The following is a 40,494-nucleotide window of genomic DNA, read 5'->3' on the forward strand; positions in this document are numbered from 1 at the left end:
ACGATGCACACGCAGCATCCTACGCAGACCGCGTGGTCTTCCTCAAAGACGGCATGATTGCTGGCGAAATGCTTAATCCCACCCACGACGCGGTGCTTCAGGCTATGGGCCAGTTGGAAGGTGAATAACATGGCTGCAACGCTTAATACGGTGGCGCGGGCAAATATCCGCTCCTCCAAGAAGAAATACATTCTCACGGGTATTGGTATCGCCATTTCATCGTTCTTCATCTCAGCAGTGCTGATGCTTACCGCATCGCTTCAGGCCACGATGGATGCGACTATCGGTGATGTCTACGCTAACTCCGAGAACATGGTAGTCTCTGCGGGTGTCATGGACCAGGATAATCAGAACTCAACCGCTAAGTTCCCGATGTCCAATGACACGGTTAAGAAGATTCAGGAATCTCCTGAGGTTAGCTCATCCTGGATTCTATACACTTTTTCCGGCACCTACGGAGCCGATAAGGAGAAGGTAGCATACGGTTCTGCGCCACCGTCAAAGGACCTTTCGCCCTTTGATATTGAGGGGAATCTCCCGTCCACAGACACCGAACTCCTGGTCGCTAAGAGTTTCGCCGAGAAACACAACCTGAAAATTGGCGATAAGGTGACCATGCCCAATATCGTCACCTCAGCCACCGATAAGGATAACGCGAAAGACACCGAGTACACCCTCACAGCTACCTTTAACACCGGTATCTCAGATTCACAGATGAGCGACAACGTTTTTATTGGTGGCACCGGTCTTGCGGATACCGCGCGTCAGCTTGCAGAGGAAGAGGGCGGGATCGTCTCAGACCCCGCTAAACCCATGGCGCCTCAGGCGTTCATTAAGCTCAAGAACAATACCCAGGACTCGCGTGACGCTCTGCAGAAAGAACTGAACACCGGTGATAAAAACACCACCCCCAAGGTGCTCTCTAACACGCAGATGATAGATCACCTTAAGAAACAGTTCTCAACGCTCTTCAACTCGCTGAATACCATTCTTATCGCCTTCGCAATTCTGGCTCTGTTGGTTTCTTCGTTCGTCATTTCGAACACCTTCGCGGTGCTGGTGGGGCAGCGTGTACGCGAACTCGCCCTGCTGCGTACTCTCGGTGCCCGCGGTGGTTCGCTGGTGCGGATGCTCCTCATAGAATCACTAATAATTGGGGTCTTCTTCTCAGTCATCGGTTCAGGACTGGTATACGCGGTCGGTGGCATTCTAAACGCGATGTTCAGCTCGTTCATCGTCAATTTCTCCCCCACGGCGTTTATTGCAGGCGTACTCATGTGCACCGCTGTGACCGTACTCGCTTCACTTATACCGGCGCGCACCGCACTGAGTATTTCCCCTATTAGTGCCATGAGCGCAAGCACAAGCCAGGCGGTCAAGAAACCTAGCGTTTTAGGAGGAATCTTCGGTGTTCTCTCCGCTCTTGCAGGCGTTATTATCGCTATCGCGGCTATAGGGAATAAAGACGGCGGATCCGCTATCTCTTCCGTACTGCTGGCATGCCTCTTCCTCGGCATAGCAGTCTTTCTTCTCACCCCGTGGGTTCTCATCCCTCTGGTTCGTTTTTTCGGCGTAGCTCTGCGCGGGCAAACGGGTAAACTGGCGTTAGCAAATTCCTTGCGCTCACCCAAACGCACGGTTTCCACTGGGCGAGCCGTGCTGGTAGGAACCTTGGTTATTTCCGCTGTTCTCACCAGCCACTCAGTGATGAGCGCCTCCATTGCCCAAGAGATTGATAGGATATCGCCGATTTCGGCATACGCTCCTTTCGGTGAATCTACCACAACTAACGGCAGCGCAAGCGTGACAAAGGCTCACGAAGTTGCTGATAAGATCAGGGGCACGAAGAATGTTGAGGCTGTCAGCGTCGGTTCGGCTGCGGGCGTTATCGAATACACAGCAAAGCCCGATAACGCAGACTCCGCCAATCTCAAAGACAATGTAATCGCGCTTAGCAACGATGATCTGCACAAGGTAGCAACCGGAGAATCAGGTACCAATTTAAAGAATGATGAGGTACTCGTCCCCCAGGATATTTGGGATCTGGGTAAGTTCGATAACAACACTCGTCTTAAGGTCAGCGGCCCTCTTGGCGAGATTGAGCTCAAACCCGTCAAGGCAAACACTAAGGAACCATTCTTCGTGGTATCACCGGAAACCGGTGCCCAGGTACAGAATGCATCTGATCCGCAGGCCGCTAGTAATCAGGCATTGCCAGACGATCCCGCCGCCCAAGAAGCGCTCATGAAAGCGGCTCAGGAAAACCCCGCCTTGGCGCGTAGTTTCGCAGCACGCGGTACAGCAACCATGGTTCTGGTGCGGGCAAGCACTCCACTGTCATCAAGCGATAATACCGAGCTTCAAGGGGAGCTTGCCAAGGCAAACAACGGAACCGATTTTCAAGGTGGTCTTCAGATTCGCAAGAATAATGACCAAATGCTGACTATTATGCTCAGTGGTGCCTTGATCCTGCTGGCACTGGCTATTGTGATCGCCATTATCGGTGTGGCGAATACTATGACCCTATCGGTGAACGAACGTCGCAGGGAGAATGCGATGCTCCGCTCGCTGGGCCTGTCCCGCAAGCAGCTGCGGCGTATGGTTTCGACCGAGGCTGTCATGATTACTCTCGGCGCGTTGGCGATGGGTATCGTTTCGGGTGTGGGTATAGGCCTTGTACTTTCTCAAGTACTGGTACACGCTACTCGCGAGTCCATGGCTATGGCAGTAGTTCTACCTGTCAGCGGTCTGGTTCTCGTGCTCATCGTGGGTATCATCGCTGCGTTCGCGGCATCAGCTATCCCAGCCTTCCGGTCGGCGCGACAGTCCCCGGTAGAAGGGCTGAGTTCCCACTAATCAGGTAGGCTAGATCCTGCAACGGGTGAGGGCTCCCGGTGTTTTAGACAATACCGGGAGCCCTCACTATCAAAAATATCCCGGAACCTCCAAAAAGGTTCCGGGATATTCTGTACTTTATAGTGTGATTCTATGCCTCTTTTGGCGCTTCGTATCGCGGGAAAACCGGTGTCGGTGCAGGAAGCTCCTTCCCAGCTGTCAGGTTCTTAGGGAGCGCAGCGAAAAGGCGTTCCTCCCCTTCTGCTACCCCCAGCAGGTCAAGAAGTTTCTCCATCGAACTGGGCATCACCGGCTGCATCAGAATGGCAACCTGGCGGACCACCTCAAGAGTCACGTAGAGTACGGTATTCATGCGCTCAAATTCGCCGTTTTTGCGCAGAGTCCACGGTTCCTGTTCCGCAAAGTAAGCATTCGTATCGGCAAGCACAGTCCAGATGCGCTCTAGGGCACGGTGGAACGCCTGCTCATCATAGTCTGCCCGCACCGGTTCATAAAGTGCGGAAGCACCGACCAGAATCTTGCGGTCAGCCTCAGTAAATTCTCCAGGGACCGGTACCCTACCGTCGCAGTTCTTGGCAACCATTGAGAGCGAACGCTGCGCCAGATTACCCAAGTTATTCGCAAGATCAGAATTGATGCGGTTGATAATGGATTCTTCGGAGTACGAGCCGTCTTGTCCGAAAGAGACCTCGCGCATCAGGAAGAATCGGACCTGATCCAGCCCGAACGCTGCCACAAGATCCGCGGGGTCCACCACGTTGCCCACCGACTTCGACATTTTCTCACCATTAACCAGCAGGAACCCGTGCCCAAATACGCGTTTGGGCAGCTCAAGACCGGCAGACCAGAGGAACGCAGGCCAATAGATAGAGTGGAATCGAGTAATATCCTTACCGATCAGGTGCAGATCAGCGGGCCAATATTTCGTGAACAGTTCCCCGTCCGTATTGGGGTAGCCAAGCCCGGTTAGATAGTTAGTCAGCGCATCCACCCACACGTACATGACATGTTTATCGTTGCCAGGCACAGGAACGCCCCAGTCGAAGGTGGTGCGTGAAATCGAAAGGTCGTTCAAACCACCCTTGACGAATGAGATCAGCTCATTGCGACGTGATTCAGGGAAAACATACCCTTCATTCTTATAGAGATCCAGAAGTTTATCGGCATACTTTGAGAGGCGGAAGAAATAAGATTCTTCCTCAGTCCATTCGACTTCCGTTCCGGTAGAAATGGCGTAGCGCTGTCCGTCGCGTTCTTCGGTCTCATCCTCGGCGTAATAGGCCTCATCTCGCACGGAGTACCATCCGGCATATTTATCGAGGTAGATATCCCCGTTCTCTTCCATACGCTTCCAGATTGCTTGGGATGCCTCATAATGGTCCGGATCCGTAGTGCGAATAAAGCGATCGTAGCTAATACCGAGAGCATCGTTCATCGCTTTAAAACGGGCAGAGTTCTCATCGGCGAGTTCTTTGGCGGTTTTCCCCTGTTTCTCAGCGGTAGTCTGCATCTTCTGCCCATGTTCGTCGGTGCCCGTCATAAAGCGCACGTCAAAACCGTCGAGTCGCTTGAAACGTGCCAACACATCGGCGGCAATGGTCTCATAGGCATGACCGATGTGGGGGTTTCCGTTGGGATAAGAAATCGCAGTCGTGATGTAGAAGGGGGTAGCACTCATAATTATTAATCTTACCGCAGTTTTTCAGCATAGATGCGGTGAAAGAGTAATACGACAAGCCGCCGTCATGTACCCGCGTACAATCCCAGCTGCAGTAGCAGATCCCCTCGCACATGTTGCACGCTACACCCCGTGACGGTGCTCAGCACGCAGAATGTGCGAAGGGGTCGCCTGTGTTTACAGCAGCGAGCCGAGCCCGCTAGCCGCATGACCACTCATAGAAGACCTGCGAGAAGTCACGGGCTGCCAACCGGTCCGGGGCGATCAGCCAGTTCGCTGTACCAACATCGCCCCAGAGCACCGTGTTCCCATACGAATCCATCGTTAACAGGTTCACGGTACGCCTGCGAACATCAGAGTTTTCAGGGTATTTACGGCGTGGATCGCCCTGCATGAAGTGCGGTAACCCACCAAGCCTTGAGTAGTCCCCTGAACCAGTAATTTCCTCAATATCTTCCACATCATATACATCAAGGTCAAAAAGACTCGTAATAGCCTGTTCCGGGTATGCCTGGTTCCATTTCTCAAGCAGCGGGTGATTTATCGAATCGTTCGGGGCAAATATTTCCCGCCCAAGTGTCGTAAATTCGAGTGCACACTCATGTTTGATAGGCCACCAGAATTCCCGCTCATGATCCTCACAAGTCGCTACCGCATCCGGGTTCGCTTCACCCAGCTGAGGATAGTAGATCACACGGTGGTTCTCTTCCTTATCTATCCCCCACCCTGCGTTTGTGCTCACCCAGAACTGCACCATGCCGGTGGGCGGATAAATGGGATTCTCAGGCAGTTCAGTACAGTTAATCTGCGCAACCATGCCCATCGGCACCCCGTCCGAGTCGGTGGGCGCCTCCACCCCAGCGGGCAGATACGGCACTCCCCCGAACTTCGAGACGGTCACCGGCAGCGGCTCAGCAGCCTCAGAGGGCTTAATCCTAATAGTGGGTAATGGGTTTTCAGCATAGAGCTCTTCAACAAGGGCAGTAGCTTTCTCAACAATATTGCTCACAGGAAGCTCTCCTTCAACGGTTCTATCTATGGTCATTGCTGGGTTGTGCAGGTGTTTCCACCTGCGCCCTGGTTTAATGAGAGCACCTTCCCGAGCCAACACACAACCGATTTCGTCATTACCTATTTTGTCCGGTAGCAGGAACAGCACCATATAGCTCCAGCCGCTCAGGTAGGTGGTATATACGATAGGAAAGAAATTCCAGAGCATTGCTATTAGTCGCCGTAAATATCTCAAAGGCCAAGCACACACGAAGGGGTGCCTACCATCATGATAGACACCCCCAGAAACGCTAGTAGCTTAGTGCTTAGCGAGCCACCGAACCTTCGGTATAGTCATCGTCAACAGTGTTCCACGAGAACAGCTCGCGCAGTTTGCGACCGGTAGCTTCAATCGGGTGAGACTCGCCCTTAGCACGCAGTTCCTTGAACTCGGGTGCGCCTGCGGCCTGATCGTCCATGAAGCGTTTTGCGAAGGCGCCGTTCTGGATATCGGCGAGAACTTCCTTCATGTTCTCCTTGACCTGAGGAGAAATCACGCGAGGACCGGAGACGTAGTCGCCGTACTCGGCGGTGTCGGAAATGGACCAACGCTGCTTAGCAATACCGCCCTCAATCATCAGATCCACAATGAGCTTGAGTTCGTGCAGAACCTCGAAGTATGCAATTTCAGGCTGGTATCCTGCCTCGGTAAGAACCTCGAAACCGTACTGAACCAGCTGTGAGAGCGAACCGCACAGCACCGCCTGCTCACCAAAGAGGTCAGACTCGGTCTCTTCGGTGAAAGTGGTCTTAATAACACCTGCACGGGTTGCACCGAGTGCCTTAGCGTAGGACAGAGCAAGATCCAGAGCTTTACCGGACGGATCCTTCTCAACGGCAACGAGAGCGGGCACACCACGACCTGCTTCATATTCACGACGTACGGTATGGCCGGGACCCTTCGGCGCAACCATAGCTACATCCACGCCTTCGGGAACGGTGATGTACCCGAAGTGAATGTTGAAGCCATGTGCGAAGAACAGAGCATCGCCGGGCTTCAGGTTAGGTTCAATGCTCTCTTTGTAGACCTGAGCCTGTACCTGGTCCGGGGTCAGAATCATGATGAGGTCCGCTTCAGCTGCAGCTTCAGCAACGGTAGCTACGCGCAGACCTTCAGCTTCTGCCTTAGCGCGGGACTTGGAGCCCTCAGACAGGCCAACAATAACCTTGACTCCAGAATCACGCAGGTTCAGAGCGTGTGCATGTCCCTGAGAACCATAACCGATAATCGCAACGGTACGTCCCTGGACTGGGGCGAGGTCTGCATCGTCGTTGTAGAAAATGGTTGCTGCCATTTTGTCTCCTCAAAATAATAGGTTTAGCCCGAACTCAGGCTCAGGCGTTAAGTTTACTAGACGTGGCGCCGCTCATGGGCGTTCTGTGATAAATCTCAGGATGCGGGAAGTATCAAACCGCGGGCGGTGCTTCCCACATCCTGACAGGGTTTTAGCGTTAGATACGTTCACTCATGGAACGTGGACCACGAGAGAGCGCAATGGTTCCAGCACGCACGATCTCTCGCACTCCGTAAGGTTCAAGAACATCAAGCAAGGCGTTGAGCTTTTCGGGAGAACCGGTTGCCTCAATCACCACGGACTCGGTAGAGACATCAATAACCGAAGCACGGAAAAGGTCAGCGGCCTGCACAACCTGCAGGCGAGCGGCGGCATCCGCCTTGACCTTAACCATGATGTGATCACGCTGTGTTGAAGTCTCTGGGGCTAGCTCCACCACCTTAAGCACATGGATCAGCTTGTTGAGCTGCTTAGTGAGCTGTTCCAAAGTCTCAGGCTCACCATCAGCAACAATTGTGATGCGCGAAACGTCAGGAACCTCGGTGGGTCCCACCGCCAAAGACTGAATATTGAACATGCGGCGAGAGAACAAACCGGTCACGCGTGAGAGCACACCGGGTTTGTCTTCAACTAAAACGGATAGGGTGTGCAGGCTCATTAGTTTTCTCCCTCTTCTCGACCGAAATCGGGTGACGTGTTTTTAGCGATTTGGATGAGGTCGTTTGATACGCCGGCGGGCACCATCGGCCACACCATGGCATCGGGGCTCACAGTAAAGTCAATCACCACGGGACGGTCGTTGATAGCGAGCGCTTGTTTGATAACCTCGTCCACATCTTCGTCCCTCTCGCAGCGGAAAGTGGCGCATCCATAGGCGTCGCCAAGCTTCACAAAGTCAGGGATGCGGTCGGTTCCGTGCCCGGTGCGCAGGTGGGTGTTGGAGTATCGACCATCGTAGAAGAGTGCCTGCCACTGACGCACCATACCCAGCGAGGAGTTATTGACCACGGCAACCTTGATGGGAATGTTGTTCTGTGCGCAGGTGGCAAGTTCCTGGTTGGTCATCTGAAAACAACCGTCACCATCAATAGCCCACACAATTGAGTCTGGGTTGGCAACTTTCACGCCCATAGCGGCGGGAACGCAGTATCCCATAGTGCCGAGTCCTGCTGAGCTGAGGAAATGCCGTGGTTTCTCTTGGCCGATGAAATGTGCGCCCCACATTTGATGCTGTCCCACGCCGGTCACGTAGAAAGCATCGGGGCCGGTGAGGGCGCTCAGGCGCTCCAATACGTGCTGGGGGGATCCCAAACCATCATCGGTCTTGGTGTACCCAAGGGGGTAGTCGTTCTTGATGGTATCAAGTTCAACCCACCACTGCCCCAAATCCGGCAACTTATTGGCGAACTCGGTGGAGAGCAGTTCATTGAGTTCGGGGAGCACATAGCGCAAATCACCCACGATCGGCACGTCTGCGAAGCGAATCTTGGAGATTTCTGCCGGGTCTACGTCAATGTGGATGACCTTGGCTTCGGGGGCGAAAGAGTCGAGTTTACCGGTCACGCGGTCGTCAAAACGAGCCCCTAGAGTAATCAGCAGATCGGATTTCTGCATAGCGAACACGGCGGGAACGGTGCCGTGCATACCAGGCATGCCCAGGTTTTGCGGATTGGAGTCTGGGAAAGCACCACGGGCGTTCAACGTGGTCACCACGGGAGCCCCAGTAATTTCGGCGAGCTTTGCCAGCTCCTCGGATGCACCGGAGCGGATAATACCGCCGCCAACGTACAGCACGGGACGTTTGGATTCACTGATGAGCTTGGCCGCTTCACGAATCTGCTTGGAGTGACCACGGGTTACGGGAGTATACCCACGCACCTCAACCTTGGGAGGCCAGTTGAACTCCATCATACCGACCTGCGCATCCTTGGTGATGTCCACGAGCACGGGGCCGGGGCGTCCGGTGGAGGCGATATGGAACGCGGCAGAGAGCGCACGCGGAATATCCTGTGGATCAGAAATCATGAAGGAGTGCTTGGTAATCGGCATGGTCATGCCCACCACATCCGCTTCTTGGAAGGCGTCGGTGCCCAGAAGTTTGGTGGAAACCTGACCGGTGATAGCTACCAGCGGAACGGAGTCCATATTGGCGTCCGCGATCGCGGTGATCAGGTTTGTGGCGCCCGGCCCTGATGTTGCAATACACACGCCGACTTTGCCGGTGGAAGTTGCATACCCTTGAGCCGCATGCCCTGCCCCCTGCTCATGACGAACGAGGATGTGGTTAATTTTGGAAGAATCCATCAAGGGGTCGTAGGTGGGCAGAATTGCGCCACCTGGCAGACCGAAGACATCGGTAACACCCAAAAGTTCGAGTGTACGAATAATCGCTTGCGAGCCGGTCATGCGTTCGGCAGCAGGGGCTTTTTCTTCAGCCTGCCCACTACCCGCGGAGTTAATCGAAAATCCCGTGGTCATAATAATGATGCCTCGTTTGTATTGTTTTCTAGTTCTCGACAGATGCGCGTGAAGCCCGCCTGTTCGGGTATCTTACGCACTGTTTCGCTCGCTGTAGGCTCCGGTCGGGCGCCTTTAGCTATAAAAATACCCTCCGCTATGGTGTTGCGAAGGGCGCACATTCTATTCACAGAAAATCTACCTTGTGAAGCGCCCTAGGCGACGACGACAAGGCTAAGAATTCGCTGCGTCTTGCGTGTTTGCACCTTTATATAGTCTCGCTCTTGATGTCATGAGTCAAATTTCCACGCCGTTTTTATGAGAGTTTCTCTAATTTCTTCGCATTGCGTGTACTTTCGATATATTTTCGAGCTCTTACCCGGCTCTGTAGGACATCCTGCTGTATTCCCAGCACCCAAGAGAGCCTGACTCAGGTCAGCACCGACACAGACAATAATTGATTCTTGCGGTAATCTGCGAGCTCCAGGATTCCCCCAGGTAAATATGTGACGTGATGCAGTGACGTAGAACGCCTTCGCCGGTAAGATGAGTACATGACCGACTCGCAAAACTTGGCTGCTTCACCCTCCCCTACACCGGAGCAGTCTAACCAACCACAGAGCGCCGAGGCTCTTACGGGAGAACAGCTCATCAAGGTGCTCCACCCTGCATTCGATGAGCAGATTATTAACTATGGGGCCTACGACTTGGTCTACGCTACCGGAAGCGCCATCTACCGCAACCCCGATATCGACCAACACCAAGAACCTATGCAGGAGCATTTTTTGGTGGGCTACCAAGAGGTTCCTGACGAGGTTATTATCGCCCCTATTCGCATGCCAGATGTTACACCTGCGGGCACCGCATCCACCATTGATAACACAAATGCGCTGCACGCATACCGGGTAGGTGAACATTCGGTGGCTATTGAATCGGTGAACGGCAGCTCTTTCCTGCTTATTTTTGAGGATGCGCCTGAGATTACCACCATTCACGGGACCGGCGTTCTCAATCAAAGTCGCGACGTCTCTGCCTTCCGCGAGTTTGTAACCTCACGCTGGCCTGTTCTCTAGGCTCTTAAGCGGCCTGTACCATACAGGGCTGTCTCGGATAATGCATATACACTAATCCAGCCGGACTGTATAAAAAGCAAACCCCGTCACAGATAGTGACGGGGTTTATTTTGTGCGCCCTCTGGGACTCGAACCCAGAACCCATTGATTAAGAGTCAATTGCTCTGCCAATTGAGCTAAAGGCGCTTAGGTAACAAATATTGCAGCTTCGCAACGGCAACAGATAAATACTATACGAGCATCAAGCGCGTTTTGCAACTTACGAATACGGCTGTAGTCAGCGATTTTGGCGAACATCAACATCCAGCATCACGATTGCAAATCACCATGGTATACAACAAAACCCCGCCATAACCGACGGGGTTTATTTTGTGCGCCCCCTGGGACTCGAACCCAGAACCCATTGATTAAGAGTCAATTGCTCTGCCAATTGAGCTAGAGGCGCTTACTTGGGGTGATGTATCGCATTCGTACGACAACAGATAAATACTATACGGATAATTAATATTTCACGCAAGTTACATATAAGTGACGCTTCACACAAACTCTCATTTTTTGCTTTCGCTCATGCTCTCGATGGCACCGCAGTACCTCATCTCATGGCACACCCTCGCGAAAAACCTCCCAGAGATCCTATAAACCCCGTACACTAAATAGAACGTTTACGGCGACACATGCAATACCGAGAACATCTACTTTTAAGGAGAAACCATGAGCACCCGACTAGAGCCCGGCACAAAAGCCCCAAGTTTTACCCTGGAAGATTACACCGGTCAGCAATATTCCCTAGCGGATTACGCGGGGCATAAGGTCATTCTCTACTTCTATCCCAAAGCATCAACACCCGGATGCACCAAAGAAGCTTGCGATTTTCGAGATAACCTTGCCTCTTTGAAATCGCTCGGATACGTTGTCTTAGGCGTTTCTCCCGACAAACCCGCAGCCCTAGAGAAGTTCACCACCAAAGAGTCTCTCACCTTCCCCCTTCTCTCCGATGCCGATCACGCTGTCGCACTCGCCTACGGTGCATGGGGCGAAAAGAAAAACTACGGCAAAGTCTACGAAGGACTTATCCGCTCCACATTCGTCATCAATGAGCAGGGCATCATAGAGCTGGCGCAATATAACGTACGCGCCACCGGCCATGTTGCTAAGCTGCGCCGTGACCTTGGCATTGACCCCAAATAGTCGGATTTTTCCGTTTGTATAGTCTTATATCCTCGTGTAGACTTTCCTAGGTAGCTTTGCTCCCCGCGCGAGTGGTGAAATTGGCAGACACGCAGGATTTAGGTTCCTGTGCCTTACGGCGTGGGGGTTCAAGTCCCCCCTCGCGCACCAACCTTGGGTCCGCAACGTCTTCTTATCGAAGAAGTTGCGGGCTTTTTGTTATATACCGCACAGCAGAGTACCCTGGCGCTATATCCCTAAGCCTATAATTCGCTGTGAGTCGTGCCTAAAACCCTCTTTGAGTATCGCGACATTAAATCGTGACGTTGTATTCTAAAAGAATAGTGTTTTCGCCCAGACATAAACGCCTTATCAACCACGCATTACCTATCACGGTTCAGTAATCACCATGAAAGGGCTTGTCCGTGAATCATCTCTCCCCAACCGATGCCCCCGGTATCAGCTACAGCGGTATCAGCCGCCGCACTGCGCTGCGGTTAGGGTCTCTTCTGGCAGCGGGTTATACTTTGACGGCCTGCGGTGATTCGGCGCCCGACAACGGTTCAGGAGAGACCCGCAGGATCTTTAGATTTGCTCAAGGCGCGGCACCTTACTCTCTTGATCCCGCCTTTGACCCGGTCTCTCCGACGTACCGTGTAACAGCACAGATTCTTGAAACTCTCGTGAGTGCCGACCATTACACGGGCGTTCCGCAGGAGGCGCTTGCCTCCTCGTGGACGATTAGCCCAGATGGTCTGACCTATACGTTTACGCTCCGGGAAGGGGTCTCATTTAGCGATGGCACTCCCCTTACGGCAGAAGCCGTACTGCGTAATGTACAGCGGTGGCAGGCGTTAGCAACATCCCCAGAAACGGCGGCACGCTGCGTTCCCTTTCAGCCACTCTACGGCTGGGGTTTTGGTAATATTGTGCACTCTAACTCGCCACACGCAGGTAAAGCATCACAGGAGGCAAGCTCTTCACCGTCTGCCGCCGCAACGCAAACCCCTTCGGCTCAGGAAGACACAGATACACCCAAGGCCGATACACCAAAGACTGATGAACACACCGAGCAGATACCTTTACGTTATGCTCCCCTCGTTTCCGATGTACGCGTCACCGACTCCAAACTTGTGTTTACGCTTGTACGTCCTTCACAAGCGTTCTTGCGGATTCTGACCCAACCGGCTTTCGGCGTCGTTTCACCCGAGGCACTTACCGAGAACCACCGTATCAAAGAGATGCCCATCGGTACTGGGCCCTTTAAAATCTCAACGCCCGCTTCGCAAAATACCGATATCGTTCTCATACGCAACGATAAATTTGTGAGTATCAAGCAGGAAAAGATTGAACTCGACGAAATACATTTCTCGACTCTCAATTCTTCCGACAAGCGTTACTATGCTCTCGTAGACAATAAAGTTGATGCCTGCGATCAAGTAAGCGGCAATGACTTAGGGCCTCTAGGGCGTGAAGGGTTCCTGTACCCGCTGCGTGATCCCTTCTCGCTTCTTTATCTGGGGTTCAACCTTGCGCATCCGGTTCTCAAAGATATTTCGGTGCGCCGAGCTATCGCGCGAGCTGTCGATCGCGGTGCCCTCATCCGATATTACCTTTCTGGAACTTCTGAAGCACTGCACCTTATGCCTAGGCTTTTTCGTACCTCGGATGACTCTCTGGAACGTCTGTATAAGCGAGATGTTGACCAAGCAAAATCGTTGCTCGCAGCCTCAGGTTACACAGGCGAAACCATCGAATGCTACTACCCTATTGATGTTTCGCTTCCGTGGATTATGTCACCCCAAAAAGTCTACTCTGAGATGATCGGAGCTCTTCTCGATATTGGGCTCAATATTAAACCTATTCCGCTGAACTGGTCCGATTATCATGCCCGCGCTACGGAAATAAATACTACTCGCGGCATTCTCCTCGGTGGTTTCTACGGAACCTATCGTGATCCTTACGCTTTTCTTGGGCCGGTTCTTGCGCCTCTTCTGGTGGCGCAGTGGATCGATGCTATGGGATTAAACCCCGTATCGCACGATACCCCCGAGGCGAAGGCGCATCCCACCGATTCTCCGATTCCATCACCGTCAGCAAGCGCTGCCCCGAAGGACAGTTCCGAAGCCGAGACATCGCCTACCCCGTCTCCCAGCATTACTCCTGCAAAGGTAGAACCTGCGCCTACGCTGGAACAGATTATGAGTAAGATCCGCGAAGCCGACAGCGCCACTTCTTTAGACGAACAACGTGAAAAATATCGTTCCATCAACCAGGATTTAGCGGCATTTATGCCTGCGGTCCCACTTTTGAACGTTACGTCTAACATAGGTATTAATCGACGTATTATTGGCTACGAAACCGAACAAAGCGCTATCGAGCTCTTTGCTAAAGTGCGAATTTCCTAAGGCTTCAGTTGTGGAATTTAATGTATTTTGCAGAATTTCCTCACTCTTTTGTGAACTACATTACTGATTCTGGATTTTTCTCAGTGGAATGTGTACCTACAGACCCTCAGGGAGTACGCTAGAGTCATACAACTGTCATATGACCGTGCCCAAAGCCGGGCACCAAACCCCTGGGAGTATCAGTGGTAGCACGTACTGAACAGACCGATGTCGTCCTTGTGGGCGGCGGTATCATGAGCGCAACACTTGGTGTCTTTTTGAAGGAACTGGAACCCACCTGGAATATTATTCTTCTGGAACGCCTCGATAAACCTGCGCAGGAATCCTCGAACCCGTGGAATAACGCTGGCACCGGTCACTCTGCACTGTGCGAGTTGAATTACGCCCCCGCTGGTCCCGACGGAAAAGTAAGCGCTGATAAAGCCTTGGGTATCAATGAGCAGTTCCAGATTTCACGTCAGTTCTGGGCTTCCCTCGTGAATGAAGGTATTCTGCCCAATAACGATTTCATCCACCCTGTACCCCATATGTCCCTTGTATTCGGCGAGGATCATTCCAAATATCTTGCGGCACGTTACGATTCTTTCCGTCAGCAGAAGCTCTTCGAGCGAATGCAGTTTTCCACGGAACGCGACCAGATTGCTCAATGGGCGCCCTTGACGGTCAAGGGCCGCTCCGAAGGAGAACCGGTCGCAGCTACTTGGGCTCCGGAAGGTACCGACGTTGATTTTGGTGCGCTTACCACTGGCATGATCGACTATCTGCAATCTCAGGGAGTCGAAGTACGCTACGGCTACGAGGTGAAAGATCTTGACCGTGAATCTGATGGTACGTGGACTGTCTCTGCCATTAACCGCATTAATACCGAAGAGCCCCTGAAAATCCACGCTAAATTTGTTTTTCTCGGCGCTGGAGGCGGTGCTTTGCATCTGCTCCAAAAGTCTGGGATTGAGGAAGGTAAGGGATACGGCGGCTTCCCGGTTTCGGGTCTGTTCCTGCGCAACACCAATGAAATTACCGCCGCTAAGCACAATGCAAAGGTGTATGGTCAGGCGTCCGTAGGCGCTCCTCCCATGTCTGTTCCACATTTGGATACTCGGTATGTTAACGGCAAGCGCTCTCTGCTTTTCGGGCCTTATGCTGGGTTCAAGACTAATTTCCTGAAGCAAGGGTCTCTCCTTGACCTGCCTCTCTCACTTCGTCTGCACAATATTTATCCCATGACTCGTGCGGGTCTCGATAACCTGTCGCTCGTCAAATATCTGCTCACCGAGTTGGTTAAAGATAAGAATGCGCGTCTGGAGTCCCTGCACCGCTACTACCCTGAGGCTAACGGCGACGAGTGGGAACTCATTGAAGCGGGTCAGCGTGTGCAAATTATGAAGAAGGATGCGAAGAAGGGCGGAATTCTGCAGTTTGGCACCGAGGTTGTTTCTTCGGCCGATGGGTCTATCGCCGCTCTGCTTGGCGCATCACCGGGGGCTTCAACCGCAGCGCCCATTATGCTGAACCTACTCAAGAGGTGCTTTCCCTCTCAGTTCGCGGGTTGGGAGTCGCGCATCCGTGCTCTGGTTCCGGGGTATGGGGTTAAACTCAACGATAATCCGGATCTCGCTGACGAAATTATGGCTCACACTGCACATACATTAGATATCGCCAACTAAGATACACTTGAGGTGCTGACTCGAAAACCTTCGTCCTGTTCCCTGCCATACACAGGTTTTTGGATGGAGGTTTTCGCTGTTAAGTAATAGTAAAACTCTTCAGTGGAGAGAACTCATACGTGCCGCGCTCTATCGTTCCTCCTCATGAGAAAAAATATTTCCTGTATTATTGCCACAAGTATTTGGTACTTCTAAGCGCCGCAAGCAAACACCAAGACAAGGAACGCTCCTATGGCACGACGCCGCAAAAAATCACTTCCTCATTCAGAATATGTAAAAATACGCGAATTTCCTCAGGGCAGTATCGCCTATATTTTTCGACGCGCGGGTTTTTCCTTTGGAGCGCACGGGGGAACAGATCTAGCCGCAGCGCTCACCTATTTCACTGTGCTCTCTGCTTTTCCTGCTCTGCTCGCGATCCTGTCACTCCTAGGAATTTTTGGGCAGGGAGAAGATAGCGCCAAGGTAATCTTAGGGTTCCTCCAAGAGCGTGCACCTCAGCAAATGTACTCGATTCTGGAAGGACCTATTCATCAGCTAACCAATGGACAAGGCGCCGGGTTTGCATTAATCATTGGTATTCTCAGTGCGCTCTGGTCTGCCTCCGGATATGTAGGGTCTTTCGGGCGTGCGCTCAATAACGTATACGGAGTACGCGAAGGACGACCCGGGTGGTTCCTCAAACCCTATAACGTACTCATCACTACCGGGGTTATAGTGCTTGTGGTTCTCATGATGCTGATGTTCCTCTTGGGAGCATCAGTTCTCGATTGGGTTGCGCCCTATATGCCTGGAGTAGATATAGAACTCATCAAGGTTCTGTGGCTCAATGGACGTTGGGTTTTAATTCTCATTCTTGCGGTATTTCTCATTGCGATGCTCTACACTGCAACACCCAATGTGCGGCGTCTTAAAATTCGGTGGACCTCGCCGGGAGCCGTTATCGCCTTGTTTGGCATGGGGTTAGGCGGATTAGGCTTTACCATCTACACCAATAATTTCAGCAAATATAACGCTACCTACGGACTTATCGGTGGTGTCATCGTCATGCTGGTGTTCCTCTGGATCATGAACAATATGCTGGTCTTTGGCGCTCATGTCGATGCTGAATTTGAACGGATGCGCCAGATTGTGGCGGGTGAGGATATCGACGGAAAACTGCGTGTGGAACCCCGCGACACCCGAGCCATTACCAAGTACCAGGAAAAGTTAGAGGTCCTAAGCTCAAGTGCCCAAGAGATCCAAGACCTTGCAAGCGGTCAGCAGACGCTGCCCAAACCGCCCGAGCCCTCAATCCTCGAACGGGTGCAGACTGCTGTTTCTACCAACACTGAGATGCTTCGACAGGCTGTTTCCGATACCCGTGCAGGGGCGACGGAGGCACAATCCTCTGAGGATTCTGGGGACGTGAAGGAGAAGGCTTCGGAGTCCTCTCAAAAACATACCCGCGATTCCACTCCACACAGCGATAATCCTCAAAACGGCAGCTCCAAGCGTCAAGATTCTTCGCGAGACACGCTTTTTTAATTTTTAAGTGCAGCATGAGCGGCACATGCACTACCGGATAGACCCGTGGTAGTTGGCGGAAATATACCGCACCCACCACGATTGTGTTTGTCATAAACGTAATTTTTCGCCCCACACGTCATATATATTTTCGTCTACACAATCAGCGCGCGCAGGTGCAAAAATATACATATGTGTGAGACTCCCATACCGCCTTTTGAATACACCCGCTACATACCTGCAGCTGCGGAAAAAGGTACAACTCCCGTTCTGTTTCTGCACGGCTTTGCGACCCGTAGCGACCAGCTCTGGGGCGGTACCGGCTGGATCCGCCAGTACATTCGGACAGGTATACCCGTGCTGACCGTCGATTTACCTTTTCACGGGCGAAAATACCTCAAAGACTCCAACTTTACGGTAGATGCCAAACTCCCGGTGGGAACAATCGAAGAACACGGTACTTTTCCGGTCGTCCAGACCACAGTGTCAGAAAATGGTTCACCGCAGAACGGCATGGCTCTTTTCGCTGATACGCTTTCTGCTCTCCTTGACGAACTTGCTATCCAGCAAGTACATGGTGTGGGTTTTTCCTTCGGATCTAGGGTAGGGTGGGAGCTCGCTCTGAGGCACCCATCTCGCGTTGCATCGCTTATTCTGGGCGGTATGCCCCTGCACAATCACCTCGAAGCCCTGCGCTCTATGGTTTCTGCCTCGTGTGCTGATGATGCCATTACCCAAGATCCTGCGACAGAAGAAGCCTTTACCAGCATTATTGAATCGTCACCGCTACGCGCCAATGCTCTCCTTGATTTTGTGCATATACCCTTCGGCGAGTTCTTCTCACTGCCGTCTGCGCTTGCAGACTCTACGCGCATTCCCGTTATTCACGCTGCTAACCCGCCTTTCCCGTACCCTCGTGTTCCTCTGCTGATCGCAATCGGTTCCGAAGACTCCATCGCTGCCGACGGACGTAGGCTATATCCCCTGCTCCAGAGGGTACATCCGTATCTAAAATTTCTTGATATTCCGGGGCGGGATCATGTGAGCGCCTTAACCTCAGGCGTTTTTAGGCGCAACGCTTTAGCCTTTGCGCACGATTCTCAGGGAAGTAACCGGCAAGCAGTATAAGCTTCTTTCATACGCACCAACACGCTTAGCTTATAGCTATTCATATGTACAGACCCTAGTGATAGCCCTAGAATGGAAAGACGTATCAAGAAATCTTGATGCGTCAGAACATGTGGTCATACATGCTCTATGCGACGGGTAAAGCCGCACGAGGTCCCGAAAACTTCTTCAACGATCCCGAAGGGAATAAACCAAAGTATGCACAAGGTTAAAGCTGTTGTAGCGCTCGCTAAGAACGAGCCCGTTACCGTAACGACTATTCACGTACCCGATCCCGGTCCGGGCGAGGCTCTCGTGAAGGTTCTTACCTGCGGTGTTTGCCAGACAGATCACCACTATGTTGCAGGCGGTGTGGGCGATGATTTCCCCTACCTGTTGGGGCACGAATCAGCAGCCGTAGTGGAGGCAGTTGGCGATGACGTGACCGATATTGTCCCCGGAGATCTTGTGATCCTCAACTGGCGTGCGGTCTGCGGTGAATGCCGTGCATGTCGTAAGGGCGAGTCACAGTATTGCTTTGCTACCCATAACGCTACCCAGAAAATGACTCTAGAGGATGGCACCGAGCTCACTCCTGCTTTAGGCATTGGCTCTTTTGCCGAGAAAACCCTTGTCGCAGCGGGTCAGTGCACGAAGATTACCGCCGATATTTCTCCCGAGCAGTACGCCGCTATTGGACTGCTCGGGTGCGGTGTGACCGCAGGTCTGGGTGCCGTTCTCAATACGGGTGCACTCAAACGCGGAGAATCCGTGGCCGTTATTGGATGTGGCGGTGTGGGCACCGCAGCAATCGCTGGCGCGCAGCTGGGCGGAGCAACTACCATTATCGCCGTTGATATTGATGACGATAAGCTCGAACGCGCACGTCAGCAGGGTGCAACACACACCGTAAACTCAGCCAAGGTAGACCCGGTCGAGGCTATTCGGGAGCTGACCGGCGGGTTTGGTGCGGATCTGGTAATAGATGCAGTAGGTATCGCCCCCACCTTCAAACAGGCTTTCGAGGCACGCGATCTTGCCGGGCGAGTGGTACTTGTGGGAGTTCCTGAGCCTGGCACCACCTGGGATATTCCCCTGGATGAGGTTTTCGGGCGCGGCGGCTCTATTAAGAGCGCCTGGTATGGTGATACGCTACCTTCACGCGACTTCCCCGAGTTCGTGGACCAGTACCTGCTCGGCCGCCTCGATCTAGACGGCTTTGTCTCCGAGCGTATTAAGCTGGAAGACGTCAATGATGCCTTTGAAACCATGAAAACCGGTCGCGTGCTGCGTTCCGTGGTGGAGCTTTAAAACCGGGAAAGGAACTCTCATATGACTGAAATTATTGAACGGGTTGTTACTCACGGAACGTTCTCGCTCGACGGCGGCACCTGGGAAGTCGATAACAACGTGTGGATTATTGGGAATGACCAGCGTGTAACAATCATTGACCCCGCGCATGACGTCGATAAAATCGCAAAAAAGGTTGCCGGGCGCACGGTCGAGAGGATTCTACTTACCCACGCTCACGATGATCATATTCGCTCCGCGCAAGAAGCCGCCGAGCGTTTTAAAGCATCTGTCTACCTAAACCCTGAGGATCGGGTGCTCTGGGAAATGGTGTACCCCTCTTGGGACTTCGACGAGCCTCTGCACGACGGGCAGAAAATCAGTGCTGGTAATACCGAGCTACATGTGATCGCTACCCCCGGACACTCCCCCGGGTCGGTCTGTTTCTACACGCCCGAACTTAGCTGGGAAAACAGCGAAGGCGTACTCTTTTCGGGCGATACTCTCTTCAAGGGCGGTCCCGGAGCGACTGGGCGTTCCTACAGCGACTTCGACACTATTATCGAGTCCATCGAGTCGAAGTTACTCACTCTCCCTGAGTCTACGGCGGTTCTCACGGGTCACGGAGACTCCACAGGCATCGGTGTAGAGGCACCCGATCTAGACGCTTGGAAGAAACGCGGGCACTAAAAACCTCACGGCTCTTTTGCTCATATATGAGGTGGTACAGGTCTTCCTCTCGAAGACCTGTACCACCTCATTATTATTCATATGGGTAAGTCCTACTTACTGATCAGCCGTCTAATGGCGCCAGTTGTTCCTCATAGCGGCGGCGCCAGAGATACCCGTAAAGATGCCCCATGCAGAAGTACAAGCAAGCGGCAACGATCGGAACGATAAAGGCGTTACGGTAGTAGGGCCCACTTCCCAGGTACCCTCCCCAGGTAGCACCGAAGGTAAGCCCTAGTGCCATAGCACCACTAATATAGAAGCTCATCTGGGTGTCGGGAGTGCGTACCAGCACATGCGCCAAAGCTAATTTATGGCCGCCAACAACAATTCCTAACGCCACGCCGTAGATTGCTAGGCCTACCATCATCATTGATATTCGATCGACAGTAGGCAGTAAAAGTGCAGCCAGTGTGAGCACAACGCCGCTCGAAAGCCAACCGTGCCAAGGAACAATTTTATCTGCGCCTAAAAGCACCGGAAGCATAGTGATAACAGCCGTCCCCAAGCATATTGTAATCATCAAGGGGTAGAGCGATAATGCATTGTGGTTGAGAGCGAATCCCAGCAGAGCTGAACCGATAGATCCGATGCATCCGCTGATAACCATGAGTCCCAAGATCAGAACCATACTTATAGAATCTGAGGGTGTCTCCTGTACATGCAGTTGTGCGGTTCCATCTGCTCGCGCCACATCTGAATCTGAGGGGAGCGACTTTGGAGTTCTAGGAAGTACGTTGGGGATAAGAACGACAACAAATATTAACAAACCAGCCAATAAAATAGCCGCCCAGAACCCAGCGTTAATACCCATAAGGCTGTTCAGAAGCACCAAGACAAATGCAGCCAGAGGATATAGCGCCAGCTTTTCGACATTCGTCCATGCAACCATGGCAAAAAGCCACTCAGGATCAGAAGTTTTTGTGGGATTATACCGAGCTTCATGCACAATCACAGGCCATGGCGGAAGGGTGTAGCCCGCCAGCATACATGCCGCCGCATACTCAAAAGTCGTGACTGAGGCTGCGGCCTCCGTAGCCAGCATATTTGACAGATGCATGAGGTACAGTACCGCAGGAATATGCAGAACCGCACTGCCTCCTAATACGATTCTAAGACCGCAATAACGCTCCAAAATCGGGGTTGTCGATATCTTGAGGGTATAGGCAAAGGCAAGAGCCCCTACAGCATATCCGCCATCATGCACTGTATGCAGATTTCGTGCAATTACCAGAAAAAGGGTCATACCGATCAGGGCAACAGGCATGTGCATCATAACGTCAAATGCGCTGTAAAGAAATCCTTCTTCGCGCCGTGTGCGGATAAGGTATCTTAATCGAATCCTCAACATCCCCAGAAAGCTGCGACCGTGAGCACGGGTCGCTTCTCGCAGATCGTATTCTTCGTGAGGAACCACAATATTTGTCTGAAGCCCAGAGCTCCAGCGGGGTACCCCGGTCCCTAAAGAGCTATGCCGCTGTTGCGAGGGCTTGTTAGTAATGCGCGTACCAGGCGCACCAGAACCTAACGGTGTAGGTGAGGTTCTCTCACCGCCGTCTCTTCCGGATGTGGTGGGGCGGCGCATCCTGTTCTCCTTGGGGGTGTTTGAGGCCGGTCTTCTCAACCGTCTAAGTGATATCTCTTTGGATAGTTTACCCCCGCATTCGTCCAAACCTAAACGTTAACTCGAAGAGTTGAGCCATTTTGTCGCTTTTCTATACTGACTTGGGCAGAAATACGCTCTTTCATATCTTCAACGTGTGATATAAGTCCAATAACACGACCGTTCTCTCGAATATTCTCCAGCGTTTCCATTACAAGCTCCAGAGTCTGCGCATCGAGAGTTCCAAAACCTTCATCAATGAAAAGTGTCTCAATCTCTATACCGCCGTTACGTGCTTGAACAACTTCGGCAAGGCCCAAGGCTAATGAAAGCGATGCGAGGAAAGACTCGCCGCCGGAAAGAGAATTCACCTCACGCTGGTCGTTATTCCAGTTATCCTCAACGCTAATACTCAGACCGCCGCCAATACGCGCTCGTTTCTCTCGTTTGTCGCTGAGTACCAAACGGTAACGATTATCGCTCATACGCTGCAGATGCTCAGAAGCCACTTGCAAGACTTGCTCAAATTCACCGCCGAGCACATAGCTCACAAGATCTATCTGATGGTTTTTATCAGGATTGTCACCCCGAGCGATGCTCGCCAGCCCGGCGTAAAGATTGGCCTGTTCCACGGCATGGGCTGATTCCCCTTGCTGTTCTTGGTAGTCCTGAAACAGAGATTCTAAAGTTTCAATACCATTTGTACGGATACCCTCGCGTGTCATCAAAGTTTCATAGTGTTGCTCAACATTATCGCGTTCTTGACGTATGCGGGTAAGTTCTTCTTGGGAAGGAGCCTTCTGTCCATGCTCAATAAGCGTGGCAACGGTACACATGGCTGGTCGGTCAAGAGAGGCTTGAAGAGTCGCATGTTCTTCTTGATAAGCCGAAATAGCCTGCTCAAGATGCTGTTGCTGTACCTCTGTGAGAACCGCCTGCTGAACCGCCTCGAAAGTCTCGAAAACCGACCGTTCCAGACTTTGCTGTGCTTGATGCGCGCTCTCTGCGGCGCTAATTGTGGCGTCGTCAAGACGACGGCTCGCATCAACGGCACGATGCGCCTGCTCCACGTAGCTTTCAAGCAAGCGTACCCGGTCAGCAAAACTTATGGTAGCCACCACCTGACAAAGTTTTTTCTCAAGCTTTTTCAGGGTTTGCTGCTCACTCGCCTGCTGAGTCTGCAGTTGGGTTAAAGATGTACGTGCCCGGGTCTGCTCTTCCGAAATTTTCTGAAGTTCAAGCGTCTCTTTTTCCTGTTTATGCTGCGCTTCACGCTTGTGTGTTAAGGCTTCTTGAGCCTGGTTATATATATTTTGTGCTTCTGTCACCTGACTCTGTGCTTCTTGAGAATCAGGCATGTGAGACTCGTTAAGTTGGTCCAAAACGGTCTGGGTTTGTGCCACGGAAGTAGCTGCTGCCGACGCTTTCTGCTGCTCCCGGTGGGCACGTTCCTCGGCGGCATCAATCTCAGATTGTTCCACTAAGGTAATGCCGTTGACGCTAGGCTGGGCCGGTTGCGGATGCTCCCGAGAGCCGCACACCATGCAGGGCTGTCCTTCGTCCAGCTCCTCTGCAAGTGTGAAAGCAACCTGCTCTAGACGCCGTTTTTGAAGCCTCGTGTACTCTTCCGATGCGGTGATAGATACCCGCTGAATTAGCTCATATGCCCGCACGGCCTGGTCGTGAGCAGCTAGCGCCTGCTCTAATTTTTCTGCATGGGCAGCGACTTCTTGCTGGGTCTTTTTCGCAGTTTCTAGGGCAATTTGGGCCCGAGCGTAGTTCTGTTCAACATCGTGCAGGGAGCTTAGCCGCTTGCTAATATCACTGAGTTTTTGCTGGCTCTGGAGCTCGCGCTTCGCAAATCCTTCCACCGTACGTTGCGCTTTCTCGGAGTCCCGCTTGAGCGCTGTAAGGGCTGCTTTTGCCTCTTCTAAAGCTTGTTCATCGTGCTGGTATACCCGAAGCTGCGCCATCACGCTTGGAGCTTGATTGAGAACCCGTTGAAGATCCTGCGCCGTGTCTATCCGGTACAGTGAAGCCTCAAGGTGCTCGGTGCAGTCCCCTAGGGCTTCTAGAGCTTGTGAGGCGCTGCTCCGAGCCATGTTCAGCGTATCCTGTGCGTGCTCGGCGGCGTGCATCCGGCGTTCCTCATCACGACGAGAACGTTCCAGTTCAGCCTCCACAGGGGCTGCTGCCCGAGAGTTACTGAGCGTTCGGCACTGTTTCTTATGTTCCTCTTCCTGGGATTCGTGTCGCACCCATGCCGACTGCAGTTTCTTATATTCCGCCCAATCCTGTATTCGCTGGGCTATGTCCTGCTGTTGCGCGGCAAGTTTTTCACGTTTATCTTTGAGGTCGGTCAGGGCGTGCTCATCCTGCTGTTCTTGCCGGCGTACAGCGTGAAGATGCTCCGTGAACCACCCCTCGAAATCATGCCGTGCAGTCTCAAGATCGGTCGCTAGGTCAAGTTTGGTATATGCTTCAGAAACTTCGCGCTCCTGCGCATCAACGATATTTTTGTTGTCGTCAAGGTCTGTGCCGCTACGCGAAAGTCGTTCACATAGTTTTGTGTACGTCGTGACGGTCTGCTCAAGAGTCCTGTCTAAAGCATGTTTAATATCCTGTACAGCACGCTCACTAATCTGTTCTTCCTCTCGAAGCCTATTCATTACCTGTTCATAGGTATCAACCGGAAAAAGCTGTTTAAGCAACGGAATTCGGTCTTTACTGCGAGCTTTAAGAAAATCGGCGAATTGCCCCTGCGGTAAGAGCATAACCTTCAAGAATTGTTCTCGGTTAAGTCCTATAAGTTTTGTCAGGTAGTCCGCCGAGTCTGCCATGCCCTCCGCGGCTTTACGCCAGGATTGTTCATCCTGCGGGTCTCTGCCCGGAATAAGTTCAGAAACTAATGCCTGCGGATTTTCGAGAGTGGGTGTTCCCTTATTTTTCCCGCGCGTTATGAGCCGACGATAGGCCGGGGTTCGGTCGATCCTCAGACGACGATTCTGTATGCTCAACTCCAGAAAAATATGGGGTTTTATTTCTCCAGGGGGCACATGGGTAGAGTACAAAGATCCTATATCACGCTCGGAAGAGGGCATTCCGTACAGTGCATAACAGATAGCGTCGAGTACGGTCGTTTTTCCTGACCCGGTGGGACCATTAAGAAGAAAAATACCGGCTTCGTTGAGGGCATCAAAGTCTATGACCTCTCGCTTGGGATAGGCCATGAATGCTTCAAATTCTAGGCGATGAAAAATCATGCTGACCTCCCGCTGCTGATAACCTCATCAACAATATGTTCAAGGGCTCGGGTTTCTGCCGCCTCCAGCGGATGCGCCCGCACGGTAGCGTAAAACTCCTCGCACACATGCGCCGGGTTAGTGGTTTCGGTGATGCGCGGGCGAGTATTTGCGCGCGGTTGTTGATGCAGAGGCTCAAAAACGAACGAGGCAATATTCTCATATCGTTTACGGAGCTCGTCAAGAGTACCTACCGGCTGCTTATCATCGCGCAGGATAATACGGCAAAAATACTCGGTTTCGTAGGGCGAGAATTCGTCGCTTTCCATCAGTTCATCGAAAGTTCCCGTCAGGGTCTTAATGGGCAGCCGAGTGCGCCATTCATGGGATTCGACCTGCAGTTCCATGCCCCCGTCGCGTGCTGTGAGGTTCAGTAAATAGGCTCCGTTTTTATTAGCTTCTTCGCTGAAGGAAAAAGGTAGCGGCGAGCCGCTGTATCGTACACGATCCATCACCGGGTAGCGGCGGTGAATATGTCCTAATGCCATGTAATCGAATCCCTCGAAGAGCGCAGCTGGCACCCAGTCCACACCGCCTACGCTGATATTTCGTTCCGAAGAGGAACGCACAGATTCATTGAAGTCACCGTGCTCGCTCACGGTGGCATGGGCCATGACAATGGTGAAATCTGCGGGGTTCTCCCCTGCGTTCCGTTTCTCATTGTCTTCTCGAATTCGTGTGCAGACCTCTCCCAGCACGGCTGCATGGGTGGGCTCAACATCAAGCTGACGCCCATAATAACGTGGGTTTAGGTAAGGTATGGCGTAAATACGCACTCGTATATCGTCTCGGATAAGTTCTACCGGTTCAAATGTTTCCTTCAAAGTCGTCACAGGGTATATACCCTGCCGCGCTAAAGTACCTGCCCCATACCCTAACCTACGAGCGGAATCATGATTGCCCGCACTCAGAACTACCTGAATTCCCGCGAGCGCCAGACGGTCTAAAGTCTTGCCAAGAAGCTCGGTGGTTTCGGCGCTGGGGTAGGCGCTATCATACACGTCTCCGCTGATAAGGAGCACATCAATCTTTTCAGCAGTCGCATAGTCGATAAGTTCATCGATGAACCGTTGATGCCATTCGTGCAGGCTGTGCCGGTGGAAGGTACGCCCTAAATGCCAGTCGGAGGTGTGCAGAATCTTCATAGTTTTTAGTATTACATTGGGCGCTGGAACATGCACCCTGATTTCGTCATGCATATAATTTATGCCCGTATTTTGGCATTGTAGGGTATGGGATAATGTGCGTTATGGGTGATTTTACTCGGGTACCTCATATTTCCTCTCCAACGTATGCCGAACGCCTTCGATCTGCCCTGATTGCGGGTGCACTAGGCGATGCGCTCGGCTATCCCTTAGAGCTTCTGAGCGCCACCGAGATCGCGGAACGCCCGCAGAGCATCGTAACGGGAAATACCCCGCTGATCTTTAGCGATGACACCCAACTGACCTGCTATACCGTTGATGCCCTGACCGAGGTTTTGGAATGGAACAACCAGGGGGCAGCTGCCGATGAAGCGGCATGTCTGTGGCTCGCCTATCTGCGCTGGTACCGAAGTATGGGTTTCGTTTTACCCGAGAATGCTCCTTATGCTCTGCCTCGTACCATCGATCATGGTACGTATATGACCCGGAAGGAAGGTCCAGGGAAAGCAACTCTGCGTGCTTTAGCAAGCGGAGAGATGCAGACCGCTACGCAGAACATTAATCCTGAGGGGCTAGGTTCTGGTGCTCTTGTACGGTCGGTTGCATTCGGGTTTTTACCGGTGGAGCAGGAACGTACAGTCGTATCGTTGGCGGTACGTGGTGCTGCGCTCACGCATGGGCATCCGGAGGCGCTAGTTTCTGCAGCAGCATATGCTCTGCTGGTTCGTGATGCTCTGGGTCGGGTAACTTCCGACCAACCTTCACGATCTTCAGACATACTCGCCGCATCAGTAAAGACAATTATCGAGTGGTGCGGCACGGTAAATGCGGATGGTGTGTTTCCCGGTGACGGTTCGCTGACCCGCGATGTTCTAGAGCAGGCGCTTCGTCTCGGGGGTGGGGAATATCCTGTAGAGCCCTCTGCGAAGACAGTAGCACAAGAGTTCGGCACTGATTGGATGGCTACGACGGTGTTGGGGATCGCCGTGTGGGTGGCGCTTTACGCGGAGTCGCGCGCCCGCGCATCCTCCGGTCTAACCCGGCATATTTTGCTCGATGCTTACACGCAGGCCATATCGGTAGATTCCGATTCGGATTCCATCGGGTCTGTGATGGGTTCTCTCGTAGCGCTCTGTTTTCAGTTCGGCGACTTGGCGAGGCTGCAGATAAAACGTGTTCGGGGTCTTGATGAAGTGCAGGCCGTTGCTGAGCGGTTTCTTGCTCAACTTGGACTATAGACTATATTTCACGCAAACAATCGGCGCGAAGCAGCTAGCCACAGGACCATTCAAAAAGGACTTGTGAGAAGTCGCGGTCTGCTAATTGTTGCGGAGTAATCAGCCAGTTTGCGGTACCCATATCACCCCACATAATGTCACCGTCACCATCATTTTTTGCTTCCTCGGAGGCGATGGTAAGCAGGTTAACCGTATATTCTTGCAGTTCTGAGTTGTTCTCGCGCGGGTCGCTCTGCACAAAGCTGGGGTACCCGCCAAGCTTATGGTACTCAGTGCTATCGGTCAGGTCGTAGGCAATATTCTCCCCATCGTGCAGGCGGTCTATCTCGTAGACCTCGTTAATAGTCTGCTCTGGGTGTTTCTCGTTCCACCGGTGTACGAACCGGGCCTCAAATTCACGGCTTGTGTCGCTCAGGCTCTCATGTTTTTTCTTGAAAGTGAGCGCAAGCTCAGCCTCTGGCGGGTAGATAGGCCAATCTTCGCTCCGTGCTGCGGTGACTGCGGGGTGCCCCGCAGGGGCGGCTTCACCCACCTGGGGGTAGTAAATAACCCGAATATTCGCCTGGTTGGCTATATCATTGGCGTTGAAGCCCCAGTTTTCATCGCCTTCTTCTTCGCCGGAATCAATCCAGAACTGAAGTATCCCGGTCTTGGGATAAAGCTCATTTTTAGGTAACTCAGCACAGTTAATCTGCGCGATCATCCCTAAGGGCTTCCCGCTCTCATTGGTGGGTGCCTGAGCCCCGGCAGGCAGGTACGGGGCGCCGCCAAACTTCGAGGCAGTCACTGGCAGCGGTGCCTTGGCACCGGCTGTTTTAATACGGATAACTGGCTGCCGTGTGGCGGCAGTGATTTCTGCCGCGATTTTCCGTGCTTCTTTAGCTACTGTACGGCCCATAATATTTTCCTCCCAATACCTGACTTTCGTTTTCACCAGTCTTATTGATAGTTGCAGCTAGCCGCAGGACCATTCAAAAAGGACTTTCGAGAAGTCTCGGTTCTTCAGCTGTTCCGGGGTTATTAGCCAGTTTGCAGTGCCCTGATCTCCCCAAACAGTAACAAATTTTTCGGCGTCCTCAGAGAACATGGTGAGCAGGGTGATTGTGTAGTTATCGAACCCATCATGCTCTTGACGCGGGTCCTGCTGGGTAAACTCTGGGTGCCCGCCAAGTTTGTGGTAACTTCCCTGATCTATGTCGCGGTAGAACATCACGCTCGGGCGTTCCTCATCTGCGGGCGCGTATGCATCAATACCCGCGAAATCGCCGATAGGCTGCTGGGGGTATAGTTCATTCCACAACTCTACAAACCGGCTCTGGTAGACCCACCAATTCTGTGGGGTTATTCCTTCTGAGGTTTCTTCAAAGCTGAGTCCGATTTCCCATCCCTGATCCACGTGTACTGGCCAGGCCATAAATTCCATCTCGGTTTGTTTCTCTTGATCTGGCATAACAAGAGCGTGGGCGCACGGGTTTGTGTCCTTATGATGGGGATAATAGATCACGCGAGTATTGACCTGCGATACCGGGTTCTTCAGATTGATGCCCAGTCCTAGCTCATCATACGGATCCAGCCAGAACTGAAGTATCCCGGTCTTGGGATAAAGCTCATTTTTGGGTAACTCAGCACAGTTAATCTGCGCGACCATACCCAGCAGCTTACCATCCTGGTTAGTGGGGGCCAGCGCCCCGGCGGGAAGATACGGCACTCCCCCAAATTTAGAGGCGGTCACCGGCACAGTTCCCTGAACTGCGCGAGGAATGATACGCACAGTGGGTTTACGATCCTGCTGGCTCAGCAGATAATTAAGGTGCTTGACCCGCTCAAAAATAGTGCTCATGGTGTATTTTCTTTAGCAGCTATCCCACGAATAAAAGACCTTAGAGAAATCTAAATTCTTCAGTTGCTCTGGGGTAATCAGCCAGTTTGCCACTCCGGCATCGCCCCACATGATGGTTATGGTGTCAGCTTCATATGCAGAGACAAGAGTGAGCAGATTAATCGTGTAGTCTTTCCATTCTTCCTTGTCATCGCGGGGGTCCCAGTCGATATACTCGGGAACACCGCCCAGCTGGTGGTGATCAAGATCTTCATAAAAGGTGCTCGCAAGGTCATCGCCTTCAAGCCCTGCAAGTTCATCAAGATCCCAAGGACTTTCAATCTGCTCCTGCGGGTAGCGTTCATTCCACAACCGCGTAAATAACTGCCCGGTACTGTATTGTTTGAGTTTTAGCCCGGACTCTAGATTTTCAGGCTCGAAGCTTAGGGCGTATTCTCCGCCCAAAAGAGGCCATATAAAGCCATTATCCTCGGTAATGACTAGTTTATGAGCCTTCCTGTTCGCTTTTCCCAGCTTGGGATAGTAGATCACGCGATCATATTGTGATGAGGTGTAATCTTCCGTATCGGTCTCGGTCGGGCTAATCCAGAACTGCAGCAGCCCCTCCGCCGGGTAAATACTATTCGGGGGCAGATCGACGCAGTTAATCTGCGCAATCATATGCAAAGGTTCACCGTTAACGTCTACGGGACCGTCCTGGCCCTTGGGCAGGTACGGCACTCCCCCGATTTTGGAGGCGGTGACTGGCAGCGTCTTGTACTTAGCGAATCGTGTGTTGATACGCATCGTGGGAACTTGATGTCCCACATTCATCTCAGCCAGTAAAGTGCGAGCCCGTTCTAGTATTTCTGTCTGCTTATCCGTCACGCGTTCTCCTCGTGGAGTTGGATGCCCAATGTTATATAAAGATGACTCACACCTTAGCATGAAGCATTAACTTTATACCCAGTCGGAGAAGATACACGCCAGAGAAATTTATGCGTACAGCCAGCTGAACCTAAGTATTGGACCTTATGACCATTCGAAGAGAACCTTCGAGAAGTCTCGGTTCTTAAGCTGGTGCGAGGTCACCATCCAGTTTGCGGTTCCCATATCGCCCCACATAATGCCCTCATGGCTCCCTGACTCCACCCGTGATATAAGCGTCAGCAGATTCACGGTGTACCGAGTAAGAGCCGCATCACCATCACGCGGATCGCGTTGCTCGAAGAGGGGGTAACCACCAATTTTGTGATGGGTATAGCTTTCGGGGGTGCCCGTCATATCGCGTAAAGTCTTGATGGTATCAGCACCGCCGTCGAACTTTCGAAGGTCCCAAATACTCGCTATAAGCTGCTCGGGGTACATATCGTTCCAGATTCGAGTAAATTCCGAATGTGGGCGTCCGTCAAAAATCCATTCTTCATTACTCTGGGTTTTAGCGATAAGACCATACCCATGACGTCCGCTGACCGGCCAATATAAGTCATCATGAGGATTATTAACTATAAGTTCCGTTACGGCGGTACCGACCCCGGAGTCTGGCGCATCCAGAGTCGGATAATAGACAACTCGAGTTTTTTGTTGGCTGGTGGGATCGTCTAAGTTTAGCCCCCACAAGTCTTCGTGCGGATCAAGCCAGAACTGTAGGATTCCGGTTTCGGGGTAAATATCGTTTGTGGGAAGCTCAGAACAATTAATCTGGGCAATAAGCCCCAAATTCTGTCCACTGCCGTTGGTCGGCACCGCAGTACCAACCGGAACGTAGGGAACACCTCCAACCTTAGAAGCGGTCACTGGCAGAGGTTCTGATGTCTGCTGAGTGTCAAAGAAAATAACAGGCGATATCTGCTGTGCATTGATGCGGTCAATAACGTTCAGGGCTTGTTGTTCAAGAGCGGTCTTTTCAAGAATACTCACAGTATCGTCCCCTATCGGTGATGTGGATGTGGGATGCGGTTGTTAGCTGCATTTCCGGAAAAATGCGGGTTCGTTATCTTGTGGTAACCACTACTTCTAGGTAATCACAGATAAACACGCTATGCCATACCTTGCGTTCCGTGTCGTGTACTTGCAGGGTCGACTTTATACGCACGAACATGCCTTAGATTTGCGTTGTTTACCACCGCCTTGTTAGCGGGCCCTCCCAAGCCGCAACAGCGCGGTATTCAAGGCTGCGAGTTACGCTCTTTCACCCTCAAGATAGATTTCAGTAGGGGTGTTTTCTATTCGCATACTGCTTAATTGTATTAAGTGTTATACGTAAGTGTGCCCATCAGAAAGGTCTGATGGGCACACTCAACACGTTACGACTAGGGGTATTGTCTCTAGTCTAGATAGTCACGTAAAACCTGCGAACGCGAGGGGTGACGCAGTTTCGACATGGTCTTTGATTCGATCTGACGAATACGCTCACGCGTCACGCCGTATACCTTGCCAATTTCGTCTAAAGTCTTCGGCTGCCCGTCGGTCATGCCGAATCGCATAGCAACCACGCCCGCTTCACGTTCGGAGAGCGTATCGAGCACCGAGTGCAGCTGCTCTTGGAGAAGAGTGAATGACACTGCGTCAGCCGGAACGACAGCCTCCGAATCCTCAATCAGGTCGCCGAACTCGGAATCGCCGTCCTCACCCAGCGGCGTGTGCAGAGAAATAGGTTCGCGCCCGTACTTCTGCACCTCAATAACCTTTTCGGGAGCCATGTCCAGCTCTTTACCGAGCTCTTCGGGGGTGGGTTCACGCCCCAAATCCTGAAGCATCTGACGCTGCACACGGGCGAGCTTATTAATGACCTCAACCATGTGCACAGGAATACGAATAGTACGCGCCTGGTCCGCCATTGCACGGGTAATCGCCTGACGAATCCACCAGGTGGCGTAGGTGGAGAATTTAAATCCCTTCGAGTAGTCGAATTTCTCGACCGCACGAATCAGACCCAGGTTACCTTCCTGAATAAGGTCAAGGAATAGCATTCCGCGGCCCGTATAGCGTTTAGCGAGTGAGACCACGAGGCGCAGGTTCGCTTCCAGCAGGTGGTTCTTCGCACGCTTACCGTCATGGATCACCCAGCGCAGTTCCTTCTTGAGCTTCGGATCCATGTCGGGGTTGTCGGCGAGTTTGTGCTCCGCATACAGGCCAGCTTCAATGCGCATCGCAAGATCGACTTCCTGCTGCGCGTTCAGGAGCGAGACTTTACCGATCTGCTTCAGGTAGTCTTTCACGGGGTCAGCTGTTGCTCCGGGGGTAACGACGCGTTGGGCAGGTGCATCGTCATCATCGCTGGCGGTCAGCACGAAGCCAGAGCCTTTAGCCGCCACTTCTTCGGCAGCTTTCTTCTCTTCCTTTTTGGCAACGGCTTCTTCATCTTCGTCAGCGTCTTCGTGCTCTTCGCCGTCAACGGTCTCGGGATCTAGCTCGTCGTCAAGGTCAAGATCAAACTCGTCCTCGTCGGTCTTCTTCTTACGTCCACCGGTTTTACGTTTAGTGGTTGTTTTACGCGCGCGCTTAGGTTTCTCTTCAGGCACGGCCTCGGCAGTGGCTTCGACCGAGTCCTCTGCATCAGATTTTGCGTCTTCTTGAGTTTTGGCTGCTGCGCGTTTCTTAGCAGGCGCTTTTTTTGCAGGTTTGGATGTGGCTGCAGTTTTTTTAGTGCGGGTTGTCTTTTTGGGGGTTTCGGCTACAGTCTCTTCAGAGGTTTCACCGGTCGCGGTCTTCTTGCTGGTTGCAGGTGCCACAAGAACCCTTTCTAACTCGTGTTGGGGTGCTTTGTCTGCAAAACACCTAAGACCCTGTCAAGTCTTGCTCCTCACATTATTGGTGAAAGCAGGGTTAGCGGAATAAATATAACCGCTAGATACTGGGGATTATTCCCTGCGTTTTCACCTCATGAAGGCGCGCGCAAAAGCACAGACTTTACGGGGTCATCATCAAGTATGGCAGAATCTTATTTTCTTTCAAATAAGGCTCGCCTAGACAACCCTGTTTTATTCCCTGCAAACACAACGTTCGCTACCCTGCCTTTGGCTCAATCGTCTCTACCTTGGCGTCGGCTGCCTCGTGAGGCAATAGAGTACTGAAGTAAAGGTCACCGCGCCAACACCGCACGGGATCCGTAATCCAGAGCGGAAATACAGATTCTGATAGGGCCTGAAAAAGAGGCATATCTTCATCACAGTGAAGCCTGGCGATATCGGCGAGAATACCTGCATAGGTATTTCCGCCACGTAGCCAATTTATCCAGGCTTGAAGAAGCCTCAGTCGACCATACTGTTCACCCGATTGAACCGCATGCACCAACAGATTACAGAGAACTTCGAGAGCGTTAAGACGGCTCCAGGCCGGTTTATAGTCCTTTGTTAGACCGCTCAGAAGTTCCACCATTCGGTCTATCTTCGTTATGTGTTCTTCCGGTCTGGTCTCAGACGAGTCGCATGTGTCGTCTAAAATCTGCTGTTGAAGTATACGATGCGTACGCCGTATCCAGTCGTGCCAGCTCACGCGACCGTGCCCGATACCTCCGATACGGGGGCTTTCGCCCCGAAAAGTTTGATAAAAGGTCTCCGGCAGCGTCGTGCGCCGACGAGTTGTTGGTTTGCCGTAACATAGAGGTTCCACCGGTTCGTATGATCCTTCACCGCACGCGGCATGCATACAGTCATATCCGTCTAGTACCCCCAATGCTTCCGGCAGGTCTTTAGCCGCTTGGTACAGTATAAATTCTGGGGTTGCCTGGGTACTCATGCTGCACAGCAGATAGCCGGCTATTTCGGGCGATATCAGCGAACGTAAACGATCCCCAAAACTTATGGCGTTATCGTGCTCTTCGGCGTTTTCAGGCGGATAGGTACGCATTACCCAGCGTACAGCCTCAAGGGCACTTTCCCAGTAGCAGAGTTCAATACTTTTCTGACGGTAGTAACCAGGATGTTCTAAAACAGTATGCCGACCCGTAGCTTGGTTAAGTTCTTCTTCAAAGGTATGCATCCACAACAGACTTGCTTGTTCCCATTCTGTCACCTCATTCGTGGAGGCACTGGTTGCAGTATCCCAGAGGCATTGCGTATATGCAGACAGGGGTTCTGCGGATACTCGGCGTCCCTCATACACCCGATCGAGATAGTACGAGCTATGCATAATGTCTTCAATAGGGCCACGGTAAGTGAGCGCAAGCTGGTTTTGATCAAGTGACCATCGCGATACGGACCCGCAGTACAGCACATCGTAAAGATCAAGATGAACATTGTTGCAAGCTGCGTAGAGTGTGGGCAGCCACTGGTTGAATGAGATTCCGGCGCGATTATCGATATACAAATCCGTATTGTGTAAGACAGTGCGTGTAGCAGGTGAAAGTTGCCGCTCTCGAGTTGCCGCATTGCCGCTAAAGATCAAAGCAAAGACCCCAGTAATGGGCTCGAACCCGTCAACGGTGGCGGGTACCAGATTCGCTAACGTATCAAAATATTGTTCTAGATCTTGTTGCTCATCAGGAAGATTAACGCGTATACACGGCCCTACGGCATGCTTCGTCACGCTTAAAAGCACCAGCGATTCTTGCGGCCAGTATCCAAACTGATGCAGCACGAGAGCTATCAAGTCTTCTTCGGTATGTAAGCTATAGGTTGTCGTTAGGTTACTCGTTGTTGTCATATCTTTACTATGGCAAGATTGCTCACCTTAAAAGTTCGCAGACCAACTAACCTGTGGATAACCCAGGTGCATTCACTTCGTTAGGACACATATTTCGCTTCTGTGGATAAGAATTAGCTGTTTTCTATCCAAATATTACGATCCATACTCACACGAACAGCACAAGGCATATGTGACCCCTAAAAGTTTAGGGATGCACCCACCATAGCTTGAATTTTCTATGTTGCGTGCACCCCTGAGTTAAACCATGGGATCTTTTGAGCCTTACTTATTCTTCATGCTCCTCAAGGAATCGCTCAAACATGGCACCGATTTCATCACGTCCAGGAATCTTATGGGCGTCGCGCTGCGAGAGCGGAATAGCGACGTTTGAGGTACGGAAGTTTTCATCGTAATTCGCTTCCATCGTCGAAATCATACGCCCAATCTCTGGGTTCTCCTTGACCTGCTCATTAATTTGCCCATGAACAGCCCTCGCAGCCTCCCTAAGCTCATCACTCGGAAAAGCCAATCGAGTTGCCATACTCACATGTTCAAGCGCAGTTAGCGTTCCCTGCGGTAAATCAGCATCAGAAACATACTGGGGAATATTAATGCCGAATCCTACGGTGTCAAAGCCATTCTCGGTGAAAAGAACCTCTAAAAGATTCGTCATATTAGCATGCAAATCAGCCTTAGGACGCCACGGCGAAATACCTTCAATGAGATCTTTTCGAGAGCCATGCGCCGTCACCGGCATAGGACGTGTATGCGGCACAGGCATCGGAAACGCCGACACCAGCACCACAAGTGAAGGATCCAGCGTCCGCACAATAGACAACAACGCCTGCTGAAAACGCTGCCATTGATAATCAGGTTCTGAACCGGTCAAAAGCAAGAAAGGCTTATCAAGGGTATCTTCGACCGCATAAAGCTTCAGAGCAGGCATAATTGGCTGCTCAAAATGGTCTTTATTGAAGAAAATATGTGGTCTGCGGCTACGGTAATCATGAAGCTGATCCGTATCAAACTCCACAACCTCAATATTCTTAAGTTCCTTGAGAAGAAAATGCCCCAGCTGCCCCGCTGTGGATCCTGCATCCTGTGGGCTTGAGAGAGCAATAACCAGAGTGAGATTTTTCAACCGTGCATCATGAAGAATTTTATTATTCGCCAAATATAAATCTTCAGGGTTTAACATCTTCACTCCTTTCCCTCGCCGGGTTTAGTCTCTGAACTTTTTATTTTAATGTATGTGTCTAACCGCAACAGTACTATTTCCTAGTCTCTCGCGCGAGGCGAACACTCGTAAAAGCGTTAGAAGGGTATTTTCACCGTACTGTTCGTCAAGATTTCCGATACCCGCAGTGTACAGTAGAAACACATTACCCAATATCAATATTCCAACCCATTCGCGGAGGAACTATGTCGACAGCACTTTCTCTTCACACCAACGACCTGCAATCGCTGAATGCTGAGGTACTTGTTCTCGGTGTCTTTTCGGGAGAAGACGGACCTTACCTAGCCTCAAATTCACTTCCTGATGATTCGGCGCAGAGCATCAATAAACTTCTGGAGTCTCTAGGTGCCACAGGTGCTCTCGACCAAATACTTCGCCTCCCCGGCGTAGAAGGGGCATCGTCCGACATCATCGCTCTCATCGGTTTAGGCTCAGACACCACAATTGACCAGGAGCGCCTAGATGCCCTTCGCTTCGCTGCTGGCTCGGCAACCCGTCAGCTTTTAGGAACTGCACATATCGCGCTCGACTTCGGTAGTACCTCACGCGACGAAATTGAAGCTGTAGCTCACGGTGCCGTTCTCGGATCATTCTCCGAAGAAGGAGTACGCAGCAAAACTGCAGATTCTGTTCGAGACGAAGCGGAGTCCATCACCATTGTGGCAAAAGCCGATGCCAGCGAAGCCGAGCCCGCCCTTGTGCGCGCCGTTATTCTGGGCGAAGCTGCCAAGGATGCGCGCCGCCTCGTCAATATGCCCCCTTCACACCTGTACCCGGAATCTTTTGCAAATCTCGCCACAGAGCTTGTCAAAGATTATTCAGATGTCAGCATTGAAGTCTACCCTTATGACCGTTTGCTCAAGGAAGGTTTTGGAGGCATCGCAGGAGTCGGTCAAGGCTCCCCGCGGAAGCCCGCACTCGCCGTTATTAAGTACACCCCCGAGAGCCCTTCTGCACATGTGGCTCTCGTTGGCAAAGGGATTACTTTTGATACCGGTGGAAACTCCCTAAAACCTGCGGCATCTATGATGACGATGAAATGCGACATGGCAGGTGCAGCATCGGTTCTGCACGCAGTTCTTGCGGCGTCCGAGCTGGAAATTCCGGTTGAGGTCACCGGATACCTTTGCCTCGCTGAGAATATGCCCGGCGGAGCTTCCCTGCGCCCCGAAGACATTATCACGATTCGTGACGGTCGCACGGTTGAAGTTCTCAATACAGACGCTGAAGGTCGCCTAGTCATGGCGGATGGTATTGCTCTTGCATCCGAATCAAACCCTACCGTAATCCTGGATATTGCAACGCTCACGGGTGCAGCCATGGCGGCGCTGGGATTGCGTACCGCCGCACTTATGGGTGATGAGGATATTCGCGACCGTGTACAACAGGCAGGGGCAAAATCCGGTGAGGCATACTGGCAAATACCACTCGAATCATATCTGCGTGCCTCTATGAATTCCCCAGTGGCAGATATTAAAAATATGGGTTCGCGCTACGGTTCTATGATGATCGCAGGGCTCTTCCTGCAAGAATTTGTAGGTGAAGGCATTCCCTGGGCACATCTCGATATTGCTGGTCCTGCCTTTAACGAAGAAGGTGCTTATGGGTTCACCCCTAAGGAAGGTACCGGTTTTGGCACCGCAACCCTGGTGAATTTCATCGAATCGTACGCACAGTAAAGGAAACATCCGCCTTATATCGGGGTCCCTAGACTGACGGTCTCAGGGCCCCGATACTGCTCTTCTTCTACGTGCAAAATCTCACATCATAAATTCCAGTATGGTTACGCTCTTCAAAAAATTTGCACAGTTTGTGCGATTATTGCCCCAAATTAGCGTCAGGTGAACTTAAAGGGTCTAAAACAGGGGTATTGTTGTAGTGAGTGTTTTTCTGCTCTCTCATAGATGCGTGCCCTCACGCAAACCGGAAGGTGCGGGTCTGCTGTTTGACAGAAAAGCAATATAGATAAAGAACGCATTGCACCGGGGTTACAGCCCCACAATCTATGCAAGGGAGCAACATCGTGGCTCAAGAATTCGACATCCTCATCCTTGGCGGCGGTTCCGCTGGTTACTCTGCCGCTCTGCGCGCGCGCCAGCTGGGTTTTACCGTTGGCCTCGTTGAAAAGGAAAAAGTAGGCGGCACCTGCCTGCACACCGGTTGTATTCCGACGAAGGCGTACCTACACGCCGCAGAATTGGCGGAGGACGCTCGTGAAGCCTCTAAAGTAGGCGTAAACGCCACCCTAGAGTCCATCGAAATGGGTAAGGTACGCGATTACAAAGATGGTATTGTCGCGGGTAAATTCAAGGGTCTCTCCGGTCTTTTGAAGATGAAGGGCGTAGAGGTTATCGCTGGTGAAGGCAAGCTGACCGCTCAAGATACCGTGACTGTCAACGGTACGGATTACAAGGGCAAGAATATTATTCTTGCTTCCGGCTCTATCTCTAAGACTTTTGGCCTGCCTATTGAAGGTCGAGTTCTGACCTCCACCGAGGCTCTTGAAATGGACTACCTGCCGAAGAGCGCTATCGTTCTCGGAGGCGGCGTCATTGGCTGTGAGTTTGCCTCCATGTGGAAAGCTATGGGCGTAGACGTCACTATTATCGAGGGTTTACCCAACCTCGTTCCGAACGAAGATCCCGCCATCATCAAGGTTCTTGAGCGTGCCTTTAAGAAGCGCGGCATCAAGTTCAATACTGGTACTTTCTTTGAGAAGGTTGAGCAGGACGCTAACGGTGCAAAGGTAACCCTGGCAGACGGTAAGGTATTTGAGGCCGACATCGTGCTCGTTGCTGTTGGCCGTGGCCCCAACACTGCAAATATGGGTTACGAAGAGCAAGGTATCCCCATGGATCGTGGCTTCGTGCTTGCTAACGAGCGCCTGCACACCGGTGTTGGAAATATCTATGCTGTGGGTGACATTGTTCCTGGCGTTCAGCTTGCACACCGTGGTTACCAGCAGGGCATCTTTGTTGCCGAAGAAATTGCTGGTTTGAACCCCACCGTTGTTCCCGATGTTAATATTCCGAAGGTGACTTTCTGCGATCCTGAGATTGCTTCCGTGGGTTACTCCGAGCCGAAAGCGAAGGAGAAATTCGGTGAGGACAATGTTGAAGTTGCCGAATACAACCTGGCTGGTAACGGCAAGTCCGCTATCCTCGGTGCTACCGGTATCGTGAAGGTTGTCCGCCAGAAGGACGGCCCCATCGTTGGTGTTCACGCTATTGGTAAGCGCATGGGTGAGCAGATTGGTGAGGCTCAGATGTGGGTTGCTTGGGAAGCATTCCCCGAGGACGTCGCTAAGTTCATCCACGCACACCCGACTCAGAACGAGTCCCTGGGTGAGGCTGCAATGGTCCTGAACGGCACCCCGCTGCACAGCGCGTAAGTTTTGCTGACTGGCGTTAGCGCGTCAGCTTAGTATTGACGACCGTTGGTCGTTAGCGGCTGCCGGGCGTATCCGCTGAACAACGCCCCTATCCGGATGCGCGTCGATGTGCTTCGACGCATACGGCGCGCATCCGGGTCGCCGCTCACATTTTTCTAGTTCAAGCATTCACAAGGAGAACGGGAAAGATTATGTCCCACACCGTAGTACTGCCCGCACTGGGCGAGTCCGTGACCGAGGGTACCGTTACCCGCTGGCTCGTTGAGGTCGGCGACACCATTGAGGTTGACGCACCCCTGGTTGAGGTTTCCACCGACAAGGTTGACACCGAGGTTCCCTCCCCCGTAGCAGGCGTTGTTGAGCAGATTCTCGTCCCCGAGGACGAGGACGTCGAGGTCGGCGCTGCTCTGGCTATCATTGGCGACGGTTCCGGCGCTGCTGCTCCGGCTGCTCCCGCAGCTGCTGAGGCTCCCGCAGCTCCCGCTCCGGTTGCTGCGGCTCCGGCTGCTCCCGCTGCTGCACCGGCTGCTCCCGCAGCTGCTGCTGCAGGCACCGAGGTTCTGCTGCCCGCACTGGGCGAGTCCGTCACCGAGGGCACCGTTACCCGCTGGCTGAAGGAAGTTGGCGAGCAGGTTGAGGTTGACGAGCCCCTGGTTGAGGTTTCCACCGACAAGGTTGACACCGAGGTTCCCTCCCCCGTAGCAGGTACCCTGCTCGAGATCCGCATCCCCGAGGATGAGGACGCAGAGGTTGGCCAGGTTCTGGCTATCATCGGCGACGCTTCCGCTGCTGCTGCTCCGGCTGCTCCCGCTCCGGTTGCTGAGGCTCCCGCAGCTCCCGCTCCGGTTGCT

At 52.3% G+C, this 40,494-nt stretch carries 28 protein-coding genes, 3 tRNA genes and 1 pseudogene; 15 read left to right on the forward strand and 17 right to left on the reverse strand.

The genetic code is table 11. The features are described from left to right. Both HMPREF2804_RS11340 and HMPREF2804_RS08255 read left to right on the forward strand, forming a co-directional pair. Positions 1 to 128 (forward strand): annotated as a pseudogene (locus HMPREF2804_RS11340) (ABC transporter ATP-binding protein); the annotation flags it as partial. 1 nt (position 129) lies between these two features. Next, complete coding sequence (locus HMPREF2804_RS08255; protein WP_070448538.1) at positions 130 to 2,856, forward strand: FtsX-like permease family protein; 2,727 nt, start codon at positions 130 to 132, stop codon at positions 2,854 to 2,856. 130 nt (positions 2,857 to 2,986) lie between these two features. On the opposite strand, the gene metG is transcribed toward HMPREF2804_RS08255, so the two are convergent. The 5 genes from metG to HMPREF2804_RS08280 form a co-directional block, all read right to left on the reverse strand. Further along, positions 2,987 to 4,534 (reverse strand): methionine--tRNA ligase, encoded by a 1,548-nt coding sequence (gene metG / locus HMPREF2804_RS08260; protein ID WP_070448539.1) that lies wholly within the window; start codon positions 4,532 to 4,534, stop codon positions 2,987 to 2,989. A 199-nt stretch (positions 4,535 to 4,733) separates the two neighbouring features. Next, the gene (locus HMPREF2804_RS08265; RefSeq protein ID WP_070448598.1) at positions 4,734 to 5,543 is read right to left on the reverse strand and encodes a YwqG family protein; all 810 of its coding nucleotides are present in this window, start codon (positions 5,541 to 5,543) and stop codon (positions 4,734 to 4,736) included. Between the two features lie 307 nt (positions 5,544 to 5,850). Then, the gene (gene ilvC, locus HMPREF2804_RS08270) at positions 5,851 to 6,879 is read right to left on the reverse strand and encodes a ketol-acid reductoisomerase (protein ID WP_004004951.1); all 1,029 of its coding nucleotides are present in this window, start codon (positions 6,877 to 6,879) and stop codon (positions 5,851 to 5,853) included. A gap of 157 nt (positions 6,880 to 7,036) precedes the next feature. Then, positions 7,037 to 7,537: an acetolactate synthase small subunit gene (ilvN, locus tag HMPREF2804_RS08275; RefSeq protein WP_004004952.1), complete on the reverse strand. Its 501-nt coding sequence runs from the start codon at positions 7,535 to 7,537 to the stop codon at positions 7,037 to 7,039. Next, positions 7,537 to 9,357, reverse strand: a complete 1,821-nt coding sequence (locus tag HMPREF2804_RS08280) for an acetolactate synthase large subunit (RefSeq protein ID WP_048753200.1) — start codon at positions 9,355 to 9,357, stop codon at positions 7,537 to 7,539. The genes ilvN and HMPREF2804_RS08280 overlap by 1 nt, the downstream gene beginning before the upstream one ends. Before the next feature lie 533 nt (positions 9,358 to 9,890). Between HMPREF2804_RS08280 and HMPREF2804_RS08285 the strand changes: the two genes are divergently transcribed. Further along, on the forward strand, positions 9,891 to 10,409 hold the full coding sequence (locus HMPREF2804_RS08285; RefSeq protein ID WP_013399306.1) for a hypothetical protein: 519 nt from the start codon (positions 9,891 to 9,893) through the stop codon (positions 10,407 to 10,409). Between the two features lie 113 nt (positions 10,410 to 10,522). Here HMPREF2804_RS08285 and HMPREF2804_RS08290 read toward each other — a convergent pair. After that, positions 10,523 to 10,595: transfer RNA gene (locus HMPREF2804_RS08290), tRNA-Lys, on the reverse strand. Between the two features lie 186 nt (positions 10,596 to 10,781). Next, positions 10,782 to 10,854 (reverse strand) — tRNA-Lys (locus HMPREF2804_RS08295). Positions 10,855 to 11,120: 266 nt separating this feature from the next. Here HMPREF2804_RS08295 and bcp point away from each other — a divergent pair. The 8 genes from bcp to HMPREF2804_RS08335 all read left to right on the forward strand — a co-directional run bounded on the left by bcp (position 11,121) and on the right by HMPREF2804_RS08335 (position 20,241). Further along, on the forward strand, positions 11,121 to 11,597 hold the full coding sequence (gene bcp, locus HMPREF2804_RS08300; RefSeq protein ID WP_048752813.1) for a thioredoxin-dependent thiol peroxidase: 477 nt from the start codon (positions 11,121 to 11,123) through the stop codon (positions 11,595 to 11,597). Positions 11,598 to 11,662: 65 nt separating this feature from the next. Beyond that, positions 11,663 to 11,747 (forward strand) — tRNA-Leu (locus tag HMPREF2804_RS08305). A gap of 254 nt (positions 11,748 to 12,001) precedes the next feature. Continuing rightward, on the forward strand, positions 12,002 to 13,984 hold the full coding sequence (locus HMPREF2804_RS08310; protein ID WP_070627937.1) for an ABC transporter substrate-binding protein: 1,983 nt from the start codon (positions 12,002 to 12,004) through the stop codon (positions 13,982 to 13,984). 182 nt (positions 13,985 to 14,166) lie between these two features. Beyond that, positions 14,167 to 15,648, forward strand: coding sequence for a malate:quinone oxidoreductase (locus HMPREF2804_RS08315; protein ID WP_048752817.1), 1,482 nt, complete (start codon positions 14,167 to 14,169; stop codon positions 15,646 to 15,648). A 231-nt stretch (positions 15,649 to 15,879) separates the two neighbouring features. Continuing rightward, positions 15,880 to 17,175 (forward strand): YihY/virulence factor BrkB family protein, encoded by a 1,296-nt coding sequence (locus HMPREF2804_RS08320; protein WP_070448544.1) that lies wholly within the window; start codon positions 15,880 to 15,882, stop codon positions 17,173 to 17,175. Between the two features lie 171 nt (positions 17,176 to 17,346). Beyond that, positions 17,347 to 18,282, forward strand: a complete 936-nt coding sequence (locus HMPREF2804_RS08325) for an alpha/beta fold hydrolase (RefSeq protein ID WP_070448545.1) — start codon at positions 17,347 to 17,349, stop codon at positions 18,280 to 18,282. A gap of 198 nt (positions 18,283 to 18,480) precedes the next feature. Next, the gene (locus tag HMPREF2804_RS08330) at positions 18,481 to 19,572 is read left to right on the forward strand and encodes an S-(hydroxymethyl)mycothiol dehydrogenase (protein WP_070448546.1); all 1,092 of its coding nucleotides are present in this window, start codon (positions 18,481 to 18,483) and stop codon (positions 19,570 to 19,572) included. Positions 19,573 to 19,593: 21 nt separating this feature from the next. Next, complete coding sequence (locus tag HMPREF2804_RS08335; protein WP_070627938.1) at positions 19,594 to 20,241, forward strand: MBL fold metallo-hydrolase; 648 nt, start codon at positions 19,594 to 19,596, stop codon at positions 20,239 to 20,241. 103 nt (positions 20,242 to 20,344) lie between these two features. On the opposite strand, the gene HMPREF2804_RS08340 is transcribed toward HMPREF2804_RS08335, so the two are convergent. From HMPREF2804_RS08340 to HMPREF2804_RS08350, 3 genes are all read right to left on the reverse strand, one after another. Then, on the reverse strand, positions 20,345 to 21,865 hold the full coding sequence (locus HMPREF2804_RS08340; protein WP_246824222.1) for a hypothetical protein: 1,521 nt from the start codon (positions 21,863 to 21,865) through the stop codon (positions 20,345 to 20,347). An 89-nt stretch (positions 21,866 to 21,954) separates the two neighbouring features. Further along, complete coding sequence (locus tag HMPREF2804_RS08345) at positions 21,955 to 25,146, reverse strand: AAA family ATPase (RefSeq protein WP_070627940.1); 3,192 nt, start codon at positions 25,144 to 25,146, stop codon at positions 21,955 to 21,957. Then, positions 25,143 to 26,330: a metallophosphoesterase family protein gene (locus HMPREF2804_RS08350; RefSeq protein WP_070627941.1), complete on the reverse strand. Its 1,188-nt coding sequence runs from the start codon at positions 26,328 to 26,330 to the stop codon at positions 25,143 to 25,145. The genes HMPREF2804_RS08345 and HMPREF2804_RS08350 overlap by 4 nt, the downstream gene beginning before the upstream one ends. A 104-nt stretch (positions 26,331 to 26,434) precedes the next feature. Between HMPREF2804_RS08350 and HMPREF2804_RS08355 the strand changes: the two genes are divergently transcribed. Next, positions 26,435 to 27,568 carry an ADP-ribosylglycohydrolase family protein gene (locus HMPREF2804_RS08355; RefSeq protein WP_070628037.1) on the forward strand — a complete coding sequence of 378 codons (1,134 nt, stop codon included), beginning with the start codon at positions 26,435 to 26,437 and terminating at the stop codon, positions 27,566 to 27,568. A 34-nt stretch (positions 27,569 to 27,602) separates the two neighbouring features. On the opposite strand, the gene HMPREF2804_RS08360 is transcribed toward HMPREF2804_RS08355, so the two are convergent. The 7 genes from HMPREF2804_RS08360 to HMPREF2804_RS08390 form a co-directional block, all read right to left on the reverse strand. Next, entirely contained in the window at positions 27,603 to 28,466 is an 864-nt protein-coding gene (locus tag HMPREF2804_RS08360) for a YwqG family protein (protein WP_080972573.1), read from the reverse strand. A gap of 57 nt (positions 28,467 to 28,523) precedes the next feature. After that, the gene (locus HMPREF2804_RS08365; protein ID WP_070627942.1) at positions 28,524 to 29,408 is read right to left on the reverse strand and encodes a YwqG family protein; all 885 of its coding nucleotides are present in this window, start codon (positions 29,406 to 29,408) and stop codon (positions 28,524 to 28,526) included. A gap of 12 nt (positions 29,409 to 29,420) precedes the next feature. Next, positions 29,421 to 30,275: a YwqG family protein gene (locus tag HMPREF2804_RS08370; protein ID WP_070627943.1), complete on the reverse strand. Its 855-nt coding sequence runs from the start codon at positions 30,273 to 30,275 to the stop codon at positions 29,421 to 29,423. Between the two features lie 144 nt (positions 30,276 to 30,419). Then, positions 30,420 to 31,307 (reverse strand): YwqG family protein, encoded by an 888-nt coding sequence (locus HMPREF2804_RS08375; RefSeq protein ID WP_070627945.1) that lies wholly within the window; start codon positions 31,305 to 31,307, stop codon positions 30,420 to 30,422. A 407-nt stretch (positions 31,308 to 31,714) separates the two neighbouring features. Then, on the reverse strand, positions 31,715 to 33,121 hold the full coding sequence (locus HMPREF2804_RS08380; protein WP_004004969.1) for an RNA polymerase sigma factor: 1,407 nt from the start codon (positions 33,119 to 33,121) through the stop codon (positions 31,715 to 31,717). A 274-nt stretch (positions 33,122 to 33,395) separates the two neighbouring features. Continuing rightward, entirely contained in the window at positions 33,396 to 35,033 is a 1,638-nt protein-coding gene (locus HMPREF2804_RS08385) for a DUF4192 family protein (RefSeq protein ID WP_070448553.1), read from the reverse strand. A 268-nt stretch (positions 35,034 to 35,301) separates the two neighbouring features. Then, on the reverse strand, positions 35,302 to 36,213 hold the full coding sequence (locus HMPREF2804_RS08390) for a PAC2 family protein (RefSeq protein ID WP_013397368.1): 912 nt from the start codon (positions 36,211 to 36,213) through the stop codon (positions 35,302 to 35,304). 224 nt (positions 36,214 to 36,437) lie between these two features. On the opposite strand from HMPREF2804_RS08390, the gene HMPREF2804_RS08395 reads away from it, so the two are divergent. From HMPREF2804_RS08395 to HMPREF2804_RS11345, 3 genes are all read left to right on the forward strand, one after another. Continuing rightward, entirely contained in the window at positions 36,438 to 37,931 is a 1,494-nt protein-coding gene (locus HMPREF2804_RS08395) for a leucyl aminopeptidase (RefSeq protein WP_070448554.1), read from the forward strand. A gap of 326 nt (positions 37,932 to 38,257) precedes the next feature. Beyond that, entirely contained in the window at positions 38,258 to 39,643 is a 1,386-nt protein-coding gene (gene lpdA, locus HMPREF2804_RS08400) for a dihydrolipoyl dehydrogenase (protein ID WP_070448555.1), read from the forward strand. A 191-nt stretch (positions 39,644 to 39,834) separates the two neighbouring features. Then, positions 39,835 to 40,494: biotin/lipoyl-containing protein (locus tag HMPREF2804_RS11345; protein WP_305793933.1), on the forward strand; the 660-nt coding region annotated here is incomplete at its 3' end.

The sequence above is a fragment of the Rothia sp. HMSC065G12 genome (assembly GCF_001811455.1).
Lineage (GTDB): Bacteria > Actinomycetota > Actinomycetes > Actinomycetales > Micrococcaceae > Rothia > Rothia dentocariosa.

Excerpts from the sequence above, each read along its gene's own strand:
- HMPREF2804_RS08255 (WP_070448538.1), top strand. The coding sequence starts at position 130 with ATGGCTGCAACGCTTAATACGGTGGCGCGGGCAAATATCCGCTCCTCC.
- metG (WP_070448539.1), bottom strand. The coding sequence starts at position 4,534 with ATGAGTGCTACCCCCTTCTACATCACGACTGCGATTTCTTATCCCAAC.
- ilvC (WP_004004951.1), bottom strand. The coding sequence starts at position 6,879 with ATGGCAGCAACCATTTTCTACAACGACGATGCAGACCTCGCCCCAGTC.
- ilvN (WP_004004952.1), bottom strand. The coding sequence starts at position 7,537 with ATGAGCCTGCACACCCTATCCGTTTTAGTTGAAGACAAACCCGGTGTG.
- HMPREF2804_RS08280 (WP_048753200.1), bottom strand. The coding sequence starts at position 9,357 with ATGACCACGGGATTTTCGATTAACTCCGCGGGTAGTGGGCAGGCTGAA.
- HMPREF2804_RS08285 (WP_013399306.1), top strand. The coding sequence starts at position 9,891 with ATGACCGACTCGCAAAACTTGGCTGCTTCACCCTCCCCTACACCGGAG.
- bcp (WP_048752813.1), top strand. The coding sequence starts at position 11,121 with ATGAGCACCCGACTAGAGCCCGGCACAAAAGCCCCAAGTTTTACCCTG.
- HMPREF2804_RS08320 (WP_070448544.1), top strand. The coding sequence starts at position 15,880 with ATGGCACGACGCCGCAAAAAATCACTTCCTCATTCAGAATATGTAAAA.
- HMPREF2804_RS08325 (WP_070448545.1), top strand. The coding sequence starts at position 17,347 with ATGTGTGAGACTCCCATACCGCCTTTTGAATACACCCGCTACATACCT.
- HMPREF2804_RS08330 (WP_070448546.1), top strand. The coding sequence starts at position 18,481 with ATGCACAAGGTTAAAGCTGTTGTAGCGCTCGCTAAGAACGAGCCCGTT.
- HMPREF2804_RS08335 (WP_070627938.1), top strand. The coding sequence starts at position 19,594 with ATGACTGAAATTATTGAACGGGTTGTTACTCACGGAACGTTCTCGCTC.
- HMPREF2804_RS08340 (WP_246824222.1), bottom strand. The coding sequence starts at position 21,865 with ATGCGCCGCCCCACCACATCCGGAAGAGACGGCGGTGAGAGAACCTCA.
- HMPREF2804_RS08345 (WP_070627940.1), bottom strand. The coding sequence starts at position 25,146 with ATGATTTTTCATCGCCTAGAATTTGAAGCATTCATGGCCTATCCCAAG.
- HMPREF2804_RS08350 (WP_070627941.1), bottom strand. The coding sequence starts at position 26,330 with ATGAAGATTCTGCACACCTCCGACTGGCATTTAGGGCGTACCTTCCAC.
- HMPREF2804_RS08355 (WP_070628037.1), top strand. The coding sequence starts at position 26,435 with ATGGGTGATTTTACTCGGGTACCTCATATTTCCTCTCCAACGTATGCC.
- HMPREF2804_RS08360 (WP_080972573.1), bottom strand. The coding sequence starts at position 28,466 with ATGGGCCGTACAGTAGCTAAAGAAGCACGGAAAATCGCGGCAGAAATC.
- HMPREF2804_RS08365 (WP_070627942.1), bottom strand. The coding sequence starts at position 29,408 with ATGAGCACTATTTTTGAGCGGGTCAAGCACCTTAATTATCTGCTGAGC.
- HMPREF2804_RS08385 (WP_070448553.1), bottom strand. The coding sequence starts at position 35,033 with ATGACAACAACGAGTAACCTAACGACAACCTATAGCTTACATACCGAA.
- HMPREF2804_RS08390 (WP_013397368.1), bottom strand. The coding sequence starts at position 36,213 with ATGTTAAACCCTGAAGATTTATATTTGGCGAATAATAAAATTCTTCAT.
- HMPREF2804_RS08395 (WP_070448554.1), top strand. The coding sequence starts at position 36,438 with ATGTCGACAGCACTTTCTCTTCACACCAACGACCTGCAATCGCTGAAT.
- lpdA (WP_070448555.1), top strand. The coding sequence starts at position 38,258 with ATGCAAGGGAGCAACATCGTGGCTCAAGAATTCGACATCCTCATCCTT.